The organism is Luteimonas sp. RC10, assembly GCF_014192745.1.
Taxonomy (GTDB): domain Bacteria; phylum Pseudomonadota; class Gammaproteobacteria; order Xanthomonadales; family Xanthomonadaceae; genus Luteimonas.
In genome coordinates this window covers 57,672-114,495 of sequence record NZ_JACHYJ010000001.1, presented here as the reverse complement: position 1 = coordinate 114,495, position 56,824 = coordinate 57,672, and the positions used below count along the sequence as shown (strand labels likewise).

Sequence of the window (56,824 nt, the reverse complement as noted above, 5' to 3'; positions counted from 1 at the left end):
TGGATGGCCGCCCCGACCGAAGATCGGTCATGGGCGGCGAGCGTGATGGGACGTGCACCCCATCCTCGCCCACCCCCTGTCGAGCCCGCGTTCACACCTCCCAAAACCGGGGTCAGAGTGCAATTTCCAAAGAATTGGACTCTGACCCCGGTTTTTAGAGGAGGCGGGTGCGGATCTCGGCGGCGATCCGGGCGGTCTCGCGCAGGGGAACGACCGGGATATCAGGCAGGGCCTCGCCCAGCACGTGGAGGCGGCCGTCGGCGATCAGGCTGTCGACGAAGCGGCGCGGGCCGCCGTCGATGCGCTCGGGTTCGAACACGAACACCGGGGCGCGGGTCGCGGCGGCCTCGGAGAGCATGTTGACCGAGTCGGCCGAGCAGACGATGCGGTCCGCCCAGCCGAGCAGGCCGGGGTAGGGATTCGCGCCGTCAGCCTCGTCCGCCCAGACCAGGGCGGCGCGGTGGGCGTAGCGGGCGCGCAGCGCCGCGCGCACCGGAAGCGGCGTCCGCCGCGAGCCCGCGATCAGCAGGCTGCCGCCGTCGCGGGCGACCAGGGCGTCGAGCCGCGCGGCCAGGGTCTCGAACGCGGCGACGTCGAAGCGGCCATGTTTGGAATCGCCGCCCAGCAATACCGCGATCCGTGGCCCGGGCAGCGTCGCCAGGGCCGGATGCGCCGCACGGGCGGCGGCCAGCCAGTCGTCGTCGACCGGATGCAGGCTGCCACGCGCGACCAGCACGTTGTCGCCACGCAGCGCATCGTGCGCGGGCACGACGACCAGATCCCAATGCCGCGGATCGATGCGTGGGTCGAGGATCTGGACGGTGCGTGCACCATGGGCGCCGACGAGGCGCGTGGCGAGCGCCGCCTGTCGGCCGCAGCCGATCGCAAGCATCGGCGGCGCGCGCAGTTGCGCCTGATAACGCGCGCCGAACGCGACGTCGGCGCCGGGCAGGCGCCGAGGGGCGGCCCAGCGCCACGGCGCCCGGGGCGTGAGATGCAACTGCGCCACCGGGCGATCCGACGCCACCGCCGCCGCCAAGGCCTCGGCCTGGCGGGCGTTGCCGGCGCGGCCGTCGCTGACTGCCCAGATATGTCGGCAATCGGCGCCGTCGTGCGGGTTTCGTTCCACGAGTGTGACCATCCGTTCCGGGCGGTGCACGCGCGCCACCGCCGGGTGACTCTACACTGCGGCCCAGTCCAGTCCTTGCGAGACGTTCGATGACCGATGCTCTGCCCGATGCCGCGCTCGACCAGTTGTTCCGCACCGCCCGTACCTACAATGGGTTCGGCGGGCAGATCGACGACGCCACGCTGCACCGGCTCTACGACCTGCTGAAGTTCGCCCCGACCTCGGCCAACATGTCGCCGGCCCGCTTCGTGTTCGTCAGGTCCGCCGAAGGCAAGGCGCGTCTTGCGCCGGCGCTCAGCGAGGGCAACCGCGAAAAAGCGCTGTCGGCGCCGGTCACGGTCATCATCGGCCACGATGAGGACTTCCACGAGAAGCTGCCGTTCCTGTTTCCGCACACCGATGCCAAGGCCTGGTTCGACGGCCCGCGCGAGAACCGGCGCGAAGCCGCGTTCCGCAATGGCAGTCTGCAGGGCGCGTACCTGATCCTGGCCGCGCGCGCGCTCGGCCTCGATACCGGCCCGATGTCGGGCTTCGACAATGCCAAGGTCGATGCCGAGTTCTTCGCCGGCACACAGGTCAAGTCGAACTTCCTGGTCAACCTGGGCAAGGGCGATCCTTCGACGATCTTCCCGCGCTCGCCGCGCCTGCCGTTCGACGAAGCCGCGCGCATCGTCTAGAAGCACCCGCACGACCCTTCCGCAGTTCCCATCCACGTATCCGAGGACATCGCCATGCGCACCACCCGTCTGCTGCTCCCGCTTGCCGCCGCCATCGCTCTCGCCGCCTGCGGCCAGCAGGACGGCGCGCCCGCCAACACCGCCGATGCGCCCGCCGCGTCCGCACCTGCCCAGCCTTCGGGCGAGGCGATGGCCGAAACCCAGGACACCGCCCAGGCGATCGCCGGCGTGTCGGGCACCTACGTGCTCGATCCCCACCACACCGACGTGGTCGCACAGTGGAGCCACTTCGGCTTCTCGCATCCGGTGGCGCATTTCGGCCAGGTCGAAGGCCGCATCGTGTACGACGCCGACAACGTGTCCGCGTCCTCGGTCGAAGTGACGCTGCCGCTGGCCGGCCTGAACTCGCACGTCTCCGAGTTCGACGACCACCTGCGCAGCGCCGATTTCTTCGACGCGGCCAAGTACCCCAACGCCACGTTCAAGAGTACGTCGGTCGAGAGCGCGGGTACCAACAAGCTCAAGGTCACCGGTGATCTGACGATCAAGGACATCACCAAGCCGGTGGTGCTCGACGTGACGATCAACAAGTTCGGCGAGCAGCCGATGGTCAAGCGCGCCGCCGCCGGCTTCGACGCCGTTGCGCAGATCAAGCGCAGCGATTTCGGCGTTGGCGCCTATGCGCCGAACGTCAGCGACGAGGTCGAGCTGCGGATCACGACCGAAGCCGTCGTCGCCGAGGACGCCGCCGCGCCGGCCGCTGCCACCGCGCAGTGATGTGCGCTGCCGCCGGTGCGCCGGCGGCAGGATCGCGATTCCCAGCGGGGCCCGTGGTCAATCCCGGGCCCCGCGTATTTTCGGCGTGGGTGCGTGTGCTCACGCCATGCCCCCACCCGACGCGCGCTGCGCGTCGACCTCTCCCGCACGCGGGGGAGGTGACACGCGTTCGATGCGCGTCTCCCCTCTGTTCCATCGTCGCACGACCAGGAGTGCCGTCATGAAACTGCATCGCCCCGCCGAGGCCCGCGGCCAGGTCCGGACCGACTGGCTCGACAGCCGTCATACCTTCTCGTTCGGCCATTACCACGATCCGGCGTGGATGGGCTTCGGCCCGTTGCGCGTGATCAACGAGGACCGGGTCGCGCCTGGTGCCGGCTTTCCGACCCACGGCCACGCCAACATGGAGATCCTCAGCTACGTACTCGAAGGCACGCTGGCGCATGCGGACAACCAGGGCGGCCGCGGCGCGCTGTCGGCTGGCGAGCTGCAGTGGATGGGCGCTGGCCACGGTATCGAGCACAGCGAGTTCAACGGTTCGGCGCAGGCGCCGGTGCATTTCCTGCAGATCTGGATCCAGCCCGATCGCGTCAACCTGCCCCCGGGCCACGCGCAGCGCGCGTTCGAGCCGGCGGCGCGGCGCGGCGCCTGGGCGGTGTTGGCCTCGCCCGATGGCCGCGACGGCAGCCTGGCGATCCGCCAGCAGGCCACGCTGCAGGGCGTGCTGCTGGGTGAGGGCGAGCGCGTCGAAGCGACGTTGTCGCCGGAGCGGCGCTACTGGCTGCAGGTCGCGCGCGGTGCGGTGCGCGTCGATGGTGAACGGCTGTCGGCCGGCGATGCATTGGGCTGGGTCGACGAGACCGCGACGCTGGTCATCGAGGGTGAAGGCGAGGACCTTGCCGACGTGCTGCTGTTCGACCTGCCGCGCTGAGCGCAGGGGTCACGGCCGGCGCCCGACGGGCGGCCGGCGCGCAGGCTAGAATGGCGGCCTTCCACGTTCGATCGATGCCGCCGCCATGACCGCAGCCAACGTCCAGCCGACGCAAGCCAATGCCGCCAAGCAGTACGAGGTGCGACGCGCCGACCTGCCGCTGAGCTGCCCGCTGCCGTCGATGGCGCTGTGGAACTCGCATCCGCGCGTCTACCTGCCGATCGAGGCCGAGGGTGGCGCGGCCGATTGCCCGTACTGCGGCGCGCACTTCGTCCTGGTCGATTGACCGTCGGCGGCGTCGCCGTCCGCCGCGCCGCATGCGTCGTCCGCTGACCGTCGTCCAGCTGTTGCCGGCGCTGTCGTCGGGCGGCGTCGAGCGTTCGACGATCGAGATCGCGTCGGCGCTGGTCGCGGCAGGACACACGGCCATCGTGGTGTCGGCCGGCGGGCGGCTGGTGCCCGAGCTCGAGGCCACCGGCGCGCGTCACATCGCACTCGACATCGGCGCCAAGCGGCCCTGGGCGCTGCGCCACGTCCGCACGCTGCGGCGGCTGTTCGCCGAGACCGGGGCCGACATCGTGCACGCCCGCTCGCGGCTGCCGGCCTGGCTCGGCTGGCTGGCGGTGCGCGGCATGCCGGACGCCCGGCGCCCGCGCTTCGTCACCACGATGCACGGGCTGAACTCGCCCTCGCGCTACAGCGCGATCATGGCGCGCGGCGAGCGCGTGATCTGCGTGTCCGACACCGTGCGCGCGCATCTGCTGCGCCACTATCCGCGGACCGACTCGGTGCGATTGCGGGTGATCCCGCGCGGCATCGACCCGGCGCGCTTCCCGCCGGCGCCCCGGCCCGATCCCGCTGCGCGTGCCGCCGTCGCCGCCGCCCATCCGACGCTCGGCGGCGACGGCCCGCTGCTGCTGCTGCCGGGGCGCGGCACCCGCCTGAAGGGGCACGGCGATGCGATCGCGCTGCTGGCGGCCGTACGCGCGCAGGGCCTCGACGCGCGCCTGTGGATGCCCGGTGCGCGCGAGGCGGGCCGGGAGGCTTATCTCGATGCCCTCACACGCGAGGCCGAGGCCGCCGGCTGCGGCGCTGCGCTGGCGATGACGCCGCCGACCTCGGCGATCGTGCAGGCCTATGCGGCCAGCGACCTGGTACTGCAACTGTCGCGCAAACCCGAGGCCTTCGGCCGCACCGTGATCGAAGCGCTGTCGTGCGCGCGGCCGGTGCTGGGCTGGGCCCATGGCGGCGTGGGTGAGCTGTTGGCCGAACTGCAACCCGAGGGCGAGGTGCCGCCGTTCGACGCCGCCGCGCTCGCCGACGCGGCGATCGGCTTGCTGGCCCGACCGCCGGCGCCACCCGCTACGATGCCCTACACCCTGCAGGCCATGCAGGCAGCGACACTGACGGTCTATGACGAACTCGACAACGACGATTGAGCCTGTGGGCGCCGCGCCTGCGCCGCAGGCGGTGGGTTGGCGCTGGGCGCCGCACTGGGTGCTGGCGTTCGTGATCCTGTGGCCGGCCCCCGGCTACGCCGAAGGCGTGATGGTGCTCGGCGCCCTGGTGGCGATCGTGTTGTTGCTGCGCGCGCGTTTCCGTGGCGGCAGTGCGCTGCTCAGCGCCCCGGCCTGGGCGCTGACCAGCGTGCTGTTCTGCGCGTACTGGTTGCCGCAGTTGATCTCGGCGATCGACTCGGTCGATGTCGGCCGCGCGCTGCGCGAAGCGCTGGTCGACCTGCGCTATCTGCCGTTTCTATGGCTGGTTGCCTCGGCGGTCGCCGATCGGCGTGGCCGCCGCATCACCCTGGGCGGCCTGGCGATCATCCTCGCGGTATGGACGATCGACGGTCTGGTCGAAGTGTTCTTCGGCACCAGTCCGCTGTTCTTCGGCATCGACCAGCTCAAGCACCTGATCAGCCACCGGCCGATGTGCACGCCCGAGCAGGTGGCGATGGCCGACCGCCTGGGCGGCGTGCTCGGCCCCTGCAACCTCAAGCTCGGCATCGTGCTGGCGAGCCTGTCGCCGTTCGCGCTGTACGCCGCCGGGCGGCGCTTCGGCGCGGCCGGCTGGGTCGTCGCCAGTGCCGCGATCGGCGTGGTGCTGCTGTTCGCCGGATCGCGCGCGTCGTGGCTGACCTACGCATTGGTGCTGCTGTTCTCGGGCTGGCGCCTGCTGGGTTGGAAGCGGTTGTTGGCGGTGTTCGTGGCGGGCGCTGCGGTCGCCGTGGTCGTGGCGCTGGTCTCGCCGCAGGTGCGCGAGCGCGTCGAGCGCACCGCGATGGGGCTGTCGGCCGACCAGTCGGGCGTCGACACCGCGCTGTCGGGTCGGACCCGCATCTGGGGCGCCGCCTTGTGCATGGTGCGCGAGCACCCGATCAACGGCGTGGGTGCGCGCGGATTCCGCGAGGCGTTTCCCGACTGCGATCCGCGCCCGGGCCAGTTGGCCGAATGGGGCGAAGGCCCGGCCTACCACGCCCATCAGATCGTGCTCGAAGTCGCCAGCGAGACCGGCCTGATCGGCGTGCTGCTGTGGTTGGCCGGCCTGGCGCTGGCCTGGCGCGCGTGGCGCTACGCAACCCCGGCCGCGCGCGAGCGGGCGCGGCCGACGATGCTGGCGTTGGCGGTCACGGTGTTCCCGCTCAACACCCATCTGGCGTTCTATTCGACCTTCTGGGGCGGCTTCACGCTGCTGCTGTCGGCGCTGTACGCGGGCAGCCTGCTGGCGCGCGAGGAACCGGCGCCGCCGGGCCACGACGCGGTGCGCTGAGGGCGGGTCCCTTGCCTGGCGGCGCCCTTCGGCGGCCGTGTGGTTTCAGTACAACTGCGCGCCGTCCGGTTGCCGCTTGAAGCGCCGGTGGATCCACAGGTACTGATCGGGCGCGGCGCGGGCCATGGCCTCGACGCCGGCCATCACGGTCGCGGTGTCGGCGATCGCGTCGGTCGTCGGGTAGGGCGCCGGTGCCGGCGTCAGGGTCAGCGTATAGCCGCCATCGGGGCGGCGCACATGCTGGTAGAACACCACGGCCGCGCCGGACATGCGTGCCAGTTGGTGGGTCGAAGTCAGGCTGTGCGCGGGTCGGCCGAAGAACGGCACGTAGACCGCGTCACCACCACTGGGGTCCTGGTCGGGCGCATACCAGAGCAGGCCGCCGCGCTTGAGATGGCGCACGGTGCCGCGCACGTCGCGCTTGGGAAACATCGCGGCCGCGTAGCGCGCGCGGCCACGACGCACCGCCCACTCCATCGCGGGCGACCGATGCGGACGGTACATGCCGGCCAGCGGGACGTAATCGCACATCAGCCGACCGCAGACCTCGAGCGTGGTGAAATGGCCCGACACCACGATCACCCCGCGCCCCTGTGCGCGTGCGGCCTCGATGTGCTCGACGCCTTCCACGACCAGCCCACGGCGCAGCGGCTCGATCGAGCCCCACCACGCGCGTGCGAACTCGAACAGGCCGATGCCCAGCGCGTGGAAATGCGCGCGCAGCAGCGCCTCGCGCTCGGCGGCGTCGCGCTCGGGAAAGCACAGCGCCAGATTGCGGGCGGCGATCCTGCGGCGGCTCCCGAGCGCGAGCCGCAGCGTCGTGCCGATCACGCGGCCCAGCGCGCGCTGCAGCGGCCAGGGCAGGCGTGCGGCCAGCGCCATCAGCCCGATGCCGCACCACGCCGGCCAGTGGCGGGGCGCAAGCGGTGGGCGGGGGAAGACGGGGGGCGCGGAGGACATGCGGCCATTGTAGAAGCTGCGCGTCGCTGCGCCGTTCCGGCGCGCCATCGCACGGCGCCGACGCGCAGCCGCCCGGATCGCCGCCGCAACTTCGCCATCCGCTATCCTGTCGCGATGCGGGCCGACCTCACCGAACGACTGTTGCGCGGCCTCTATTCGGCGCTGCTGGTCGTGCTCGTGCCAGTGACGGTCTACCACCTGATCTGGCGCGGCTTCCGTCAGCCGGCCTACCTGCAGCGCTGGAACGAGCGCTACGGCGTGTATCGCAGCACGCCATCGCCGACCCCGGTCTGGGTGCACGCGGTGTCGGTCGGTGAGGTCAACGCCGCGGCGCCGCTGATCAACGCCCTGCTCGCGCGCGATCCCGAGCGCCGGCTGTTGGTGACGACGATCACCCCGACCGGCTCGGAGCGGGTGCGCGCACTGTGGGGCGAGCGGGTCGAGCACGTCTATCTGCCCTACGACCTGTCGGGCGCGGTGCGGCGGTTTCTCGCCCGGTTCCAGCCGGGGATCGGCCTGATCGTGGAAACCGAGATCTGGCCCAACCTACTGTTCTGCTGCCGCGATGCCGGCGTGCCCACGGTCATCGTCAACGCCCGGCTGTCGGCGCGCTCGCTGCGCGGCTATCGCGTGCTGCGGCCGCTGGTGGGCCGCGCGCTGCGGACGGTGCGCCGGGTTGCGACGCAATCGGCCGACGACGCGCGCCGCTTCGTCAAGCTTGGCGCGACGCGCGAGCAGGTCGCAGACGTGGGCAATCTCAAGTACGACATCACGATCGACGAGGGCGCAGTCGCGGCGCTGGCAGCGACGTTCCGAGCGACCATCGGCGGGCGGAAAGTGTGGATCGCCGCGAGCACGCATCCCGACGAGGAGGCGGCGGTGATCGCGATCCACCAGCGTTTGCGCACGCGCTGGCCGGACCTGCTGCTGATCTGGGCGCCGCGCCATCCCGAACGCTTCCGCGGTGTCGCGCAGTTGGCCGTCGAAGCCGGCTGGCGTGTGGCCACGCGCGCGTTCACGCGTTGGCCGGATGCGAGCGACGACGTGTTCGTGCTCGACACGCTGGGCGAGCTCGGCGCGTTCTTCGCCTGCGCCGACGTCGCCTTCGTCGGTGGCAGCCTGCAGGACATCGGCGGCCACAACCTGCTCGAGCCGGCCGCGGTCGGCGTGCCCGTGGTCACCGGCCCGCACCTGCAGAACTTCGTCGACATCGCTCGCCAGCTCGGCCGGGTCGGCGCGCTGCGTATCGGCGAGGACGCCGATGCGGTCCACGACCATCTGGCCACACTGTTGGCGGATGCCCAAACGCGCACCACGATGGGCGAGGCCGGTCGTGCACTGTTCGCCGAAGGCCGCGGCGCGCTTGCGCGCACGCTGGCGCTGATCGCCGACGATCTGCCGGCGCCATGAACGACAACGGCGCGGATCGTTCGATCCGCGCCGTTGTCGGTTGACGCTTGGCGTCCCGGCTTACTGGGTCCCGCCGACCTCGCCGGTCGAAGCCTGCACGCCGTTGACGTCGACCGTCAGCTGGCGGTTGACCTCCTGCAGGTTGCCGATGTCCAGCGTGCCCGCGGCCTGCTCGAGCAGCAGCCGGCTCTGCAGGAAGTTGTACTTGGCGAACGCGTAGTCCTGGCGTGCCGAGAACAGGTTCTGCTGGTTGATCAACACGTCGATGACAGTACGCGTGCCCACTTCCAGGCCGACCTGTGAGGCCTCGTAGGCCGCGTTGGCCGAGACCAGCGCCAGCCGGCGCGCCTCGACCTCGGTGATGCCGGCGACGAGGTTCTGGTACGCGCTGCGGGTGTTGCGCTCGATCGCGCGGCGCTGGGCCTCGTACTGGTCGGCCGCGATGTCGCGCTGGGCGATCGACTGGCGCACGCGCGACTGCGTCGCGCCACCGCTGAAGATCGGCACGGTCAGTGATACGCCGATGCTGTTGGTCTCGCCGCGCTGCGCGAGCGCGGCGGGGTTATCCCGGCCCCAAGTGTCGCTGTTGCCGTAGTTGGCGCTGAGATCGAGCGTCGGAAGGTGCCCGGCCTTTGCCGCGGCCACGCCGTGCTCGTTGGCGGTGACCTGGTACTGCAGTGCCTTGAGCTGCGGGTTCTGCTCCAGTGCGGTGGCGACCCAGGCCTCGGCGTCGCGGCCCTCGGGCAGCTGTGGAGTGAAGTCGTCAGGCAGACCGCGCAGGTTGGTGACCGGCTGGCCGGTGATCTCGGCCAACGCCTGGTAGGCATCCTGCAGTGCATTGCGGCGCAGGATCGTGTTCGCGCGGGCGCCGTCGTACTGTGCGCGCGCCTCGTGCACGTCGGTGATCGGCGCCAGGCCGACTTCCAGGCGCTTGTCGGCGAAGTCGAACTGACGCTTGAACGCCTGCTCGGCGGCCTCTGCGGCGGCCAGCGTCTCGGTCGCGATCAGCACGTCGAAGTAGGCCGAGGCGGTACGGGTGATCAGTGAGTCGTTGTCGGCGTCGAGCTGGAAGTCCGCCGCAGTGCTCAGCGCGCGCTGCGAGCGCAGCGAGGCGATCCGGCTCCAGTCGAACAGCACCTGGCTGGCGCTGACGCCGTAGCTGCGCGTGCGTGCCTTGCCCGACAATCCCGCGACGCGGCTGTCGCTCAGCGACGCGCTGCCGTTGATCTGCGGCAGCAGAGTCGCGCGCGCCTGTACCGCGCCCTCGCGGGTCGACAGCCGCTGCGATTCGGCGATCGACAGCGTCGGGTCGTTGGTGCGGGCCAGTTCGTAGGTCTGGACGAGATCGGCGGCGAACAGCGGGCCGGATGTCAGCGCGAGCGCGAGCGACAGGAACAGGGGGCGGCGGAACATCGGGGAGTCCTTCGGTCGATCAGAGGGAGAAGTGCGGCACCGGGGCAGCCCCGGCGAGATAGGCGAGCCCGGTCTCGAACAACGACTCGATGCGCGGTGCGTTGACGTCCTCGCCCTCGCGCCGGACCAGCACCGCTTCCATCGCCGGTGCTTGGCCGCGGACGATGAACATGCGGCCGCCGGGGCGCAGCCACTGCAGGAAGCGGGCGGGCACGGTATCGACGGCGCCGCCGACGCAGATCGCGTCGAAGCGGCGCTCGGTGTTCCAGGCGAAGACGTCGGCGTGGACGACCTCGACATTGGCGATGCCCTGCGCCTGCAGCCGGGCGCGCGCGGCGTCGGCGAGGTCGGCGTGGCGCTCGAGGCTGACGACGTCACGGGCGAGATGCCCCAGGCACGCAGCCAGATACCCGCTGCCGGTGCCGATCTGCAGCACCTCATCGCCCTGTTCGAGCTTGAGGGCCTGCAGCGCGCGGCCTTCGACGACGGGCTTGAGCATGGTCTCGCCGTGGCCGATCGGCAGTTCCAGGTCAGCATAGGCCAGGGCCCGGCGGGCATCGGCGACGAACGCCTCGCGCGGCACGCGCGAGATCGTCTCGAGCACGCGCGCATCGAGCACGTCCCAGGGCCGGACCTGTTGTTCCACCATCGCCGCGCGGGCCTTGGCGTAGTCGATCGTCATTGTTGCGGTTTCCTAGTTCGCCAGCGCGCAATTCTAGCGGTCGCGGGCAGGGTGATCATCGCGGGGCGCTCGGCAAGGGCGCAGTGCCGGAAGTCACCGGCCCTGTCGGCATGCCGGCCCCCATGGGGGCGCGTTCAGCGGCCGCGGTGCGGCCGGCCGTAGGCACGCAGGAACATGTCGACCGAGGCTTCCAGATGGGCCCGGCGCTGGCGCGCGCAATCGTCGGCGTCCTCGCAGTCGAACACCATGCGCTGATGCAGGTCGCCCTTGACCAGCACGAAGAACTGCGCGGCCGCGGTCGGCACCAGGGCCTCCTCGATCTCCAGGTCGCCGGTTTCGATGCGCCGGCGCAACAACGCGGCGAATGCCGACTGCACCCGCTCGGGGCCGCCCTGCCAGAACCGCTGGGCCAGGCGCTTTTCGACCATCTGCGGCGTGCACAGCAGGCGGTGGCCGGCCACCGCTTCAGGCGCGCTGATCATCGCAAAGAAGGCCTCGGCGACTTCCAGCAGGCGCTGGCGCAGCGGCGTGCCGGGCGCGGGCTCGAACACCGAAGCGGGCATCTGCTGCTCGCAATACGCGGCCGCGGCCTCGGTGAACAGAGTGTCCTTGTCGCCGAAATGGCTGTAGACGGTGAGCTTGGAGACGCCCGCCTCGGCGGCGATCTGGTCCATGCTCACGCCTTCGTAGCCCTGCTGCAGAAACATGCGCTCGGCGGCTTCGAGAATGGCGGCGCGCTTGGCCAGGTCCTTCGGTCGGCCAGGGCCGGCCGGGCCCCGGGCATCGGGCTGGGAGGCGGGGACGGAAGGGGCACGCATGCTCATGCGTTAATACTATACCAACCAGTTCTGAAAATATACGATACGGCGTCCTCGCCCGCGTTCAGCCGGAGCTTCCATGCCCCGTGTCAAGTCCACCGCCGTGCCTCGTCTCGCGACCGTCCTCCTGGCCACCTTGCTGCTGGGCGCCTGTGGACGCGAGCCCGCGCCACCGGAAGCCGCGCGCCCGGTGCTGGTCGTCACCCCGTCCGATGCCGCGCAGGGCGACGCGCTCGCCTTCGCCGGCGAGGTCCGGGCGCGGGAGGAGAGTCCGTTGTCGTTCCAGGTCGGCGGGCAACTGGTGCGGCGGCTGGTGGATGCCGGCGCGCGGGTCCGGCGCGGCCAGGTGCTGGCCGAGATCGACCCCGGCGACCTGCGCCTGCAGGCGCAGTCGGCGCAGGCTCAACTGGCGGCCGCGGAGGCCGAGTACGCCCGGGCGCGGACCGACCGTGCGCGCTATGCCCAGCTCGTGGACCAGCAACTGGTCAGCCGCTCGACGATGGACGCCCAGGACGCGGCCTACCGCGCGGCGCAGGCGCAACTGAACTCGGCGCGTGCGCAAGCCGAGGTCGCCGGCAACCAGGCCGGCTACACCCAACTGCTGGCGCCGCGCGACGGGGTCATCGCCAGCCGCCAGGCCGAGGCCGGGCAGGTCGTCGCCGCCGGCCAGACCATCTTCACCTTTGCCGGCGATGAGGGCCGGGAGGTCGCGATTGCGTTGCCCGAGTCGCGCATCGCCGCATTCTCGGTGGGGCAGCGCGCCTGGATCGAGCTGTGGAACCGGCCCGGCGTGCGCCTGCCCGGCACGCTGCGCGAGATCGCCCCGGCCGCCGATGCGCAGGCGCGGACCTATGCGGCCAGGGTCGCGATCGACGACAGTGCCCGCGATGGCCTGGAGCTGGGCCAGAGTGCGCGCGTGCACTTCGAACTCGCCGACGGCGACACGCTGCGGGTGCCGCTGACCGCGATCCAGCCCGGTGTCGACGGCGGCAAGGCGGTCTGGGTGGTCGATCGGCAGACCCGCACGCTGCGCTCGGTCCCGGTGGAGACCGGCGCCTTCGGCGCGCAGACCGTGCCGATTCTCTCGGGACTGGCGCCCGATGCCTTGGTGGTCGCCGCCGGCGGCCATCTGCTGCGCGAGGGCCAAGCGGTGACGCCGGTCGGCCGCGACAACCGCCCCCAGCTCCCCGACGCGCCGACGCCGGCGGCGGCGCGATGAACGGTCCTGTCATGGCGAGCCGGAGCCGCACCGCGCGCGCGCACCTCCCCCGTCTGCGGGGGAGGACGGGTGGGGGCGATGGCCATCCTGTCATTGCGCACGTGCGTGGTGACCGCATTGGGAGCGTTCCATCGCGCTCGGCCGCGCGACTGCCGGGCGTAGGCGAACAGGACGTGCGCGCATGAGCCGCTTCAACCTGTCGGAATGGGCGCTGGGCAATCGCACGCTGGTGCTCTACGCGATGCTCGTCGTCGCGATCGCGGGCATCTGGTCCTACGGTCGGCTGGGGCAGTCGGAGGATCCTCCGTTCACGTTCAAGGCGATGGTCATCCAGACCCAGTGGCCGGGGGCCACCGCCGAGCAGGTGTCGCGGCAGGTGACCGAGCGCATCGAGCGCAAGCTCATGGAGACCGGCGACTACGAGTTCCTGCGCTCGTACTCGCGGCCCGGCGAGTCGCAGGTGATCTTCTTCGCGCGCGATTCGATGCGGTCCAGTGAGATCCCGGCGCTGTGGTATCAGGTGCGCAAGAAGGTCGGCGATCTCAGGCCGCAATTGCCGCAGGACATCATCGGCCCGTTCTTCAACGACGAGTTCGGCGACACCTTCGGCAACATCTATGCGCTGACCGGCGACGGTTTCGACTACGCGATCAAGAAGGATTACGCCGACCGTATCCAGCGCGCGCTGCAGCAGGTCGACGATGTCGGCAAGGTCGAACTGGTCGGGCTCCAGGACGAGAAGATCTGGATCGAGGTCGACAACACCCGGTTGGCGACGCTCGGCATTCCGATGGCGGCGGTGCAACAGGCGCTGTCGGAGCAGAACGCGATGGTGCCGGCGGGCTTCTTCGAGACCGCCGATGCGCGCGTGCAATTGCGTGTGGACGGGGCATTCGAGTCGGTCGATGCGATCCGCGCCTTCCCGATCCGCGCCGGCGACCGCACCGTGCGCCTGGGCGACATCGCGACCGTCGAGCGCGGCTTCGCCGATCCGGCCGCGCCGCGGATGCGCTTCATGGGCGAGGACGCGATCGGCATCGCGGTGGCGATGCACGAGGGTGGCGACATCCTCCGGCTCGGCAAAGCCTTGGAGGCCGAGTTCGCGCGGCTGCAGGAAACCCTGCCGACGGGCATGGTGCTGCGCAAGGTCTCCGACCAGCCACGCGCGGTGCGCGATTCGGTCGGCGAGTTCGTCAAGGTGCTGGCCGAGGCGGTGATCATCGTGCTGCTGGTGAGCTTCCTGTCGCTGGGGCTGCGCACCGGGCTGGTGGTCGCGGTGTCGATCCCGCTGGTGCTGGCGATGACCTTCACCGCGATGGACCTGTTCGACATCGGCCTGCACAAGATCTCGCTCGGCGCGCTGGTGCTGGCATTGGGCCTGATGGTGGACGACGCGATCATCGCGGTGGAGATGATGGCCATCCGCATGGAGCAGGGCGACAGCCGGCTCAAGGCGGCCAGCTACGCGTGGACGCACACCGCGTTCCCGATGCTGACCGGCACGCTGGTGACCGCGGCGGGCTTTCTGCCGATCGCGACCGCGGCTTCGAGCACGGGCGAATACACGCGCTCGCTGTTCGAGGTGGTGACGATCGCACTGGTGGTGTCGTGGATCGCGGCGGTGCTGTTCATCCCGCTGCTCGGCGAGAAGATGCTGCCCGATCTCGCCAACCCGCAGCCGCCGCGCCCCGGCTCATTGCCTGCGCGTTGGCGCGATGCACGCCTGCGGGCGGCTGACCGCTGGCCGGCGTTCGCGTTCGCGCTGGCACCGGCCGATCCCCAGGCGCACGACCACGATCCGTACCAGCGCCCGTTCTACCGGCGCTTCCGTGGCTGGCTGCATTGGTCGCTGACGCATCGCTGGCTGGTCATCGGGGCGACCGTGGCGCTGTTCGTCGCGTCGTTGCTGTTGTTCCGCTTCGTGCCGCAGCAGTTCTTCCCTGACTCGACCCGCTTGGAACTGATGGTCGATGTCGAACTCGCCGAGGGCAGTTCGCTGCGCGCCACCGAGGCCGCGGCCGCGCGGCTCGACGCGCTGCTCGACGGGCGCGAGGGCGTCGACAGCCGCGTGGCCTATGTCGGCACCGGCTCGCCGCGGTTCTATCTGCCGCTGGATCAACAGCTGCCGCAGGCCAACTTCGCACAGTTCGTCGTCACCGCGACCGATGTCGAGGCGCGCGAGCGCCTGCGCACCTGGCTGGTCGACGAGGTCGCGCCCGCTTTCCCCGAATTGCAGCTGCGCGTGACCCGGCTCGAGACCGGGCCGCCGGTCGGCTATCCGGTGCAGCTGCGCGTGTCCGGCGAACACGTCGAGCGCGTGCGTGCGATTGCGGACGCGATCGCGAGTAAGGTGCGCGAACACCCGCACACGATGAACGTCAATCTCGACTGGGACGAGCCGAGCCGGATCGTGCGCCTGGTCGTCGACCAGGAGCGTGCGCGCGTGCTGGGCGTGAGTTCACAGCAGATCGCCCAATTCCTGTCGAGCTCGCTGTCGGGACAGCAGATCAGCACCTACCGCGAAGACAACGAATTGATCGGCATCGTGATGCGCGGGCCCGCCGATGAGCGCGTCGCACTCGAGCGGCTGGCCAGCCTGGCCATGCCCAGCGCCAACGGCCCGGTGCCGCTGTCGCAGGTCGCGCGGCTGGAGTCGACGTTCGAGGACGGCATCATCTGGCACCGCGATCGATTGCCGACCATCACCGTGCGCGCCGACGTGCGCGGGGATGTCACCCCGCCGACCGTTGTCGCCCAGATCCTGCCTGAACTCGAGGAGATCCGCAGCACGCTGCCGCCGGGCTATCGCCTGGAGACCGGCGGCACGGTCGAGGATTCGGGCAAGGGTCAGGACTCGATCGTAGCCGGCCTGCCGCTGTTCCTGTTCGTGGTGGTGACGCTGCTGATGCTGCAACTGCGCAGCTTCTCGCGCAGCGCACTGGTGCTGCTGACCGCGCCCTTGGGGCTGATCGGCGTCACCTTGTTCCTGCTGGTGTTCCGGGTGCCGTTCGGCTTCGTGGCGATGCTTGGCACGATCGCACTGGCGGGCATGATCATGCGCAACTCGATCATCCTGGTCGACCAGATCGAGCAGGACATCGCCGCCGGCCACGCGCGCTGGGATGCGGTGATCGACGCCACCGTGCGCCGCTTCCGACCGATCGTGCTGACCGCACTCGCCGCGATCCTGGCGATGATCCCGCTCTCGCGCAGCGTGTTCTTCGGCCCGATGGCGGTCGCGATCATGGGCGGCCTCACCGTCGCGACGCTGCTGACGCTGACCTTCCTGCCGGCGCTGTACGCGGCGTGGTTCCGGGTGCGCGAGGATGAGCGGCCAAGCTCGAGGTGAGCGCGGCCACAGACATGACGACGTCGGGCGGGTCTGTTTCGTCCCAAAGGCCGCGAGCGCTGTCCTCGAGCAAGCGGCATGAAGTGATGCGACGTTACGCGTGCCGCCCGTCATCTGCATTGAGCGGCCTCGCGAAGTGCGGCATCGGCTTGAACAAATTGCCAGGCCTTAGCGTATCCATGCCTAAGTCTGTCCGAGATAGCAGCCGTCACGCGTGATCAGGTGGCCTCCCGATATCTCCGTCTCAAATTCACGCGAGACGTCTCCAAGGCGTAGTTTGGCGCGTAACTCCGGCCAGCTATCTCATTCAAACCCTGAATTCTGTATGGGTTGTCCACCACTAGTTCGAGGTCAAGTTTTATGATGTTCTCGGGAATCGGATCACGAGGGTGCGCGTCGACGATCTGTGGACCCAAGACGAGACTGCCATGCAAGAAAAACCATGCAACTAAGAGGCATACGAGAGCCGTGGTCTAAGCCGCGATGCGGAGTAGGTTGCTATGAGTTCGAATTGCAAGTTGGTCTAAAGCTCGACGCCACAATTAAGCTTCTCCGTGAAGCGAAATCGGCGTGAGCGACTTGCTAGTCACCATCGGACAACCGCAGAGGGAGAAATCTCGTACTGGATGGCGACGTGAACAGTGCCTTTCGAGGGCTGGAAAGTACTTACGTCCCTTGCGCTGCTGTAAAAATCAGTAGGGCGCTGCTCCTCTTCCTCGGGCGCATTCATGGTTCGCATTTCGAAGTCACTAGGGCTGCCAGCTGTTAGCGTGTACTGCACCATGATGCTGAAAGATGTCTTGCTTTCTGACAGAGAGGATGCGCGATCTGACTTGCACGATCTTGCAGTGAAGTGATTGCGTCATGCTCTAAGTTGCGTCCGCACGGATCGTCCGGGCTCATGAACTGCAGATGCTCAAGTCGAACGTTCGGGGTACTTGGCGCTGCGGATCGGGTAGGTAGATCTCAGTGGCTGGGCCGCACATCATAAGATCGAGGTTCTTCGGGTTGTTCTGATCCACAAGCTGAGCTGGCGCAGTTTGAACTAGGGAGTCACAGGAGCCTAGCAATTGCCATAGAGGCTAACGCCTCAATTAAGCCGTGTTGCGAGGCGGCGTCGGCTTGAATGAATGGTTAGTGCTCACGTCCGCACATCTCCCGATAGCGGTCTAAGTACTCTTTGTTGCCAGTTGCTACCTCAATCATAATCTGAAGCATGATTACTGGCCCAGGCACGACACCGTCCTCATCAATCTCCTGGCCATCGAAGTTCGGGTTGGTAGGAATTTTGACGTTAATGACCCACCAGGCCTCGATCTTTCGCAGTAGAGCTGCAAGCTCTTGAAACATTTCGACGTGTCCGAAGCTGGACTCTCCGAAGATCAAAGATTGCAGGTTGTGCGCCATGTTGTTACGTATAGCTTTGATGCGCTCAAAAGACTCGATATCTGCCGAGTCAAGCACTTCATGCTCTTTGAGCCAGTCCAAGGATGCGTAGAGTGGGCTGCGGTTTCTCGCGAGAACCTCCGACGTATACTTCCTATCAGTGATAGACCCAGTTGGGTCGAAGCCGATGGAGTAGAACGATCGGATCCTGTTACAGATCGAGTCTTTCAAGATCTCAAAAGCGGCTATGTACAATGAGGCGGATATCAATTTCTCCCGAGCAATATCCGGGTTAAGCAGTTCCTCCCATTTCGCTGCGGATTCGTCCACGTGAGATCTAACGCCTGAATTCAGCCGCATCGAGAGGCGGTGTCTGCTTAAGTATATTGTTAGACCTCATTCCGGAACACGTTTTGTGGCCTCAAGATACTGAAGCCACTTTGTTCCCTTGCCGGTGAGATGAACTCTAAGTGAGACGCTCACGGAATTTCCATCTGTCAAAGTGATCGCATGTTCGAGGTCTACGCGGGCCATATCATTGCGTTGCAGCTCAATGTAACCAACTTCAGCGCGATACGACTCAACGGCTTGGTCTTGGCTTGATGCTGATACTTCTTTGGAGAATCTCCTGGAGAAGGCAAGGCGCTGCTCGATTGTCTTGGCTGAAAGTTCTCTTAAGAATGATCGTTCTTCATGAGATAGACGAGAAAGAACCGGGAGCTCGTAAGCAATCTCCTGCTTTGCCTTGTAGTGACGCAGTTCTGTGGCTGATGGAACTCCCTCGGCGTGCACTCGGGTATGGCAATTAGGGCACAATACAATTAGATTTTCGTATGCAGTTTCTCCGCCATTCTCAAGTTCTAGGATGTGATGAACTTCCATCCAAGGAGCTTTACAAATCGTGCAGCGGTGCCCAGCTAGCTCAAAAAGCAACTGCTCTAAGGCTGTTGGTACATATCTAGCTGAGCTTCGATAGGAGCGAACGACGTCGTCCCAATGCTCGGGCGGACCAAATTGCGTTCTATCAAGAAGAGGAACTGTCATGTGTGGTGAGACCTGGCGCCTGACTTGAGCCACGTCGCGCCGCGAGCCGACATCGGCTTGAATGAATTTCTAGACACCATTTCCTGATTCCGACGCAAACAGCTTTGGATGGCGGCGGCGAAGCGTTAGCAGAACCTCGTGTGCGATCTGACGCATGCATGCCAGTTCCGGCCGTCCCTTTGGGGGATTGGTCGCGTCGTCAACCTGGAAAATCCATCCAAGCGAGTTGCTCCGAGATAGCTCCATATAGGCCTCATCCAGTTCTGGATCGACGTGAGCGCCACCATCTGTGTCGGCGACATTGGCGACTAACTCGCGACGGCTCAGGATGCGACCTTTGCCATCTTTAAGGACTGGCTCGTTCCACCAGTCTGCGAACGGTACAAGTTTAGGTGGGAATGGCGGTTCCCCTGCTGCTACAAGAGGCAAGTACTCCGCGCCCGAGGGAGCCAACCGCATAAGTACCAAGTTGCACTCTGGCAGAAGATTACGCGGGTTGAGTGGTCCGGCAGAATCGTAGAAGTAGCCACCACGAAGGCCAAGCTGCTCAAGAAGCGCCTGTGACTGCCTCTGATGGTGGAGTAGTACACGGAGGGAGAGCGCTATGTGCTTGCCAATTGCCTCCATGCCTGAATCGAAAGACTTGCAAGCGTGCTCAAGTAGATCGACTTGCTCCCGGAGCTCGCGCTCCAGATCACCTTTTGGTCTTGCAACGCGCGATTTTTTTGCCATGACCTCTAACGCCTATGGACTGCCTGAACGCAGTACTGGCCGAGTATCCGTCATGACCGATACCGAGGGAAGAGGGAGAATCCTATGCCGTATCAATAGCTTGCCGGGCTCCACTGAATTCTGTCGCCGCGGAAGCTGTCCGCGTTATCCAGAACGGATACCGGCGTATGCATTACACGAGTCCGAGCTAGGCGTAACGGGGTGGAAGCCGCCCCACTTTGGGACCAGGTCCGGGCCAGGCTCCGACTCTGGCGTTACAGCCTGCGCACCAAGCAGGCGTGGGGGGGGGGGCGGATCCGGCGTTCGTCATCGCAACGGGCGACTTCAACCGCGCGACATGGGGATGACCCAGATTGCGGGTTTCCTCACGCGGTTGGCTACGGATGCGAACGTGTCGGCCGGAACGCAGAACCAGGCGCTCTCCGCGCTGCTGTTTCTGTAGCGCAAAGGGCTGGGGATCGATCTACCGCGGTTGGAGGACTGGCCCGCGCCGGACGGCCACCACGCATCTGCTGGAGGCCGGCCATGGCATCCACACGGTGCAGGAATTGCTCGGATGCAAGAAATGTCGCGACGACGCAAATCTGCACGCATGTGCTCGGCGCGGGGCATCAGCGGTCCCGAGTCCTCTCGACCGGTTGTCGGCCCCTCCGGTTGATGTCGGCCGCGCGGCCCGGCGGGGAACTCGCGTGGCCGTCGCCTCCGTGCCGTCGGGTGGTGGCTGGGCGGCCGCGCCCCGGGAACAGTCAGCGCGCGCCAGCAGCCTTGCGCACCTCGGCGGCGACGCGGGCTTTGATGGTGTCGGGACCGCGGCTGTCCGGCCCGCTGTAATCGAGTGCCTGCACCACGAATGCGGTGTGGTCGCCGGCGCTGATGCAGTACGAGACCAGCGCACGGCCGCCGCCTGCCGGGCCCGACACATGGGTAGCGAGCGTGCCCTGGTCGCTTTGCGCGCGTGTGGTGTAGCCGACTGCGGCAGCGCCGCGGGCGAGCGCCGCCAGGCAGGCCTTGATGTTCAACTGGGTTGCCGGATAGCGGTCGACGTCGTAGCCGAGGCTGAAATCGTCTGCAGTGGCCGATGCCATTGGCGCGGATACCGCGAGGGCCAGCAGCGTGGCCAGGGAGACCTGTTTCATGCGCGACTCCTTGTGGGACGGAACCTGTGGACGGACCAAGCGGGCACGTCAGACGCGGACGAACACCTCGACCCGACGATTGCGCTGGCGGCCAGCGGGATTGTCGCGACCGTCGATGCTGTTGGGCGCGACGGGTTGCGATTCGCCGAGGCCGTGCGCGCTCGCCCGATGGATGACGCCCCGCGCCTGCAATGCGTCGAGCACGGCGCGGGCGCGGCGTTCGGACAGCGGCTGGTTGTAGGCCGGTGTGCCTTTGCTGTCGGTGTGGCCGCGGATGTCCAGTTCGGCGCTGGCGACGCCGCGCAATGCTTCGGCGAAGACATCGAGCGTGTGCGCCGCGTCGGGCCGGATGTCGGATTTGTCGAAGTCGAACAGCACGCGGTCGTCCAACGTCACGACATAGCCGCAGGCGGCGCCGGGGGGCACCAGTGCCTGGAGCGGTGGGAAGCGCCCGGCCGGCGGCACGGGCGGCATCGGCGGCATCCTGACCGGGCGCGCGGGCGGTCCGATCGTGCCGGTGCCGTCGCCATGGTTGACGATCAGACCGTGCGGGCCGTTCCACGTGCCGGAGCCGTCGGCCTCGACACGCACCAGGCCTTGTGGGCCATTCCAACTGCCGCTGCCGTCGCCATTGGAGACGATCAGCCCGTGCTCGCCGTTCCAGCTGCCACCGCCCTGGCCGTCGAGGCGGATCAGGCCCGACTTGCCGTTGTAGCTGCCCGAGCCGTCGGCCTCGACGCGCAGGATCGCCTCACTGCCATCGGGCTCGGCCACGCCGTTGATCGTGCCGCTGCCGTCGGCGTTCACGGTGATCAGGCCGCCTTCGAAATTTGCGCTGCTGCTGCCGTCGGCCTCGATGCGGAACAGCCCGCCCTCGGTGTTGCGCACCACCGCGCCGGGAGCGTCCGAGTACGTGGCGACCGCGGTGTCGAGCAGGGCGCCATCGGCACCGCATCGTGCCGGGGACACCGTGATGCCCGCGACCGGATCGAGAACTTCGGCCATCGCGCCCTCTAGCGCACGCTGCGCCGGCGAGACGCCCAGCAGTGGGGGCACCACGATGGCCGGCACGATCGGCATCTCGGGCACCCCGCTCTCGGGCTGCTCGACATCGGGCGCGGGCTCGTCTGCGGCGGCGGCCGCCTGCGCAGGTGGCGTCTCGGTTTCCGAATGCGCTGATGTCGGGGTCTTCGTACACGCCGTGAGCGCGAGCCCCAGCGCGCACAGCATGATGCCGGTTTGGAGTGCTTGCATCCGCGTCCTTTCCACCGCGCCCGGCGGCTGGCCGGATGGTAGGCGGTGGATTGTTAGCCATGCGTTTCGAACGCGCGGTGCGCCATGCGGTACGCTCTGCGCGCCGAACGGGCCAGCTGCGCCCGAAGCATCCTTCGGGGGATTGATCCTGCCTGTTGTCCACGTCCTGGCGATGCGATCGTCGCCGCCCGCCCCGTGCCCATCCAGCGCACCCGTCCGCCCGCGGCACCTGCTGCGGCGATGGATGCGCATGTGGCTGGCCTGGGCGTTGGTAGCCATGGGGCTGCCGGCGTTCGCGCTGCCCGGTCCGCTCGATCCGACCTATGGCAATGCGCTGCGCCACTACGGTGATGCCGAGGGCCTGCCGCAGGTCAGCGTCAACGCCATCGTGCAGAGCCGCGACGGGTTCCTGTGGCTGGGGACCTTCGGCGGGCTGGTACGGTTCGACGGGCGCGATTTCCGCGTCTACGGCTCGGTCGACCATGTCCATGGCGGCGACCATGGCCTGGGCCCCGCGAGCAATCGCATCCTGTCGCTGCACGAGGACCGCCAGGGCCGGCTATGGATCGGTACCCAGGATGCGGGCATCAGTCTGCTTGAGCGCGGCCGCTTCCGGCATCTGCGGCTGTGCGAAGGGCGCTGCCAGATCGACCGTCTGCTGCCCGTCGACGACCGCACGCTCTGGGCGCAGGGCGCGCAGGGCATCTATCGGATCGACATGCGCTCGCTGCAGGCCGAACGCTTCCTCGGTGCGCGTGCGTTGCTGGCGTCGGCGCAGTTGCCGGGCGAGGACACGGTCTATGCCGGCGGCGACGACGGCCTGTGGCGGCTGGGCCCGCAGGGCGTGGCGCCCGTGCGCCTGCCCGAAGGGCGGACCGTGCGCCACCTGGCCGCCTCGCCAGGGCTGCTGTGGCTGGTCACCCACGACCGGATGCTGTATCGCCATCGGCCCGCGACCGGCGAGTGGACGCGTGTGCGCAGCGCGCTGCCTCTCGATACCCGGCTGGGCACGGCGGGCGACGGCCGAGTCTTCCTGTCCGACGACGTCCACGGGCTGCGCATGCTCGACGACGCCGGTCGGGAGCATCCCGTGTCGGGCGCCTCGACGCTGCATGCGGCGACCGTGCATCCCGACGGCTTGGGCAACACCTGGATCGGCACGCCGACGCACGGCCTGTGGCGGCTGCGGCCCCGTGACGTGGCGATGCTGCATGCGCCCGGATTCGGCGGCCGTGCGCCCGGCCGCGTGGTCGAGGACGATGGGCGCGGCGGCCTGTGGCTGGGCTTCGGCTGCGAAGGGCTGTGGTACCGGGCGCCCTCGGGCGAGGTCACACGCCTGCCGCTCGAGGACGCGATGCAGGACGCCTGCACCGCGAGCCTGTTCTACGACGCCGCGCAGGCCACGCTGTGGATCGGCAGCTCGACCGGCGGCCTGGGCCGGCTGCGCGACGGGCGCCTGGAGCTGGCCTGGCAGTGGCCGGGCGCCAAGATGCTGGGCATCTGGCGGTCGCGCGACGGCACCTGGTGGGCGGGGTCATCGCAGGGCGTACGCCGGCTGGACATCGACGCAGACGGCACGGTGCAGGCGGCGCACGCGATTCCGGGCGTCGCCGACGTCAATGTCGCGCGACTGGCCGATGCGCATGCCGGCGGCATCTGGGTGGTGGGCGATCGGGGCGTGTTCCGGGTGCGCGACGATGTCGTCGTCGAGCAGTGGACTGCGTCCGACGGCCTGCCGGCGTTCGCGCGCGCCGTGCACGACGGCGAGGACGGCTTGTGGGTCGGCACCTACGGCGGCGGGCTGGTGCACATCCACCAGGGTCGGATGCGGCGCTACACCACCGCCGATGGCCTGTCCGACGATACGGTGTCGTGCATCCTGACTGACCGTCGCGGCCGCTTCTGGATGGCCGGCAATGCGGGATTGTCGGTGCTGCTCGAGCGTCCGATCGACGCGAGCGGTCCGCGTCTGCGCACGATCGGCGCGGCCGAGGGGCTCGACCCGGTGGAGTTCAACGGGGTCACGTTCTCCGCCTGCCACATCGATGCCCAGGGCAACAAGGCGTTCGCGATGATGCGCGGCTTCGGATGGGTCGAGCCTGGCCGCCTGGACGTCGCCGCGCGCTACCCACCCCGGCCCTATGTCGATCGGGTCACGTTGTCCGGGCGCCCGCTCGACCCGTATGCGCTGCCCACGCTGGGCGTGGATGCCGCCAACCTGGAGATCGTGGTCGGGGTCATCGGCCTGGCCGATCCCGAACGCACCCGCATGCGCTACCGCGTCGGCGAGGGGGCGGAGTGGGTCGAGGCGGACGCGGGGCGCAGCGTGTTGTTGCCCGATGTCCCTTGGGGCGAACTGCGCTTCGAGGCGCAGGCGCGCTACTTCGACGGCGGGTGGTCGGAGCCGGTGACGCTGCGCTTCCTGCGTCCCATCCCATGGTACCGCCGCGACTGGATCTGGCTGGCCGCGAGCCTGGCGGGGCTGCTGTGCTTGCTGTGGGCCACGCGCGAACGACGTGGGGAGGACGGCGATTACGATGCGCTGATCGAGCGCGCTCGGGCGCGGCTGCAGGATGGGCACACGCTCGGGTGACGCCCGCTACGCCGCGACGGCAGGGCCTGACGGCTTGGCCTGGAGCGGGAACTGCAGGACGAACCGTGCGCCCGCCCCCGGGGCGCTGTCGCAGTCGATCGTGCCCCCGGCCTCGGTCACGATCCGATGCACCATCGCCAGGCCGATGCCCGAACCGCGCTCGCGCGGTTTGGTGGTGAAGAAGGGCTCGAAAATGCGCGTCTGCGTCTGTGCGGACATGCCATGGCCGGTGTCCTCCAGCCGCAGGCGCACCGCCGCGCCATCCACCTCGGTTGCAAGCGCCAGCCGGCCGCCGCCGGGCATCGCATCGACTGCGTTCTTGGCGAGATTGAGCACCGCGGCCTCGAACTCTGCGCGATCCAGGTGGACCCATGCCGGGTCCTCGCACAGTGTGGCCCGGGTTTCGACGCGCGGGCCGGCGATCGATTGCAGCATCGGCTGCAGTTCGTCGAGTGCCCGGTTCGCATCGAAGGTCTCGCGCAGTGCTACATCGCTGCGGACCAGCGTCAGCAGTTTCGAGGTCAAGGTCCGGCCGCGCCGCGTTGCGGCCTCGATCCGCTGCAGGCAGTGTCGCGTTGCGTCGTCGAGCCCGGCATGGTCGAGCCCGCGTTGCGCGAATCCCAGCACCACGCCAAGCAGATTGTTGAAGTCGTGGGCGACGTTGCCGGCGAGCTTGCCCAATGCATCGATACGCTGGGATTGCAGCAACTGTGCCTGCGAGGTTTCCTTGTCGCGGATCTCGAGCTCGAGGTGCCGGCAGATCAGCGTCAACTCGCGGTTGCGCCGGGCCGCGACGTCGGACTTGAGGATCAGCCGGTCGAGAATCAGCGCGACGATCGCATTGGCCAGCACCGGCTGCAGCAGGTGCGAGGCGAACTCGCGCCATCCGTGCACATGCGGCGCGAGGTGTTGCACGTCCGTCCGGGCGCCGAGCAACAGGATCGCCAGGTAGGCGGCGGCGGCCGCCCACAATCCGCGACGTCCGAGCAGTAGACCGGCGAACAACAGCGGCAGGATGCTGAGCATCACGCTGCCCGACTGCGCCGCCAGGCCGTAGCGGGCATAACTCAGGCCGAGCAGGACCAGGCCGGCGGCGATGAGGACGGCGGCGACCGCACGTTGGACAGGATGGCGACGGAGCGGCATGCCGGCATTATGCGGGCCATCGCATCGACGGCGCTTGCGGGCCGCCCTTCAGGCAGCCTGACGCAGTGGTGTGAGGCGCGTGGTCCCGTCCGCGTCTGTGCCTTTCGCTAGGGCGTCTGCCTGCGGCACTGCGGGCTTTCGTAGGCGTGCCGGTAGGAATCGCCGAAGCAGCGCTCGAACGCCTCGAGCACGTCGAGGTTTGGCGGCCATGGAATCTCGATCGGGGTACCCTCGGGGCCCTGGACGGTCACGAAGCCGGGGCGGGCCTGCAGGCCCGGAGGCGGCGGCACGGCCGAAAGCGCCTCGCGTGCGGCGTGCAGCCCAGCCCGATCGCCTTCCAGGAAGGCGAGGCTGCCGGCGACATAGGCGTTCCATCCGCTGCGGTCGCCTTCTTCGCCGCGCGTGGATCGACGCATGAGCGCGATCGCCTCCGCAGTCTGGCCACCTTTCGCGCGCAGCTGCGCCTCGTGCCAGTCGAGCAGGTTGTGCCCGTCCGGTCGATGCACGCGACGGTACTCGGCGATCAGCTCAGCGGCAGCAAGATGGCAGCCGCGCCCTTCCCCCAACGGGCGCCATCCGCCATTGATGTCCTGGTCGAAGGCATCGATCGACAACGCCAGCATCGCATCGCGATCCACGCTGCAGTCGACGGGTGCAGGCGGGGGGGCGTCGACGCTGAGCGTCATGGCCACAAGCAAGGGAATCCAGGGCATCGCAGTGAACCTCGCGTCGGCGTGAACCGCACACTATCGCATCGGCGATGCGGCGCCGAAGGCGGCGCCACGGAATTGGATGCGCGCGCGATGCCCGCGAGCCTCAGAAGTCCAGCCGATAGCCGACCGTCACCGTGCGGCCGCGACCGGCGAAGTAGCGCGCCGGCTCGACCAGCGCGCTCTGCGAGTAGTAGCTGATGTACTGCCGGTCGAGCAGGTTGGCGATGCCCAGGCTGACGCTGCCGCGGGCCAGTGCGATGTCCAGCCCGGCGTTGAGCAGCGCGTAGCCGTCGAAGGTCTTGGCCGGGTCGTCGAAGCTACGGTCGAAGGCGACCTGGCCCTGGACGAACGACGACAGCGTCGGCGTCCACTGCGCCGACCAGGTGCCGATCAGCCGGTTGGGTGCGACGTTCAGGCCGTCGAGCCGCGCATCGAGCCGGCCGTCGGCGTCGCTGTCGTAGCGGGCGCGGGTCCAGGCGTAGGACAGGCTGACGCGATGGGCCTCATCGATGCGATAGCGCACGCTCGCATCCACGCCCTCGATCGCGGTCTTCTCGCGCGACAGCTGGAAGGCGCCATCGACTGCGACCACCCGCGCACCGAAGTCCGAACGCGACTGGAACGCACTCACGTCCACGTCCCAGGCCCCGGTCCGCAGCCGCGCGCCGACTTCGGCATTACGGGTGAGGATCGGTTCGAGCGACCGCAGGTCGGCGACCGACGTACCGGGTGTGTCGATCGCGCGCAGCACGCGGCCGACATCCGGCATGCCGAAGCCCTCTGAGTAGCTGGTGTAGACGTTGAAAGTGTCGGACGGCGCATACACCAGCCCCACATTGCGCAGCGACTGCTGGAACGACAGCTCGCCGCCTTCCACGTCGACCCGGTTGAAGCGGTACAACGTGCGGTAACTGTCGATCCGCAGCTTGGCGTCCTCGTGCCGCCAGCCGCCCTGCAGCGTGAGCTTGGGCAGCAGCCGGTAGTCGGCCTGCACGAACGCGGCGAGGCTGCGGAACTTTGACTCGGGCACGTAGGTCCGGCCGGTCGCGTAGAGGTCCTGTTCGCCACTGTCCCACAGCGCATCGATGCCGGTGGTCAGCTTCAGCCGGCCGTCGAGCAGATCGTCGCGCCCCAGGCTGGTCTTGGCGCCCCATTTGGAGGCCAGCGAGCGGGACTGGTCGTAGAGCGTGCCGATCGGCGCGATCTCCGGGTCCTGGAAGCTCGACGAGCGGTCGGCGCCGAACAGGCCTTCGAATTCCTGGTTGAACACCATCGCCTGCAACGTCATGCCGGCCAGGTCGTGGTGGGTGTAGCTCAGCCCGGTCGTCCAGACATCGTTCCAGGCCGGCGTGCCCGGTGGGGTGCCGCGGACCGAGGTCGTCGGCCGCCGGCTGGCGCGGTCGCCCGGCACGGTGAGGTAGTCGCCGTCGGCGCGGATGCGATAGCGGTTGAGACTGAACTGCAGTTCCTGATTCGCATCGATCCAGTAACCGAGCTTGGCGTGGACATCAAAGGCCTTCGACGCCATCAGGTCGCCCTGGGTGACATCGGTGCCGATGGCAGTGCCGTTGCCGTCCAGCCACAGCCCCTGGTCCTCGTAACCGGCGCCCAGCAAGTAGCTCCACTGGCCCTGCATCCCGCTGATCCGGTAGTCGGCACGGACGCCGATCGTCTCGTCATCCACCCGATGGGTGGCCGCGGTGGTCTGCAACGCCAGGTGCTGCTGCACCTGGCCCGGTTCGGGACGGCGGGTAATCAGATTGATCGTGCCGCCGGTCGCGCCCAGACCGTTCATCGCACTGGCGCCCTGGATCACCTCGATGCGCTCGACCATCGCGTAGTCGATCGTGTGCGCCTCGCGCCCGGTCGGCCGCAGCGGGTTGGACTGCGGGATGCCGTCGACGAGGATCAGCGGCGTCCGGCCGCGCAGCGTTTCGCCGCTGCCCGTCAGCTTGCCGCGGCTGGGGGTGTAGGCGGGCAGCAGGTTGGACAACACGTCCGACGAGTTGCTGCTCAACCGCAACTGCTGATCGATCTGCTCGCGATCGATGATCACCACCGTCTGCGGCGCGGTCTCGGCGAGCTGACCGGTGCGCGACGCGGTGACGACGACCTTGTCGAGCGTGCGGGCGGTGGGGTCCTGGGCATGCGCGGCGGCGCAGACGGACAACGAAACAGCGACGAACAACCGGCAACGCCTGCGCACCATGACTTCCTCGATCAAGACGAGGGCGTGGCGGTCTGGCTGGCCCGAAGCGCGAAATTCTTGCGTGCAGGTGAAACCCTGTCAACGCGCGCGGCGGGTCCGCTGCGCACGCGAGGTCATCTTGTGCCTGCCGTGTGCGGTCAGCCGGACCTGCCGGCGGCAGCCAGTCCGTAGCCGCCGAGCGGCGTCGTCTCGAACCGTTCGGCGAAGCCGGTGATGTGCGGCCGGGCCTTCGCGATGGCCGCCTGCACAGCCGGCAGCGCGAGCGAGGCTTGGTGATCGGCCTGGCTGACCCAGACCTCGGTCACCCAGATCGCATCCGCATCGGACGGGTCCTCGGCCACGATGTAGCTCAGGCAACCTGGCATTGCCTGGGTGCCGTCCAGCAGCGTCGACACCACCAGCGCGCGCTGGCCGGGCGCCAGCGTCATCTTTCCGATCAATCCGTACATGCGGTGGGCTCCTGGCTGTTGCAGCGGCGCCTTTTAGGACGAACGGTCTGGTTTGGTCTGTGCGGCGCTGTCGACGTGACCATGCGGTCGAGCCTCGATCTGCCGCTGGATGTCGGGCGGCGGCGGGCGGCAGCCGCAGGCCGCCGCGTGGGCCCGATGCCAGGCGAGGCGCTGCTCGGCCGTCGCATGCTCGGGCATGCGGTGCTGCGCATGCCAGTCTTTATTGGTCTTGCTCATCAAAGGCCTCCAGGGCGGCGGGGAGGGCGCCGATGACCACCGCGCCCGCCGCGGGCAGGCCGACCAGCACCGCGCTCAGGACTTCCTGCCGCGAGGCACCGTGGGATTTGGCCGACTGGACGTGGAACGCCAGGCCCGAGGTGTTGCCGGTGGCGGCCAGGACCGCGAGATAGGCCAGGTCCGCGGTCTTCGCATCCAGTGCGCTGGCGGCGCCCAAGGCATCGGCGGCCTGGCGCCAGGCCTGGGCATGCTCCGGTGCTTGCTGCATGAACAACGCAAATGCGGGCGATATGTGCATCGAGGCTCCTTCGGGGCTCAACGGGTGGAATCGAACGGGGCCGCGGCCGGCGTGGCCTGGCGCGATGCTTCCGGATGCATCCATCGCATCGTGTACTCGTCCTGGCCCGTGGTGGCATCGACGGTGTGTCCCACGATCGAGAACCCATGTGACTGGTAGAACGCGATGCTGGGCGCATTGGATGCGTACACCGACAGTTCCAGGCTCGATCTGCGTTGCTGGGCATGCCGCAACAACGCCGTGCCGATGCCCTGACCCTGTCGCTCCGGTGCGACGAACAGCGCGGCCAGTCGATCCTCGACCAGCGCACTGAAGCCGGCGACGGTCGCCGCGTACTCGAACACATGGACGTCGGCGGCCGGGAGGTACTGAGTGCGCATGGCCTCGAGCTGGCCCTGCCAGAAGTCGGGCGGTACGAAGTCATGGGCGCGGACGGATGCCCGCAGCCAGATGTCGAGGACGGCTTCCATGTCGTCGTGTGCGAAAGTCCTGATCATCGTATGCGTCGCGCGAAGGCAATCCGTTGGTCAGTATGCCCCTAGCGTCAACGCGTCTGGAATACCTGCACATGAGGACAGCCACACGCGGGTGGACACGCGATGTGCCTGCCAAGTCTTATGGTGTTCGGTTTGTCGCGAGCGCGCCGGCGCGAAGTTCAGGCATCGACAGGCCGCAGACGTGTTCTGATCCACGCGGCGAGCGCGGTCTCGTCCATATCGCCGGAGGCGACTTGCAACCAAATCTGCACACAGTCGGCGTCGCTCGCGTCCAGCTGGTGGCCGTGCAACTCGATGAAGGTTTCTGCGGCGACGAGCGACGTGCGCTTGTTGCCATCGATGAAGGGATGCAGCCGGGCGATCCCATGCGCATAGGCCGCAGCGAGTGCGGCCAAGTCGGGAGGGGGCGTACCGTACGCGAGGCATTGCTGCGGTTTGGCGAGCGCGGTGTCGAGGAGGTCCGGATCGCGAAGGCCCACACCTCCGCCATGTTCAGCGAGCTGATCCTCGTGCATGGCGATGATCAACGCTCGGCTCAGCCACAGCCAATCGTTCACTTCGCAAGTTCTCGCAACGCTGCCCGCCGCCGCTTCATCACCTTGCGCGCGACCTCCATCTGCCGCTCGAACTCCGGATCGTAGGGCGAGAGGCGATAGCCGTCGGGAGACTCGCTGAGGTAGAGCGCATCGCCCGCTTCGAGATTGAGCCGGGAGAGGATGTCCTTCGGCAACACGACACCGACCGAATTGCCAATGCGGGTGAGCTTGAGCATGGTCATGGCGATGTCCGAAGAGTTATTACGAACGTAATTACACTCCGGTCGGTGGCCCTGGTCAACCGGTTATCAGAGACAGGCGCACCGGCGTTCAGTCGCCCAACAGCGCCAGATTGCGCACGGCGCCCTTGTCCGCACTGGTCGCCAGCAGCGCATAGGCCTTGAGGGCGGCGGTGACCTTGCGGGGGCGTGGCTGGGCCGGCTTCCAGCCGAGCGCGTGTTGCGCGGTGCGGCGTGCAGCGAGTTCCTCGGCAGCGACGCACAGATCGATGGCACGGTTGGGAATATCGATGCGGATGCGGTCGCCGTTGCGGACCAGGGCGATCGTGCCGCCGGCGGCCGCCTCGGGCGAGACGTGGCCGATCGACAGGCCGGAGGTGCCGCCGGAGAAACGACCGTCGGTCAGCAGCGCGCAGCGCTTGCCCAGGCCCTTGGACTTCAGGTAGCTGGTCGGATACAGCATCTCCTGCATGCCGGGACCGCCCTTGGGGCCTTCGTAGCGGATCACCACGACCTCGCCGGGCTGCACCTCATCGCCGAGGATGCCGGCGACTGCGGCGTCCTGGCTTTCGTAGACGCGCGCCGGGCCCTCGAACACATGGATCGCGGCATCGACGCCGGCGGTCTTGACCACGCAGCCGTCGGCGGCGAGGTTGCCGGCGAGCACGGCCAGGCCGCCTTCCTGCGAGTACGCGTGCGCCAGGTCGCGAATGCAGCCTTGGGCGCGGTCGAGGTCGAGCGTAGGCCAGCGCGTGGCCTGGCTGAAGGCGGTCTGCGTGGGGATGCCGGCCGGCCCAGCGCGGAAGAACGTCTGCACCGCGTCGTCCTGCACGGTGGCGACGTCCCAGGCCGCGAGCGCGTCGCCGAGCGTTCTGGCGTGCACGGTGGCGACATCCGTATGCAGCAAGCCGCCGCGCGCGAGTTCGGCCAGGATCGCCGGCACGCCACCGGCGCGGTGCACGTCCTCCACGTGATAGTCGGGCGCGTTGGGGGCGACCTTGCACAGCTGCGGCACGCGGCGCGAGAGCCGGTCGATGTCGGCCATCGTGAAGTCGACGCCGGCTTCTTGCGCGGCGGCCAGCAGGTGCAGGATGGTGTTGGTCGAGCCGCCCATCGCGATGTCGAGCGTCATCGCGTTCTCGAACGCCTCGAAGGTGGCGATGCCACGCGGCAGCGCGGTCGGATCCTCGCCGCCGTACCAGCGGTGGCACAGCTCGACCGCGGTGCGCGCAGCCTGCAGGAACAGCTGCTTGCGATCGGCGTGGGTGGCCAGCAGGGTGCCGTTGCCCGGCAGCGACAGGCCCAGCGCCTCGGTCAGGCAGTTCATCGAGTTGGCGGTGAACATGCCCGAGCACGAGCCGCAGGTGGGGCACGCGCTGCGCTCGACCGCGGCGACCTGCTCGTCGCTGGCGGCGGGGTCGGCGGCCAGCACCATTGCGTCGACCAGGTCGAGCTTGTGGTCGGCGAGCCTGGTCTTGCCCGCTTCCATCGGCCCGCCCGAGACGAACACCACCGGAATATCGAGCCGCAAGGCGGCCATCAGCATGCCCGGGGTGATCTTGTCGCAGTTGGAGATGCACACCAGCGCATCGGCGCAGTGCGCATTGACCATGTACTCGACCGCGTCGGCGATCAGTTCACGACTGGGCAGCGAGTAGAGCATGCCGTCGTGCCCCATCGCGATGCCGTCGTCGACCGCGATGGTGTTGAACTCCTTGGCCACGCCACCCACGCGCTCGATCTCGCGCGCGACCAACTGGCCCATGTCCTTGAGATGCACGTGGCCGGGCACGAACTGGGTGAACGAGTTGGCGATTGCGACGATCGGCTTGTGGAAGTCGCCGTCGGTCATGCCGGTCGCGCGCCACAGCGCGCGGGCGCCGGCCATGTTGCGACCAGAAGTGGAGGTGCGGGAGCGGTAATCGGGCATGAGGATGGTTGCGGTTGGCGAGGCGGGTGGTGAGAGGGAGCAGTCAGATGACGCCTTGGGCGAGCATCGCATCGGCGATCTTGATGAAGCCGGCGATGTTGGCGCCGGCGACGTAGTCGACGCGGCCGTCGGCGCGCTTGCCGTGGCGGACGCAGTGGCCGTGGATGTCCTTCATGATCGCGTGCAGGCGCTCGTCGACCTCGGCGTGGTGCCAGGCCAGGCGCAGCGCGTTCTGGCTCATCTCCAGGCCCGAAGTCGCCACCCCGCCGGCGTTGCTGGCCTTGCCGGGCGCGTACAGCGTGCCGGCGGCCTGGAACGCGTCGATCGCCTCGAGCGTACACGGCATGTTCGCGCCTTCAGCCACGCAGATCACGCCGTTGTCGATCAGCCTGCGCGCATCGGCTTCGTCGAGCTCGTTCTGGGTGGCGCAGGGCAGGGCGATCTCGGCCGGGATGTGCCAGGGGCGCTGGCCTTCGATGTAGTCGAAACGCGGGTCGTCCGCCAGTTCGGCCAGCCGGCCGCGGCGCTGGTTCTTCAGCGCGATCAGCGCCTCGACCGCCTCGTTGTCGAAGCCGGCCTTGGCGTACAGCGTGCCGCCCGAGTCGGAGACGGTCAGTACGCGACCGCCGAGCTCGATGGCCTTGAGTGCGGCGTACTGGGCGACATTGCCGGCGCCCGAGATCAGCACCCGCGCCCCGTCGGTGTCGCGGCGCGCGTGGTGCAGCATCTGCTCGACGAAGTACACGGTGCCGTAGCCGGTGGCCTCCGGGCGCATCAGGCTGCCGCCATAGCTCAGGCCCTTGCCGGTGAACACGCAGCCGGCGTGGTTGGCGAGCTTCTTGAGATAGCCGGCCATGAAGCCGATCTCGCGCGCGCCCACGCCAATGTCGCCGGCCGGCACGTCGGTGTCCGGGCCCAGGTGGCGATGGAGCTCGGCAATCAGCGCCTGGCAGAAGCGCATCACCTCGCCGTCGCTGTGCCCCTTGGGGTCGAAGTCCGAGCCGCCCTTGCCACCGCCCATCGGCAATGTGGTCAGCGCGTTCTTGAAGGTCTGCTCGAAGGCCAGAAACTTCAGGATCGACAGATTCACCGACGGGTGGAAGCGCATGCCGCCCTTGAACGGGCCGATCGCCGCGCTGTGCTGCACGCGCCAGGCGCGGTTGACCTGCACGCGGCCGCGATCGTCGACCCAGGGCACGCGGAACTGCACCACGCGTTCGGGTTCGATCAAGCGCTCGAGCAGCGCCTGGTCGCGGTAGTGCGGGTGGCGCGCCAGGAACGGCCACAGGCTGGCCATGACTTCGCGCACGGCCTGCAGGAACTCGGGCTGGTGCGGATCGCGCGCGGCGACCGTGCGCAGGAACGCGTCGAGTTCGGCGTCGCCGCCGCTCATGCCGCCTGTTCGCTGGCCAGGGCCAATTGCTGCACGATCGCGTCGGTGGCCTCGCGGGTCGAGCGGGCCGCGTCGTGCGGCGCGAGGTCGGCGGTGAACACGCCGGCGTCGAGCACTGCGTCGACCGCCTGCTCGATGCAGGCCGCTTCCTGCGACAGACCCAGCGAGTAGCGCAACAGCAGCGCGGCGCTGAGGATCGTGCCGACCGGGTTGGCGATGCCGCGGCCGGCGATGTCGGGCGCCGAGCCGTGGATCGGCTCGTACATGCCGACGCAACCCTCGCCCAGCGACGCCGACGGCAGCAGGCCGAGCGAGCCGGCGAGCATCGAGGCCTCGTCGGTCAGGATGTCGCCGAACATGTTCTCGGTCACGATCACGTCGTAGGCGCGCGGCTTGGCCAGCAGATGCATCGCCATCGAATCGACCAGTTGGTGCTCGAGGGTGATGTCGGGGAACTCGTCGCGCACGACGCGGGTGGCGACCTCGCGCCACAGCCGCGAGGTCTCGAGCACGTTGGCCTTGTCGACCGAGGTCACGTGGCCGCGGCGCCCGCGGGCGAGCAGGCAGGCGCGACGCACGACGCGCTCGACCTCCTCGACCGAGTACCGGCACAGGTCGGTCGCCTGTGTCTCGCTGCGGGTCTTGTCGCCGAAGTAGATGCCGCCGGTGAGTTCGCGTACGACCAGCAGGTCCACGCCGGCCAGCAAGTGCGACTTGATCGGCGAGGCACCCGCGGCCGCCGCATGTGGGCGCACGGGGCGCAGGTTCGCGTACAGGCCCAGTGCCTTGCGGATCGCCAGCAGGCCCTGTTCCGGACGCACCGGGGCTTCGGGCGCCGACCACTTGGGGCCGCCGACCGCGCCCAGCAGCACCGCATCGGCATCGCGCGCGGCCGCCAGTGTGGCATCGGGCAACGGCTGGCCGGTGGCGTCGATCGCGGCGCCACCGATCAGGTGCTCGTGCAGCGTGAAGTGGTGGCCGAAGCGGTGCGCGACCGCCTGCAGGACTTCGACCGTGGCGGCGGTCACTTCCGGGCCGATGCCGTCGCCCGGCAATACGACGATGTCAGCGTGCATGGTGGCGCTCCTCGTAGGATCGGATCTCGGCGCTGCGCGCGAGCAGGTAGCCCATCTCGTCGACGCCCTCGAGCAGGCAGGTGCGCGCGAACGCGTCGAGCGGGAAACGATGGACGGCACCGTCCGGCGTGCGCAGCTCGCAGGCCTCGATGTCGACGGTCAGCACGTCGTCGGGCCGCGACATCAGGTCCTGGACAACCGCCTCGGGCAGCACCACTGCCAGCAGGCCGTTCTTGAGCGCGTTGTTGCGGAAGATGTCGGCGATCTCGCTGCTCACGACCACGCGCAAGCCCAGGTCGCGCAGCGCCCACGGCGCGTGCTCGCGCGAGGAGCCGCAGCCGAAGTTGCGCCCGGCCAGCAGGATCTCGCGGCCGGCGTAGTGCTGTTGGTTGAACGCGAAGTCGGGATTGGGCGTGCCGTCCTCGCGCCAGCGCCAGTCGTTGAAGGCGTGCCGGCCCAGGCCCTGGCGCTCGGTGGTGGACAGAAAGCGTGCAGGAATGATCTGGTCGGTGTCGATGTTGGTCTGGGCCAGCACGACGCTGGCCGAGACGATCCGGGAACTGGCAGGCATCGGCGTGTCTTCAGGCAAAGGGGCGGAAGGGGATCGTGACGCGTGCATCAGGCCACCGCCCGGCGATCGTCGAACAGCTCGCGCGGATCGGCGACGACCCCGCGCACGGCCGCCCAGGCGGCGGTGGTCGGCGAGGCCAGCAGCGTGCGCGCGCCGGGCCCCTGGCGGCCTTCGAAATTGCGGTTGCTGGTACTCACCGCCAGTTGTCCGGGTGCGACCAGGTCGCCGTTCATCGCGATGCACATCGAGCAGCCCGGCTCGCGCCATTCGGCGCCGGCCGCGCGCACGACCGCGTCGATTCCCTCGGCCTCGGCCTCGCGCTTGACGATCTCCGAGCCGGGCACCACGAGCATGCGCACGCCGTCCGCGACGCGGCGGCCTTGCAGCACCTGCGCGACCTCGCGCATGTCGCGCAGCCGGCCGTTGGTGCACGAACCGACGAACACCACGTCGACCGGCATGCCGGCCAGCGGCCGGCCGGCGGCGACGCGCATGTAGTCCTGGCCCTTGCGCTCGGCGGCATCGCTGGCCTCGGGCACCGGGACGTCGACACCGATCGCGGTGCCCGGGTGCGTGCCCCAGGTCAGCGTCGGGCGGATGTCGGCGGCGTCGATGCGCACTTCGACATCGAACACCGCGCCCGGGTCGCTGCGCAGCGTGCGCCAGGACGCGACCGCGGCGTCGAAGTCCGCGCCCTTGGGGCCGCGCGGCGTGCGCGAGATCCAGTCGAAGGTGGTGTCGTCGGGCGCGACCATGCCGGCGCGCGCGCCGGCCTCGATCGACATGTTGCACAAGGTCATGCGCTGTTCCATGTCCATCGCCTCGATCGTCGAGCCGCGGTACTCGATGACATGGCCAGTGCCGCCGTTGACGCCGATCACCCCGATCGCATGCAAGGTCACGTCCTTGGCGCCGACGCCCGGTGCGAGCGTGCCTTCGACGGTGATCGCCATCGTCTTGGGCCGCCGTTGCAACAGGCACTGCGTGGCCAGCACGTTGCCGACTTCGCTGGTGCCGATGCCGAAGGCGAGCGCGCCGAACGCGCCGTGGGTCGAGGTGTGGCTGTCGCCGCAGACGATGGTCATGCCCGGCTGGGTGAAGCCCTGCTCGGGCGCGATCACGTGGACGATGCCGCGCTGGTCGGAGGCCATGTCGAAAAGTTCGATGCCGAACTGCGCGCAGTTGGCGGCGAGGGTTTCGACCTGCTTCTCGGCGGCCGCGTTGGCGTAAGGCAGGCGGCCGTCGGGCCCCGCCGGCAGCGTCGGCGTGGAGTGGTCCATGGTCGCCTTTGTGCGGTCGGGCCGGCGCGGCGACAGCCCGCGCGCGCGCAGCTCGGTGAAGGCCTGCGGCGAGGTGACCTCGTGGATCAGATGCAGGTCGATGTAGAGCACCGCAGGCGCGGCGTCGGTCTCGGGGATCACGACGTGCGCATCCCACAGCTTGTCGAACAGGGTCTTGGGCGAACTGGCGGTCATTGCGGGCTCTGGAGAATGGCGGTCAGGCATGGGCGGCATGGGGCTTGGCGGCAACGCCCGCGGTAGCGGTTGCGCTGCGACCGCGCAGGATGCGGTTGGCGACGTCCAGCCAGGCCAGCGCGCTGGCCTCGATGATGTCGCGGCTGGTGCCGCTGCCATCGAAGATGGCGTCGCCGTAACGCACGCTGACGCTCGCCTCGCCGCGGGCGTCGCGGCCGGTGCCGACACTGTGCACCTGGTAGCTCTCCAGCGACAGGTCCACGCCGGTCGCCGTCGCCAGCGCCGCAAACAGCGCGTCCACCGGCCCATCGCCCAGCGCGCTTTCGCTGACCTTGTTGCCGTTGGGATCGGATAGCTCGATCATCGCGCTCGCACGCTGGCCGCGATCGCTGATCGTCATCGACGCCAGGCGCCAGCCCTGGCCGTGCACATCGCCATGCATCAGCGCTTCCAGGTCGTCGTCCTCGACCACGCGTTGGCGCTCGCACAATGCCTTGAACTCGGCGAATACCTGGTCGAGCTGCGCATCCTCGACCGTGTAGCCCAGGGCGCGCAGCCGGTGGCCGACCGCGGCGCGGCCGCTGTGGCGGCCCAGCACCAGTTTGGAATCGGGCCAGCCGACATCCGACGGATTCATGATCTCGTAGGTGCCGCGGTGGCGCAGCATGCCGTGCTGGTGGATGCCAGACTCGTGTGCGAATGCGTTCTCGCCGACGATCGCCTTGTTGCGCTGGACGCTCATGCCGGTCAGGCGGCGCAGCAGCTGCGAGGTCGGTACCAGCCGCCGGGTGTCGATGCCGGTGTCGATGTCGTAGAAGGCGTTGCGAACCTTCAGCGCCATCACCAGCTCTTCCAGCGCGGCATTGCCGGCGCGCTCGCCGATGCCGTTGATCGTGCACTCGACCTGGCGCGCGCCGCCCTCGATCGCGGCCAGCGAATTGGCGACCGCCAGGCCCAGGTCGTTGTGGCAGTGCGCGCTGAAGATCACGTCGCGGGCGCCGGGTACGGTGGCGATCAGGCGCTGGAACAAGGCTCGGCTTTCCTCGGGCGTCGCATAACCCAGCGTGTCGGGGACGTTGATCGTGCCGGCGCCGCTGGCGATCGCCGCGGCGATGACCTCGGCCAGGAAATCCTCCTCGGTGCGGGTGCCGTCCTCGGTCGAGAACTCGACATCGTCGACCAGCCGGCGCGCATGCGCGACGCTGGTCGCGGCCATGTCGAGCACCTGTTGCCGGCTCATGCGCAGCTTGTGCTCGCGGTGCAGCGGGCTGGTGGAGATGAAGACGTGGATGCGCGGATGCGCGGTGCCCTCGAGTGCGCGCGCCGAGGCCTCGATGTCGGCGGGCAGGCAGCGCGAGAGCACCGCCAGCGTCGGCGTGCGGACCTCGCGCGCGATCAGCCGCGCGGCCTCGCGGTCGGATTCGGAACTGGCGGGAAAGCCGGTCTCGATGATGTCCACGCCCAGCTCGGCGAGCGCGCGGGCCATCACGACCTTCTGTTGCGGCGACATGCTGCAGCCCGGCGATTGCTCGCCGTCGCGCAGCGTGGTGTCGAAAATTCGAATGGTGTCGGAAGCGGTCATGCGGGAAGTTCCTCGGCAATACGGTCGGGCGTGCGGTCGGTCGGGGCTTTGATCGCGCGTCGAAGTCGCGGTTCGCCGCCTCCGGCCGGCGCTGCGGTGCCCAGGTCGTTGCGCCGCCTGGGTGTGGCGGCCGGTGCCGGCGGCGCCGTAGTCCGCGCGGTCGCGTCGACGATGCGCTGGCGACGCCTGGGCTTGCGCGGCGGCCGCGGGCGGACCTCCGACAGCAAGCGTGCCAGCACCCCGGCATCGAGGTTGCCGCCCGAGACCACCGCGACCTTGCGGCGTCCGGCAACGCGGCGGCCGGCGGCCAGCGCCAGCGCGCCGGCGCCCTCGGCGATCACATGTTCCTCCAGCGCCAGACGGACCAGGGTTTCGCGCAGTTCCGCCTCGCGGACGATGACCACATCGTCGAGCAGGTCGGCCAGCAACGCCCGGGTCAGCTGGCCGGGGTCGGCCACGCGCACGCCGTCGGCCAGCGTGGCGACCGGCGAGAATGGTCCGTCTTCACCGCGCAGCACGCGCGCCATCGCATCCACGCCCTCGACCTGGGCGCCGACGATGCGTACCCCTTGGCTCTTAAGCGCGAGCGCCACGCCGGCCGCGAGCCCACCGCCGCCGATCGGCACGATGACCACGTCCGGGACCAGGGCCGCGGCGATCTCCAGGCCCACCGTGCCCTGGCCGGCGATCACGTCGATGTCGTCGAAGGCCGACAGCAGCCGGAAGCCGTTCTGCACCGCCAGTTCACCGGCGAACGCCTTGGCCTCGTCGTAGGTGTCGCCGTGCAGGCGCACCGTGGCGCCCCAGTGCGCGACGCCGGCGATCTTGGTCTGCGGCGCGTTGCGCGGCATCACCGTGATCGCCGGAACGCCGAGCCTGTACGCGGCCCAGGCCATGCCCTGGGCGTGATTGCCGGCCGAGGCGGCGATGACCGTGCGCTCGTCGCCGCGCTCGCGTGCGGCCAGCAGCGCGTTGAGCGCGCCGCGCACCTTGTACGAGCCGGTGCGCTGCAGGTTCTCCAGCTTCAACCAGCAGCCGAAGCGCTCGGCGTAGTGGATCGGCGTGGCGTCGAGATGGCGGCGCAGCCGCGCCTGTGCCGCCAGCACATCGCTGGCGGTGGCGCGGGGGGCACGACGTACATCGGGGTCTGGCATGCTCAAACCGCCGTCAGCCAGCCGCAGCCGGTCTCGGCCTGGCCGCGCACCACGCGGGCATACAGATCGGCCAGCTCGCGGGTGACCGGATTGTCGCCGTAGACCCGGTCCTCGATCGCCTGCACCGGCGCGACCTCGGCAGCGGTGCCGCAGGCGAACACCTCGTCGGCATCCAGCAGTTCGGCCACGGTGACCGCGCGCGACGGTGCGCCGGTCAGCGCGATCAGGGTGTCGCGGGTGATCCCGGGCAATGCGTCGCGATGCGCGACTGCGGTCAGCCGGCCATCCTTGACCAGAAACACGTTGGCGCCGGTGCATTCGACGACGAAGCCGTCGGCGTCGGTGAACAGCGCCTCGTCGAAGCCGCGCGACTTGCTCTGCCGTTTGGCCAGGATCGAGTTGACGTAGGCGCCGCACAGTTTGAGCGGTGGCAGCGAATCGGCAGGATTGCGCCGCCAGCTGCTGATGCCCAGCCGTGCGCGGGTGCCGGCCAAGTGCACACGCGTCGCGGTGGTGGCGACCATCAGATGTTCGGTGTGGCCCTCGACATCGAGCCCGAAGCCGCCTTCGCCGAACCAGGCCAGCGGTCGGATGTAGGCATCGCGATGGCGGTTGGCGCGCAGCGTCGCCAGCACGGCCTCGGTCGCGAGCGCCGGGTCGAATGCCATGCCCAGCAGCGTCGCCCCTTCGCGCATGCGCGCCAGGTGCTCGGGCAGCCGGAACACGGCGGCGCCGTCGTCGGTGGCGTAGGCGCGGATGCCCTCGAACACGCCACTGCCGTAGTGCATCGCGTGCGTGGTCAGGCCGGCCTGCAGCGCATCGACGTCGTGCAGCGCGCCGTCGTACCAGACCCGGTCGCTGGGCGCGCGGGTAGCGTCGGCGATCGGTGCGTCCGCGACCGCGGCATCGGCGGCGACGTTCAACGACACGGCTGCACCTCCACCGACAGACAGTCGTAGAGCTTGGCCAACTGGCCTTGCAGCGCGCTCGCGGCGCGGTCGCCTTCGACCGTCATGCGCAGCGACCAGCGGTCGTCGTCCTCGCCGGCGGCGCCCTCGAAGGTCAGCGGTCGGAACCCGCGGCGCTCGGTGGTGCCCAGCACGCGCACCAGCGCACCTTCGGCGCGGCGCAGGGTCATCTCAAACTGGTAACGCATGACGGCATTCCTCGGGAGCGGGGGCGGTGGGGTCGGTCAGGGCGGGAGCGCCGGGTGTTGCGGCATCGGCCTCGATGTCGGCATCGGCGTGGTCGAGCATCTGCGCGTTGTTGTGGTTGGGCGGCACCAGCGGCCAGACGTTGGCGGCGGTGTCGATGGCGACATGCAGCAGCGTCGGGCCCGGCGCATCGAGCAGCGCCTGCAACGCCGCTTCGACATCGTCGCTGCGATCGACCGACAGCGCCTGGATGCCGAACGCGCGGGCGACCTGGGCGAAGTCGGGGTTGTCGGACAGGTCGATCTCCGAATAGCGACGGTCGAAGAACAGCTCCTGCCATTGCCGCACCATGCCCAGCGCCTGGTTGTCGAGCAGCACGATCTTGACCGGCACCTGGTAGCGCTTGAGCGTGGCCAGCTCCTGCACGTTCATCAGGAACGAGCCGTCACCGCTGACGCAGACCACGCGCCGCTTCGGGTCCTCGAGCTGGGCGCCGATCGCGGCCGGCAGGCCGAAGCCCATCGCGCCCAGCGCGCCGCTGGTCAGGTGCTTGCGCGGATGGTCGAAGCGCCAGTGCTGGGCCACCCACATCTGGTGCTGGCCGACGTCGCAGGCCACCACGGCATCGGGCGCCAGTTCGCTCAGGCGCTTGAGCAGGGCGGGGGCGTAGACCTTGTCGCCGGGGGCGTCGTAGCGGGCGGCGAAGCGTTCGCGTCGTTCCGCGCACAGCGCACGCCAATGCGCGCGCGCCGCTGCGAAGCGTCCGTGCGTGTGCGCGGCGCAAGGCGCGGCCAGCCGCGACAGGCTGGCGGCGACGTCGCCGCACACCGCGACATCGGCTTCGCGCAGCTTGCCGATCTCGCAGCCGTCGCCGTCCAGGTGCACGATCCGCGCGTGTGGGGCGAACTCGGCCAGCTTGCCGGTGGCGCGGTCGTCGAAGCGGGCGCCCACGACCAGCAGCAGGTCGGCCTCCTGCACCGCGAGGTTCGCCGCGCGCGTGCCGTGCATGCCGAGCATGCCCAGATTCGCCGGATGCGAGGGCGGCAGTGCCCCCAGGCCGCGCAGCGTCAGCACGGTCGGGATCGCGGTCAGGTCGGCGAACTCGCGGAACGCCTCCAGCGCGTCACCCAGCACGATGCCGCCGCCGCCGTAGACGACCGGACGCTGCGCCTGCGCCAGCAATGCCGCCGCCTCGTGCAGCGCGTGGTCGGCGCAGGCCGGCATCGTGTCGGCGCGCGAGGGCACGTATGCCCCCAGGTGGGCGGCGTCGCCGATCTGCACGTCCTTGGGCATGTCGATCAGCACCGGGCCGGGACGCCCGGAGCGGGCGAGCCGGAACGCTTCGGCGACCGCCCGCGGCAGTTCGTCGACACTGCGCACCAGGAAGCTGTGCTTGACGATCGGCAGCGTCATGCCGAACACGTCCAGTTCCTGGAACGCGTCGGTCCCCATCAGCGGCGTGGCGACCTGGCCGGTGATGATCACCATCGGCACCGAGTCGAGCATCGCATCGGCAATGCCAGTGACCAGGTTCGAGGCGCCCGGGCCGGAGGTCGCTACACAGACGCCGACGCGCCCGCTGGCCCGCGCGAAGCCGTTCGCGGCGAACGCCGCGCCCTGTTCGTGGCGGACCAGCACGTGCTTCAGCGACGCGCCGTGCAGCGCATCGTAGAATGGCATGATCGCGCCGCCCGGATAGCCGAAGATCGTCTCGACCCCCTCGGCCTCCAGCGCCTGCACCAGCCAGCGGGCGCCGTTCATCACGCGACTTCCGTGCGCGAGTCCCTCGCAGAAGCCCGCACATCCATGTGCGGACTTTCCACAGAGGCGCCGGGCGCGGCGTCGGCCTGTTCGCCCAGCCAGGTCATCTTTGCGCGCAGCTGGCGGCCGACCTGTTCGATCGGGTGATCGAAGTCGGCCTGCTTGAAGCGCTTGTAGTTCGGCAGTCCGGCCTCGTACTCGGCGACCCAGCTCTTGGCGAACGTGCCGTCCTGGATGTCGGCCAGCACCTCCTTCATGCGCGCCTTGACGCCGGCGTCGATCACGCGCGGCCCGCTGACGTAATCGCCGTACTGCGCGGTCTCGGAGATGAACTCGAGCATGCGGGTGATGCCGCCCTCGTAGAACAGGTCGACGATCAGCTTGAGCTCGTGCAACACCTCGTAGTACGCGATCTCGGGCTGGTAACCGGCCTCGACCAGCGTCTCGAAGCCGGCCTGCACCAGCGACGACGCACCGCCGCACAGCACCGCCTGCTCGCCGAACAGGTCGGTCTCGGTCTCTTCCTTGAACGTGGTCTCGATCACGTTGGCGCGCGCGCCGCCCAGGCCTGCGGCATACGCCAGCGCGGTGTCGCGGGCACGGCCGCTGCGATCCTGGTGCACGGCGTAGATGCACGGCACGCCGCGGCCGATCTCGTACTCGCGGCGCACCAGGGCGCCGGGGCCCTTGGGCGCGACCAGGATCACGTCCAGGTCCTCGCGCGGGGCGATCATGCCGTAATGCACGTTCAGTCCGTGCGCGAACAGCAGCGTCGCGCCCTGCTTCATATGCGGCGCCAACACCTCGGCATAGAGCTGCTTCTGCACCATGTCCGGCGTCAGCACGGCGACCAGGTCGGCCTCGCGCACCGCGTCGGCGGGCGCCTTGACGATGAAACCGTCGGCCTTGGCCTTGTGCTCGGTCGGCCCGCCGGGGCGCAGGCCGACGACGACCTCGAAGCCCGAGTCGCGCAGGTTCAGCGCGTGCGCGCGGCCTTGGCTGCCGTAGCCGACGATGGCGATGGAGGGGTGTGCATTGCTCATGGGCGATCGTGTCCGCTGGAAGAAAATGAAGAGGCGGGCGTCGGGATCGACGCCCGGATACGACGACGGCCGGAGGTCGAGGGCATCGCCCTGTTCCAACCGGCCGTCGCATGCGTCGTCGCCATCGCAGCGTCAGTGCGTGCAGGTGTCCGGCACGCCCGCGCCGCGCCGCGAGCGCCGGGGGCGGCGCTGCGGGCGGGGTGGAAGGCGGGCATCGGTTCGGACATCGGTTCGCTCTGGTGCTGGCAATGGGCAACAAAAAACCCCGCGCTTGTCGGCGCGGGGTTCGGTTCTTTCGACCTTGGGTTTCGCTTTCTCTACACGAACCCCGTTCCCGCGCCTGTCTGGACGGTAATAAGAAGTACGGCGATAAGGAGCGCGGTGGCCGCGGCGAACATGACGGCCCGGCCGTCACCGGTGGCGGTGCGGGCGGGGAGCTGCATGCGGGTGCTGCGCTGCGTCATGGGTCGAGAAGAGCACGCCCGTGGGCGGGCTGTCAACAGTTACGTCGACAACCAGTTTCGCGGGCAGCCAGGTCAGCGTTTGCGCGACGCGCGATGGGCCCGTCGCAGCAGGCCGAGCGTTGCCTGTTCCCATTGCCGCGGGCCACGTGCCTTGGCGGCAGCGCGTTGCAGGCTGCCGTCGCGCCACGCGGTGTAGAGCACCGGATCGATATAGGCCTTGCGGCAGACAGACACCGTATTGCCGAGTGTCGCGGCCACATCGGCGATCACCTGCTTTTCCTGCAGCGCCAGCGCCCGCTCGCTGGGTGGACCGCCATTGCGTCCGGTGGGCAGTGGCAGCGCGGCGAACCGGCGGAATGCCAGCGCGGTGCCGCCCCAGGTCCGGAAATCCTTGGCGGTGAACGACTCGCCCATGGCGTCGCGCAGGTAATCGTTGACCATGCCCGAGTCCACGCCGCGGCATTCGCCCTCGTCGTCCATGTACTGGAACAGCGCCTGCCCCGGCAATTGCTGGCAGCGGCGCACCAGCCGGCACAGCCGGGCGTCGTCGATCGCGATGTCGTGCGCCTGACCGCTCTTGCCGCGGAAACGCAGCCGCGCGCCGCCGGCCTTGGCCCGCTCGAAGTGCCGGTTGCGCAGCGTGGTCAGGCCGAACGAGCCATTGCTGCGGGCATAGGTGTCGTTGCCGACCCGGATCAGGGTCTGCGACAACAGCGACACGACGATCGCCAGCACCTTCTCGCGTGGCATGCCGGGGCGCGCCAGGTCGCGTTGCAGCGCGCGGCGCAGGCGCGGCAGCGCGTCGCCGAATGCGACGATCCGATCGAACTTGCCCAGGCCGCGCGTGGTCGACCAGTCGGGGTGGTAGCGATACTGCTTGCGACCGCGCGCATCGCGCCCGGTGGCTTGCAGATGGCCGTTGGCGTAGCGGCAGATCCACACGTCGGTGTAGGCGGGCGGGATGGCCAACTGCCGGATCCGGGCCAGGACATCGCGATCCCGCACCGCGGCGCCGTCGGGATCGCGGTAGCTGAACCCTTTGCCGGCGCGGCGGCGGCACAGGCCGGGGTCGCGATCGCAGACCCAGCGCAGGCCGGCGGCCCGGGCCGCCTCGAGACTCGCTTGCGTCACAGGTGCGACAGGGGGGCGGTGACGATTCATGAGCGGCTGATAACAACGTGGCGCGTTGCGCGCCGTGAACGTCGTCGCCTTCACCCCCCCGGCACGGAGGCCTGCGCAGACTCGCCGCACACCATAAGATTCGGAGGACGCCCAATGAAGACTCTGCACAAGACCCTGATGGCCGGCGCGCTTGCAGGCGCCGTTGCATTCACCGGTTCGGCGCTCGCGCAGGACCACGATCGCAAGGATCACACCACGGCCGCACAGACCGACTCCCACCAGCCGATGTCCGACACCTGGATCACGACCAAGGTCAAGGCCGATCTGCTGGCATCGAGCGATGTCTCGGGCCTGGATATCAGCGTCGAGACCAGCAACGGCATCGTCAGCCTGTCGGGCGACGTCGAGACGCAGGCGCAGATCGATCGCGCGACTGCGATCGCACGCGGTATCGAGGGTGTGAAGAGTGTGGACGCCAAGCAACTGAAGGTCGCCACCGGCACTTCGCGTCGCTGATCGACGCACCGCTTGATCCAAGGCCCCCGCCCATCGGCGGGGGCTTTTTCGTTACGGCGTCTGCGCGATGTGCGCAGCTGGATCGCGCGCAGCGATCCGGCCCGCCGTGCGGACGCCTGGGCGCGCAGGACGCGGTGATGTGTGCTACCAGCCCTCGAGCGTCGCCGCGAGTGCAGCCTCGTCCGCCGGCAGCGGCGTGCCGTGCGCAGGGCGGGCCAGACAATCGGCGAGCGCGGGCGGCAGCGCCACGGTGTGGCCGACCAGCGGTTCGACGATGGTCTCGAATTTCGCCGGATGCGCGGTCGCCACCACGGCCCAGTCGCGCGTATCGCCTGCCTCGCGCAGCTGCTCGAGCACGGCCAGCGCCGTCGCGGTATGCGGGCAGGGCACGATGCCGTGTCGCGCCGGCGCCGCGGCGATGATCCGGCGAATCGTCGCATCGTCCACGCTGTCGGCGACGAAGCCGGCGCGCAGCGCCGCGTCGTCGTCATGCCAGTGGCGCAGCCGCTCGAAGTTGCTGGGTGCACCGACGTCCATCGCATTGGCGAGCGTGGCCCGTGTGGGCTGCACGGCATAGTCGGCGCCAGCAAAGAAGCGCGGCAGTGTGTCATTGGCGTTGCAGGCCAAGCGAAGCTCGCCCAGCGGCGCGCCCATCGCGCGTGCCAGCACCGCGGCGCAGGCATTGCCGAGGTTGCCGGTGGGCACGACGAGGTTCAGCCGTGTGCCGTGACGGGCGTGGTGCGCGGCCGCGGCGTGCACGTAGTACGCCGACTGTGGCAGCAGACGCCCGAGGCTGATGCTGTTCGCCGAGCCCAGCGGCACGCGCGTCCGCAGCGCGACATCCGACAGCGCCTGCTTGGCCAGGCGTTGGCAGTCGTCGAAGCTGCCGTCGACGCGGAACGCGCGCACGTTGTCGCCCCAGCACTCCAGGCCGTGCGCCTGACGCGGGGACACGCGGCCCTCGGGATAGAGGATGGCGACACGGAAGCCGGGTCGTCGATGGAAGGCCGCGGCCACCGCGGCGCCGGTATCGCCCGAAGTGGCGACGACGATCGTGGTGTCGGGCGCGGCGGGCGCGCGCAACGCGCCCAGCGCGCCGGCCAGGAACCTTGCGGCGTAATCCTTGAACGCGGCCGTCGGGCCATGAAACAGCTCGAGCACTTGGTCACCGGCGCCGTGCAGCGGTCGCAATGGCGCCTCGAAGGCAAACGCGTCGGCGCACAGTGCGGGCAGCTGTGTCTCGAGTCGGGAAGCCGCGAACCAGGGCGCCAGCGTCGCGGCCGCGGTCTCGGCGAGCGTGGTGCGCGGCACGTCCAGGTCGAGGACCGGAATCGAAGCGGGCACATACAGGCCACCGTCGGGCGCAAGGCCCGCCACGAGGGCCTCGTCGATCGGCGTCGGCGCAACGCCGCCGCGGGTGCTCAGAAAATCCATGGTGCTCTCGTTACTGGGTGAAGGGCAGATGCGTGGCGCGCGCGCCGGACGTCCGTGTGGCGGGAGGCGGCCCGAGCAGCGCGGCACGGGGACCGGCCACCGGACCGACATAGGCGCGTGCGTCGAAGCCGGCGTCGACGAACGCCTGGCGCATGGCCGGCGCGGCGGCCTCGGCGTCGGTGTGTGATGCGAACCAGGCGAACACGCTCGGTCCACCGCCGGAGATGCTGGCGCCGAGCGCTGCGTGCGCGAGTGCGGCCGATTTGACCTGCGCGAAGCCGGGAATCAAGCCGGCGCGGCGCGGCTCGACCAGCACGTCGTGCAGCCCGGCGCGGACCAGATCGAGATCGCCGCGCTGCAGGCCGGTCAGAAACAGCGCCAGGTGCGCACCGTGCGCGACGATGTCGTGCAGGGGATAGGGCTCGGCGAGCACTGCACGCGAACGCCGCGTTTCCAGCACCTGGTCGGGATGCACGACGACCGCGTGCAGCGTGGCCGGCACGTCGAGCGCGATCGCCCGGTCGGCGGTCGCCAGCGTCACTCCGCCCAGCAGCATCGGCGCGACGTTGTCACCGTGCCGGCTGCCGCTGGAGATCGCTTCGCCGTCGAGCGCGAACGGATACAGCGCTTCGCGCGGCAAGGGGGTGTCGAGCAGCGCGTTCGCGGCCACCAATGCCGCCACGCACGACGCGGCCGAGCCGCCCAGCCCAGATCCCAACGGAATGCCTTTTTCCAGCCGCAGCGCGAAGCCGTACGGCAGCGACAGCGCCTCGCGCAGCGACTGCAGCGCCAGGCCGGCGGTGTTGCGCGCCGGATCGAGCGGGATCGCCTCGATGCCCGCGACGTCGCCATCGATCGTCTCGATGACGACGGTCGGTGCGGTGATGCGGCGTACCCGGGCGATATCGCGCGGCCCATCGATCGCGTGGCCGAGCAGATCGAAGCCGACGCCGATGTTGCCGACGCTCGCCGGCGCGAACGCGGCGACCCAGGGATGTTCGAGCATGGTGGAGCCTCCTGCTGCCGCGCGGCCGGCGGCGTTGGGTCGGGAGAACGATCGCGGATCGACCGGTGGGCGGCCGGGCGGCGTCCGGGCCTGCGCTGTCATCCTCAGGTCGCCGAGTCGAGGGCGTGCGCACTGCGGCCATCATGCCGCAGGAATGGCAGGCCGGCCTGCTTGCCGAGCGCATGGGCGATCGTCAGGACATCGGCGAACACGCCGGCCGCGGTGACCTCGGGGCCCGCCCCCGGGCCCTGGACGACCAGCGGGTTGTCGGCATAGCGGGCGGTGCGGAACTGCACGAGGTTGTCGGTCAGCCGGGTGTGGCAGCACGGGTGCTCGGCCGGCAGCGCGACCACACCGACACTGGCCTGGCCGTCGCCTTGCAGGCGCGCCAGGTGACGCAGCGCATGGCCATCGGCGCGCGCGGCATCGAGCCGGGCCTGCATCGGCGCATCGAGCTCGTGCAGGCGATCGAGGAACGTGTCCAGCGGCACCTCGCGCAGTGCCTCGGGCACCAGGCTCTCGACCGCGACATCCTCGAGCGACAGCGTCCGGCCGGCCTCGCGCGCCAGGATCACCAGCTTGCGCGCGACATCCAGCCCCGACAGGTCGTCGCGCGGATCGGGCTCGGTGTAGCCCAGGGCGCGCGCCTCGCGCACCAGGTCGGAGAACGGCTGGCGGCCGTCGTAGCGGTTGAACAGCCAGGCCAGTGTGCCCGACAGCATGCCGTCGATGCCATGCAGCGTGTCGCCGGTGTCGAGCAGGCCGCGCAGCGTCTGGATCACCGGCAGGCCGGCACCGACGGTGGCCTCGTACAGGAAGCGGCCACCGCCTGCGCGCTGAGCCTCGCGGATCGCGGCATAACGCGCCCACGCGCCGCTGCCGGCGTGCTTGTTCGGGGTGACCACGTGGATGCCCGCGGCCAGCCACTCGGGATACTTCGCCGCGACGGCGTCGCTGGCGCTGCAGTCGACGATCAACGCATGCGGCAGATGGCTGGCGCGCACGTGCGCGGCGAACGCATCGAGGTCGCAGGCCTGCGCGTTGGCGTCGAGCATCGCGGCGGCGTGGGCAGGGTCGAGCGGCGCGTCGTCGAGGTGCATCCGTCGGCTGCTGGCGATCGCGCGCAGCCGCAGATCCACGCCCGCGCGTTCGCGCAGTGCCGGCACCACATCGGCCAGCTGCGCCAGCAATGCCCGGCCGACGTTGCCCGGCCCGATCACACCGACCGAGACCGTCTGCGGCGACAGCCAGAAGGCCGCATGTGCGGCGCGCAACGCGCGGGTGGCGTCGGCCTGGGCGATCGCCACCGAGATGTTGCGCTCGCCCGCGCCCTGCGCAATGGCGCGGATGTTGACGTGGGCCTGGGCGAGGCCGGCGAACAGTCGCGCAGCGACGCCCTGGGTGCCGACCATGCCGTCGCCGACCGCCGCGAGCACACACAGCTCGTCGGTCACGGTCACGCCCTGGGCCTGGCCTTGCGCAATCGCGTCGGCGAATGCGGCGACGATCGCCGCGCGGCCGCGCTCGACTTGGCTGGCCTGCACGACGCAGCAGATCGAATGCTCCGACGAACCTTGCGAGATCATCGTCACCGACACGCCGGCTGCGTGCAGGGCGGCGAACATGCGCTCGGCGGTGCCGGGCACGCCTACCAGACCGTTGCCGACCAGTTCGAGCACCGCCACGTCGCGGACCAGGCTCAGGCCCTTGACCGGCGAGGCGGCGGCCGCTGCGGCCGGCGCGATCGTCGTGCCCGCCGCCGACGGGTTGCGGCTGTTGCGGATGCGCACCGGAATACCCCGGGCCTGCACCGGCGCCAGGGTCTGGGGGTGCAGAACGCTCGCGCCGAAGTACGCGAGTTCGCAGGCCTCGGCATAGGACATCGCCTGCAGGCAGACGGCGTCGGGCACCAGGCGCGGATCGGCCGAGAGCACGCCGTCGACATCGGTCCAGATGGTCAGGGCCTGGGCGTCGAACAGGTTGGCGAAGATCGCCGCCGAGTAGTCGCTGCCGTTGCGCCCGAGCGTGGTGTCGTGACCCTCGCCGTCGCGAGCGACGAAGCCGGTGATCACGATGTCGCGTGCGGCGTGGGCCAGACGCCAGCTGGCCAGACGGGCGCGACTCGCCTCCCAGTCGACCACCGCGCCCATTTCGCCGTGCCCGACCACCAGCACCTCGCGGGCGTCCAAGCGTTGCCAGTCCGGGCCGAGCGCGGCTTGCGCCAGTCGCGACGACAGCTGTTCGCCGCAGCCGTGGATGCGCGCCAGCCGCGCGTCGCGATCCGCGACCTCCGCATGCAGGCCCTGCAGGTCATGGGCGAGGGCGGCGAACTCGTCTTCGAGCGCGGTGTGCAGCGGGCCGTCGGCCTCGTGTTCGAACGCATCGGCGGTCGTCAGGTGGCGCTGGCGCAGGGTGTCCCAGGCCGGTTTCCAGTCCTGGAGCGCGAGTGCGGCATCGGCCAGCGCGACCAGGGCATTGGTGGTGCCGGACATCGCCGACACGACGACCGGCCGCACCCGCGCATCGGCCGGTACCAGAGCGGCCAGCGCGGCAATGCACGCTGCGTCGGCCAGGCTGGTACCGCCAAACTTGTGGACATGACAGGTGAGCGCCGGCGGCGCGTCGGCAACGGGGGCGACGGACTGGGGGAGGGGCGCGACGGCGGACGACATGGAGAGCTCCTGGAAAAGGGGCTCCGCATCACGGTCGGGCGGGACGTGGCGTCCGCATCCCGGGAGGGGATGCGGAGCGGGCGGTCAGGTCAACTGGCGGCGCGCGTCCACATCCCGGTCCCGGTGGTACCGGTGCCGGTAATGCCGACGATCGTCGTGATGGTCGCTGCTGCCGCGCACGGGCCTGCGGCCGCGCGGATGGCGGTCGTCGGCAGGTGGGCGGTGTTGGTGCGATGCATCATGCCCGCAGCACACCACGCGATCGCGCGCGTTGTCAACCGGTTTTTTGTGCAGGTCAGCCCTGCGGGATGGCGCGGCGCCAGGCCGGCCTGCGCCCGCCCGTGCCGGGAGCCGGGGCGCTTCGGCCAGGACTTGGGCGTCCGCGCGCCGCATGGTCTAATCGGCCCTGAAGCGGGGGTACCGACACCAGTCGGTTGAGACAGTCCCTTCGAACCTGATCCGGTTGATACCGGCGTAGGGAAGCTTCGCAGCCGGCCCCCGGACCGACAGCGCGCGCAGGCGCGCCGGCGGCACGCGGTCCGGGCGCGCCGCCGCTTCGTCCCGCCTTGCGAATCCCTCGCTAAGCGACGCCCGCACCTCGAGGTGCGGCATCCAACAGGACGAACGCCATGAACGCCCAGCCCGCCAGCCTGTTGCAGCAGGCCCAGCAACTCTCCGACTCGGTGACCCGGCCCATTCCCGGCTCGCGCAAGATCCACGTCCAGGGCTCGCGCCCGGACCTGCGTGTGGCGATGCGCGAGATCGCACTGACGCGCACGCCCACGCTGTTCGGCGGCGAGGACAACCCGCCGGTCACCGTCTACGACCCATCGGGCCCCTACACCGATCCCGACGTGAAGATCGACCTGGCGGCGGGCCTGGCACCGCTGCGCGCGGCCTGGATCGCCGAGCGTGGCGACACCGAGGTCCTGCCCGGGCTGTCATCGAGCTTCGGGCGGGCGCGCGAGCATGATCCACGGCTCGATGGCGTGCGTTTCCCGTCGCGTGCGCAGCCGCGCGTGGCCAGGTCCGGCGCCAACGTGACCCAGATGCACTACGCGCGCCGCGGCATCATCACGCCGGAGATGGAGTACGCCGCGATCCGCGAGAACCAGCGCCTGGAGCTGGTGCGCGATGCGATGCTGCGCAGCCAGCATCCCGGGCAGGCCTTCGGCGCGAGCATCCAGCCCTCGATCACGCCGGAGTTCGTGCGCGACGAGATCGCGCGTGGCCGCGCGATCCTGCCCTGCAACATCAACCATCCCGAGAGCGAGCCGATGATCATCGGCCGCAACTTCCTGACCAAGATCAACGCCAACATCGGCAACAGTGCGGTGTCGTCGGGCATCGCCGAGGAAGTGGAGAAGCTGGTCTGGGCGATCCGCTGGGGCGGCGACACGGTCATGGACCTGTCGACCGGCAAGCACATCCACGAGACCCGCGAATGGATCGTGCGCAACTCGCCGGTGCCGATCGGCACGGTGCCGATCTACCAGGCGCTGGAGAAGGTGGACGGCCGCGCCGAGGAACTGACCTGGGAGATCTTCCGCGACACCCTGATCGAACAGGCCGAGCAGGGCGTGGACTACTTCACCATCCACGCCGGCGTGCTGCTGCGCTACGTGCCGCTGACCGCCAAGCGCGTCACCGGCATCGTGTCCAGAGGCGGCTCGATCATGGCCAAGTGGTGTCTGGCGCACCACCGCGAGAGTTTCCTCTACGAACACTTCGAGGACATCTGCGACATCATGAAGGCCTACGACGTGGCGTTCTCGCTCGGCGACGGCCTGCGCCCGGGTTGTATCGCCGATGCCAACGACGCGGCGCAGTTCGGCGAGCTGGAGACACTGGGCGAGCTGACCAAGATCGCCTGGAAGCATGACGTCCAGACCATGATCGAGGGCCCCGGCCACGTGCCGATGCAGCTGATCAAGGAGAACATGGACAAGCAGCTGCGCGAATGCGGCGAGGCACCGTTCTACACCCTGGGGCCGCTGACCACCGACATCGCGCCGGGCTACGACCACATCACCAGCGCCATCGGCGCGGCGATGATCGGCTGGTATGGCACGGCGATGCTGTGCTACGTGACGCCCAAGGAACATCTGGGCCTGCCCAATCGCGAGGATGTGCGCGACGGGATCATGGCCTACAAGATCGCCGCCCACGCCGCCGATCTGGCCAAGGGGCATCCGGGTGCACAGGTGCGCGACAACGCGCTGAGCAAGGCCCGGTTCGAATTCCGCTGGCAGGACCAGTTCCACCTGGGCCTGGATCCGGAGAAGGCGGAGGCCTTCCACGACGAGACCCTGCCCAAGGATGCCCACAAAGCGGCGCACTTCTGCTCGATGTGTGGGCCGCATTTCTGTTCGATGAAGATCACCCAGGACGTCCGCGACTACGCCGCCGAGCACGGGGTGACGGACGACCAGGCGCTGGCGACCGGTCTGGCCGAGAAATCGGCGCAGTTCCTCGCCCAGGGAGCCGAGGTCTACCGTCCGCAGTGATGGCGGCCGACGGCCGCAAGGCACGGCCCCCGGCCGTCGCATCCGCTCGACGGCGCGCGGTGTATGTTCAGGATCGGTATCGTGGCAGCGCGTCACGATCCACCCGTCAACAGGGAGACCCCAAGATGAAGACCTCGACGTCCCGCGTGGCCGCCTGGCTGGTGGCCCTGTGCGGCCTTGCCTTGCTCGCCGGTTGCGCGACCGGACCGCGCATCACCACCGAGGCCGACCCGCGGGCGGATTTCTCGGCCTACCGCACCTGGTCGTTCTACACGCCGCTGGCGATCGAGAAGGAGGGCTACGAGACCCAGACCAGCGAAGTGACCAAGGCGGCCGTGCGCGCGGAGATGGAACGCCGCGGCTATCGCTACACCGAGACCGACCCGGATCTGTGGGTGAATATCAACGCCTACATGGAGCGTCGGACGGACGTCAGCAGCTATCCGACGGTCGACTACGCCTACTACTACAGCTACCGTCACCGTGGTTACTTCGCGGTGCCGTACTGGAACGAGCGCACCAGCGTCTACCGCTACACCGAGGGCACGATGAACGTGGATTTGGTGGACGCCCGGCAGAAACGCCTGGTGTGGGAAGGCATCGCGGTCGGACGCGTCGCCAACCTCAAGCCCGAACAGCGCGAGCAGCGGATCTATTCGACGATCGCCGAGATCTTCGCCAATTATCCGCACCAGGCCGGCGTGCGCAGCCAAGCGCTGTAATCGACCGACGCGGGACACGAACGAAGCGGGCCGATGGCCCGCTTTTTCGTTTGTGTTCCAGTCGCGGCCGTCCGGGGTCAGGGGGCTGTTGCCAGCGGGCCTCGATGAGGACGCGGATCGCCTGCGCCAGGTCGTCATCCTCCGGCGTCCCGCCCACGAAACCGCCGTGGGGCATGCCCTCCCCGAGATGGCACTCGACCGGGACCCTGGGCTTGGACCAACCCACGATGCAGGCGCGCCGCGTTGGAGAGGAACAGGTCGCGGGTTCCCGTTTGCAGGAAAGTGGGTGGCAGGTCGTCGAACTGGCCGAACAAGGGGGGACAGATAGGGGTGACCGAGGTCCGCGCCTCCTGCATAGAGGGGGGCGATCGGCATCAACGGGACGAGAAGCATCACATCGACATCGCGGTTGGTGTGGACGCTGTCGCCGGACTCGCTCAGGTCGATTTCCGGTGACAGCAGCACCAGGCCGCCGGGCATCGGCAGGCCCTCATCGCGTTCGCGCAACAGCATCGCCAGGGCGAGGTTGCCACCCGCCATCTCGGCGCGGACCATAGTGGGTTTGCGCTGGATCGCCTTGATGCGGCCCCTAGAAAGGAACCGGGGAGCGTAGGTGACGGCACGGATTGCATCCGAGGACGCCACTGGTGGCACTGTCGTGTTGCGCCCATCCGCTTTGCCGGATCTGGCGCCGGATCGTGCTGTGTTCAGCTGTCGTTGACTAGGCTTGGCGCCCCGCAGTTTGGATCGCAGCATGACCGTGTCACGCCACGTGGAGGAGGTCGCTTCACCGCAACGTCTTCGCGTTGGCGCGGGTGTGGTGGATTTCGCCACCCGCGAGATCGAGATGCCGGGCGCGCGGCGCAGCGTCCGTGTGACACCGAAAGCGGTGGCGGTGCTGCGTGTGCTTGCTCGCAGTCCTGGCGCGGTGTTCTCGCGCAACGATCTGCTGGCTGAAGCCTGGCCGGACACAATGCCGACCGACGACGTGCTGACACAGGCGATCACCCAGTTGCGCAAGGCCTTCGGTCACGGTGATGTCGGCGCGGCCGAGGGGCGGCGCTACATCGAGACCATCGCCAAGAGCGGTTATCGGCTCACGGTGCCGGTGTCGACGCTGGAGCACGCGGCTTCGACATCGCCGATATCGAGCGATGCATCGCCGGCGGTACATCCGGCACCTGCGTCTTCTTCGGCCCCGTTTCCATCGATGGCAGAGGTTGCGGCAGTGCCCGGTTCGGCGTCGACGTCCGGGCATGCGGCCTGGTGGGCGGGCGCGGTGCTCGCGCTGGTCGCGATCGTCCTGGTCAGCCTGATGCTGCTGGCGCCGCAGATCGCAGGTTCGGGGCCTGTGCCCGACGACGCTGCCGCGGCGGCCCAGGGAAAGCCCTATCGGCTCGTGACCTCGGCCGCCGGGTTCGAACTGTCCCCCAGCCTGTCGCCCGACGCCAGCCAGGTCGCATACTCGGCCCGCACGTTGCACGACGGGACCCCATTGCCCGGCCCGTCGATCCTCATCCAGGCGACGACCGGCAGTGCGCCGCAGGCGCTCTCGGTGCCGGCGGCCGGCGAGCGCGACGATCTGCCGGTCTGGTCACCCGACGGCGAACGTATCGCGTTCGCGCGGTGGGATGACACAGGTGGCTGCCGCATCATGCTGGCCGCCGTTCCGGTTGCGGGCCAGGCGCGCGAAATCACGCGTTGCGATGGCAGCGAGTTGCTGAGCTTCGATTGGCTGCCCGACGGTAGCGGGCTGCTGTTCGGCACCATGACCGGCAGCCCGGACGGTGCGGGCGTGCGCGTGCTCGATCTGGCGACGGGGCGCTGGCGCGCGATTCGCTATCCGGCCGCGCCCGGCGATATCGATTACCTGCCGAAGGTCTCGCCCGACGGGCGTTGGATCGCCTTCGTGCGCAACCCACAACTTGGCGATCTGTGGCGGATCCCCGTCGATGGCGGGGAGGCCGAGCAGTTGACCCAACTGGGCGCGGAGTTACGCGGTCTGAGTTGGGCGCGCGATGGCCGGTCGCTGGTGTACGGCCGCAGGATCGACAGCGAGACGCGCCTGCATCGGTTGGACCTGGACACCGGCACGACCTCGGATCTGGGCATCGAGGACGCGCAGATGCCGGCGATCGCGCGCAATGCGGACATGATCGCGTTCGTACATCGGCAGCCGCAGTTCGGTCTCAACCGGATCGATGCCGTCTCCGGCCATCGCGAACGCCTGTTCGCATCGTCGGGACGTGACACGCAGCCGGTCTTGGCGCCGGATGGCCGGCAGGTGCTCTTCACTTCCGACCGCTCGGGCAGTTCCGAGTTGTGGTGGGCCGATCTGGAGCGCCCCGATTCGCTGCGACCGATCTCTGGCGTGCGTCCCGACACGCGGCAGCCGCCGGTGTGGTCCGCCGACAGCCGCCGTGTGCTGGTCTCGGCGCTGGATGCGCATGGGCGCCCTCGAATCGTCGAGATCGAGCCGGCATCGGGCGCCGTAACAGCGCTTCCGGTGCCGGCGGCCCATCCCCTGCAGGCGGCCTACGGTGAGGGCGGGGCGTTGCTCGTGATCGAGGAGGAGCGTGAAGGGCGGACGGCCCTGGTGGCCTACGACCGTGACTGGCGAGTGCGCGGGCGGTTGGATG

The 56,824-nt window shown here is 69.2% G+C and carries 50 protein-coding genes and 1 riboswitch (1 of these 51 running past the window's edge); of the genes, 15 read left to right on the top strand and 35 right to left on the bottom strand.

The features are described from left to right. Positions 1–154 precede the first annotated feature (154 nt). Positions 155–1,141 carry a mitochondrial fission ELM1 family protein gene (locus tag FHW73_RS00425; protein WP_183424745.1) on the bottom strand — a complete coding sequence of 329 codons (987 nt, stop codon included), beginning with the start codon at positions 1,139–1,141 and terminating at the stop codon, positions 155–157. A gap of 77 nt (positions 1,142–1,218) precedes the next feature. Here FHW73_RS00425 and FHW73_RS00420 point away from each other — a divergent pair, with 77 nt between their 5' ends. The 6 genes from FHW73_RS00420 (at position 1,219) to FHW73_RS00395 (ending at position 6,283) form a co-directional block, all read left to right on the top strand. Beyond that, positions 1,219–1,806: a malonic semialdehyde reductase gene (locus FHW73_RS00420; RefSeq protein WP_183424744.1), complete on the top strand. Its 588-nt coding sequence runs from the start codon at positions 1,219–1,221 to the stop codon at positions 1,804–1,806. A 54-nt stretch (positions 1,807–1,860) separates the two neighbouring features. Beyond that, a complete protein-coding gene (locus FHW73_RS00415; RefSeq protein ID WP_183424743.1) occupies positions 1,861–2,583 on the top strand; it encodes a YceI family protein in 723 nt (240 codons plus the stop codon). 220 nt (positions 2,584–2,803) lie between these two features. Then, on the top strand, positions 2,804–3,514 hold the full coding sequence (locus FHW73_RS00410; RefSeq protein WP_183424742.1) for a pirin family protein: 711 nt from the start codon (positions 2,804–2,806) through the stop codon (positions 3,512–3,514). 85 nt (positions 3,515–3,599) lie between these two features. After that, entirely contained in the window at positions 3,600–3,800 is a 201-nt protein-coding gene (locus FHW73_RS00405) for a zinc-finger domain-containing protein (RefSeq protein WP_047135595.1), read from the top strand. 31 nt (positions 3,801–3,831) lie between these two features. After that, positions 3,832–4,953 (top strand): glycosyltransferase, encoded by a 1,122-nt coding sequence (locus tag FHW73_RS00400; protein ID WP_183424741.1) that lies wholly within the window; start codon positions 3,832–3,834, stop codon positions 4,951–4,953. 4 nt (positions 4,954–4,957) lie between these two features. Beyond that, the gene (locus FHW73_RS00395) at positions 4,958–6,283 is read left to right on the top strand and encodes an O-antigen ligase family protein (protein ID WP_345776123.1); all 1,326 of its coding nucleotides are present in this window, start codon (positions 4,958–4,960) and stop codon (positions 6,281–6,283) included. A 45-nt stretch (positions 6,284–6,328) separates the two neighbouring features. On the opposite strand, the gene lpxL is transcribed toward FHW73_RS00395, so the two are convergent. Continuing rightward, on the bottom strand, positions 6,329–7,243 hold the full coding sequence (gene lpxL / locus FHW73_RS00390; RefSeq protein WP_183424739.1) for an LpxL/LpxP family Kdo(2)-lipid IV(A) lauroyl/palmitoleoyl acyltransferase: 915 nt from the start codon (positions 7,241–7,243) through the stop codon (positions 6,329–6,331). 114 nt (positions 7,244–7,357) lie between these two features. Between lpxL and waaA the strand changes: the two genes are divergently transcribed. Further along, positions 7,358–8,653, top strand: a complete 1,296-nt coding sequence (waaA, locus tag FHW73_RS00385) for a lipid IV(A) 3-deoxy-D-manno-octulosonic acid transferase (RefSeq protein ID WP_183424738.1) — start codon at positions 7,358–7,360, stop codon at positions 8,651–8,653. A 60-nt stretch (positions 8,654–8,713) separates the two neighbouring features. Here waaA and FHW73_RS00380 read toward each other — a convergent pair whose 3' ends face one another. From FHW73_RS00380 to FHW73_RS00370, 3 genes are all read right to left on the bottom strand, one after another. Further along, complete coding sequence (locus FHW73_RS00380) at positions 8,714–10,066, bottom strand: TolC family outer membrane protein (RefSeq protein WP_183424737.1); 1,353 nt, start codon at positions 10,064–10,066, stop codon at positions 8,714–8,716. A gap of 19 nt (positions 10,067–10,085) precedes the next feature. Beyond that, on the bottom strand, positions 10,086–10,748 hold the full coding sequence (locus FHW73_RS00375; RefSeq protein WP_183424736.1) for a protein-L-isoaspartate O-methyltransferase: 663 nt from the start codon (positions 10,746–10,748) through the stop codon (positions 10,086–10,088). Positions 10,749–10,882: 134 nt separating this feature from the next. Continuing rightward, positions 10,883–11,566: a TetR/AcrR family transcriptional regulator gene (locus FHW73_RS00370; protein ID WP_183425335.1), complete on the bottom strand. Its 684-nt coding sequence runs from the start codon at positions 11,564–11,566 to the stop codon at positions 10,883–10,885. Positions 11,567–11,693: 127 nt separating this feature from the next. On the opposite strand from FHW73_RS00370, the gene FHW73_RS00365 reads away from it, so the two are divergent. Both FHW73_RS00365 and FHW73_RS00360 read left to right on the top strand, forming a co-directional pair. Further along, entirely contained in the window at positions 11,694–12,785 is a 1,092-nt protein-coding gene (locus FHW73_RS00365; RefSeq protein WP_255492595.1) for an efflux RND transporter periplasmic adaptor subunit, read from the top strand. A gap of 181 nt (positions 12,786–12,966) precedes the next feature. Further along, complete coding sequence (locus FHW73_RS00360) at positions 12,967–16,134, top strand: efflux RND transporter permease subunit (protein WP_183424734.1); 3,168 nt, start codon at positions 12,967–12,969, stop codon at positions 16,132–16,134. 1,134 nt (positions 16,135–17,268) lie between these two features. Here FHW73_RS00360 and FHW73_RS00355 read toward each other — a convergent pair. The 3 genes from FHW73_RS00355 to FHW73_RS00345 all read right to left on the bottom strand — a co-directional run bounded on the left by FHW73_RS00355 (position 17,269) and on the right by FHW73_RS00345 (position 19,296). Further along, positions 17,269–17,850, bottom strand: coding sequence for a hypothetical protein (locus FHW73_RS00355; RefSeq protein WP_221187376.1), 582 nt, complete (start codon positions 17,848–17,850; stop codon positions 17,269–17,271). A 66-nt stretch (positions 17,851–17,916) separates the two neighbouring features. Next, the gene (locus FHW73_RS00350) at positions 17,917–18,564 is read right to left on the bottom strand and encodes an HNH endonuclease signature motif containing protein (protein ID WP_183424732.1); all 648 of its coding nucleotides are present in this window, start codon (positions 18,562–18,564) and stop codon (positions 17,917–17,919) included. 69 nt (positions 18,565–18,633) lie between these two features. Continuing rightward, complete coding sequence (locus FHW73_RS00345; protein WP_183424731.1) at positions 18,634–19,296, bottom strand: hypothetical protein; 663 nt, start codon at positions 19,294–19,296, stop codon at positions 18,634–18,636. On the opposite strand from FHW73_RS00345, the gene FHW73_RS17535 reads away from it, so the two are divergent. Beyond that, positions 19,190–19,738 (top strand): phage integrase N-terminal SAM-like domain-containing protein, encoded by a 549-nt coding sequence (locus FHW73_RS17535; RefSeq protein ID WP_345776122.1) that lies wholly within the window; start codon positions 19,190–19,192, stop codon positions 19,736–19,738. The genes FHW73_RS00345 and FHW73_RS17535 overlap by 107 nt on opposite strands. Before the next feature lie 304 nt (positions 19,739–20,042). On the opposite strand, the gene FHW73_RS00340 is transcribed toward FHW73_RS17535, so the two are convergent. Then, positions 20,043–20,432, bottom strand: a complete 390-nt coding sequence (locus FHW73_RS00340) for a DUF6180 family protein (RefSeq protein WP_183424730.1) — start codon at positions 20,430–20,432, stop codon at positions 20,043–20,045. A 48-nt stretch (positions 20,433–20,480) separates the two neighbouring features. After that, positions 20,481–21,686, bottom strand: coding sequence for an OmpA family protein (locus FHW73_RS00335; RefSeq protein WP_183424729.1), 1,206 nt, complete (start codon positions 21,684–21,686; stop codon positions 20,481–20,483). Between the two features lie 244 nt (positions 21,687–21,930). On the opposite strand from FHW73_RS00335, the gene FHW73_RS00330 reads away from it, so the two are divergent. Further along, positions 21,931–24,279, top strand: a complete 2,349-nt coding sequence (locus FHW73_RS00330) for a two-component regulator propeller domain-containing protein (RefSeq protein ID WP_183424728.1) — start codon at positions 21,931–21,933, stop codon at positions 24,277–24,279. A 6-nt stretch (positions 24,280–24,285) separates the two neighbouring features. Here FHW73_RS00330 and FHW73_RS00325 read toward each other — a convergent pair whose 3' ends face one another. From FHW73_RS00325 to FHW73_RS00225, 21 genes are all read right to left on the bottom strand, one after another. Further along, on the bottom strand, positions 24,286–25,425 hold the full coding sequence (locus FHW73_RS00325; protein WP_183424727.1) for an ATP-binding protein: 1,140 nt from the start codon (positions 25,423–25,425) through the stop codon (positions 24,286–24,288). 107 nt (positions 25,426–25,532) lie between these two features. Further along, a complete protein-coding gene (locus tag FHW73_RS00320) occupies positions 25,533–26,138 on the bottom strand; it encodes a hypothetical protein (RefSeq protein WP_183424726.1) in 606 nt (201 codons plus the stop codon). A gap of 103 nt (positions 26,139–26,241) precedes the next feature. After that, positions 26,242–28,308 carry a TonB-dependent receptor gene (locus FHW73_RS00315; protein ID WP_255492530.1) on the bottom strand — a complete coding sequence of 689 codons (2,067 nt, stop codon included), beginning with the start codon at positions 28,306–28,308 and terminating at the stop codon, positions 26,242–26,244. A 176-nt stretch (positions 28,309–28,484) separates the two neighbouring features. Next, the gene (locus FHW73_RS00310; protein WP_183424724.1) at positions 28,485–28,796 is read right to left on the bottom strand and encodes a putative quinol monooxygenase; all 312 of its coding nucleotides are present in this window, start codon (positions 28,794–28,796) and stop codon (positions 28,485–28,487) included. Between the two features lie 33 nt (positions 28,797–28,829). Next, a complete protein-coding gene (locus tag FHW73_RS00305; RefSeq protein WP_183425381.1) occupies positions 28,830–29,033 on the bottom strand; it encodes a hypothetical protein in 204 nt (67 codons plus the stop codon). Continuing rightward, a complete protein-coding gene (locus FHW73_RS00300; protein ID WP_183424723.1) occupies positions 29,017–29,331 on the bottom strand; it encodes a carboxymuconolactone decarboxylase family protein in 315 nt (104 codons plus the stop codon). The genes FHW73_RS00305 and FHW73_RS00300 overlap by 17 nt, the downstream gene beginning before the upstream one ends. Before the next feature lie 17 nt (positions 29,332–29,348). Then, positions 29,349–29,828, bottom strand: a complete 480-nt coding sequence (locus tag FHW73_RS00295; protein ID WP_183424722.1) for an N-acetyltransferase — start codon at positions 29,826–29,828, stop codon at positions 29,349–29,351. A gap of 158 nt (positions 29,829–29,986) precedes the next feature. After that, on the bottom strand, positions 29,987–30,385 hold the full coding sequence (locus tag FHW73_RS00290) for a type II toxin-antitoxin system death-on-curing family toxin (protein ID WP_183424721.1): 399 nt from the start codon (positions 30,383–30,385) through the stop codon (positions 29,987–29,989). Continuing rightward, positions 30,382–30,600 (bottom strand): AbrB/MazE/SpoVT family DNA-binding domain-containing protein, encoded by a 219-nt coding sequence (locus FHW73_RS00285; protein ID WP_197076421.1) that lies wholly within the window; start codon positions 30,598–30,600, stop codon positions 30,382–30,384. The genes FHW73_RS00290 and FHW73_RS00285 overlap by 4 nt, the downstream gene beginning before the upstream one ends. Before the next feature lie 94 nt (positions 30,601–30,694). After that, a complete protein-coding gene (gene ilvD / locus FHW73_RS00280; protein WP_183424720.1) occupies positions 30,695–32,533 on the bottom strand; it encodes a dihydroxy-acid dehydratase in 1,839 nt (612 codons plus the stop codon). A 43-nt stretch (positions 32,534–32,576) separates the two neighbouring features. Beyond that, positions 32,577–33,926 carry an NADP-specific glutamate dehydrogenase gene (gene gdhA, locus FHW73_RS00275; RefSeq protein ID WP_183424719.1) on the bottom strand — a complete coding sequence of 450 codons (1,350 nt, stop codon included), beginning with the start codon at positions 33,924–33,926 and terminating at the stop codon, positions 32,577–32,579. Further along, positions 33,923–35,002, bottom strand: a complete 1,080-nt coding sequence (gene leuB, locus FHW73_RS00270; protein WP_183424718.1) for a 3-isopropylmalate dehydrogenase — start codon at positions 35,000–35,002, stop codon at positions 33,923–33,925. Before leuB ends, gdhA begins: the two co-directional genes overlap by 4 nt. Continuing rightward, on the bottom strand, positions 34,992–35,573 hold the full coding sequence (leuD, locus tag FHW73_RS00265; protein WP_183424717.1) for a 3-isopropylmalate dehydratase small subunit: 582 nt from the start codon (positions 35,571–35,573) through the stop codon (positions 34,992–34,994). Before leuD ends, leuB begins: the two co-directional genes overlap by 11 nt. A gap of 47 nt (positions 35,574–35,620) precedes the next feature. After that, on the bottom strand, positions 35,621–37,048 hold the full coding sequence (gene leuC, locus FHW73_RS00260) for a 3-isopropylmalate dehydratase large subunit (protein WP_183424716.1): 1,428 nt from the start codon (positions 37,046–37,048) through the stop codon (positions 35,621–35,623). Between the two features lie 22 nt (positions 37,049–37,070). Continuing rightward, entirely contained in the window at positions 37,071–38,630 is a 1,560-nt protein-coding gene (locus FHW73_RS00255; protein WP_183424715.1) for a 2-isopropylmalate synthase, read from the bottom strand. Further along, on the bottom strand, positions 38,627–39,790 hold the full coding sequence (locus tag FHW73_RS00250) for a threonine dehydratase (RefSeq protein ID WP_345776120.1): 1,164 nt from the start codon (positions 39,788–39,790) through the stop codon (positions 38,627–38,629). Before FHW73_RS00250 ends, FHW73_RS00255 begins: the two co-directional genes overlap by 4 nt. After that, a complete protein-coding gene (locus tag FHW73_RS00245) occupies positions 39,787–40,713 on the bottom strand; it encodes an aminotransferase class IV (RefSeq protein ID WP_183424713.1) in 927 nt (308 codons plus the stop codon). Before FHW73_RS00245 ends, FHW73_RS00250 begins: the two co-directional genes overlap by 4 nt. After that, positions 40,704–40,940 carry an ACT domain-containing protein gene (locus tag FHW73_RS00240; RefSeq protein WP_183424712.1) on the bottom strand — a complete coding sequence of 79 codons (237 nt, stop codon included), beginning with the start codon at positions 40,938–40,940 and terminating at the stop codon, positions 40,704–40,706. The genes FHW73_RS00245 and FHW73_RS00240 overlap by 10 nt, the downstream gene beginning before the upstream one ends. After that, the gene (ilvG, locus tag FHW73_RS00235; RefSeq protein WP_183424711.1) at positions 40,924–42,699 is read right to left on the bottom strand and encodes an acetolactate synthase 2 catalytic subunit; all 1,776 of its coding nucleotides are present in this window, start codon (positions 42,697–42,699) and stop codon (positions 40,924–40,926) included. Before ilvG ends, FHW73_RS00240 begins: the two co-directional genes overlap by 17 nt. Beyond that, the gene (ilvC, locus tag FHW73_RS00230) at positions 42,699–43,742 is read right to left on the bottom strand and encodes a ketol-acid reductoisomerase (protein WP_183424710.1); all 1,044 of its coding nucleotides are present in this window, start codon (positions 43,740–43,742) and stop codon (positions 42,699–42,701) included. Before ilvC ends, ilvG begins: the two co-directional genes overlap by 1 nt. Positions 43,743–44,278: 536 nt before the next feature. Next, positions 44,279–45,367: a DNA topoisomerase IB gene (locus FHW73_RS00225; protein ID WP_183424709.1), complete on the bottom strand. Its 1,089-nt coding sequence runs from the start codon at positions 45,365–45,367 to the stop codon at positions 44,279–44,281. 114 nt (positions 45,368–45,481) lie between these two features. Here FHW73_RS00225 and FHW73_RS00220 point away from each other — a divergent pair, with 114 nt between their 5' ends. Beyond that, entirely contained in the window at positions 45,482–45,844 is a 363-nt protein-coding gene (locus FHW73_RS00220; protein WP_183424708.1) for a BON domain-containing protein, read from the top strand. A 144-nt stretch (positions 45,845–45,988) separates the two neighbouring features. Here FHW73_RS00220 and thrC read toward each other — a convergent pair whose 3' ends face one another. The 4 genes from thrC to FHW73_RS00200 all read right to left on the bottom strand — a co-directional run bounded on the left by thrC (position 45,989) and on the right by FHW73_RS00200 (position 51,198). After that, complete coding sequence (gene thrC, locus FHW73_RS00215; protein ID WP_183424707.1) at positions 45,989–47,278, bottom strand: threonine synthase; 1,290 nt, start codon at positions 47,276–47,278, stop codon at positions 45,989–45,991. A gap of 10 nt (positions 47,279–47,288) precedes the next feature. Then, positions 47,289–48,284, bottom strand: a complete 996-nt coding sequence (locus FHW73_RS00210) for a homoserine kinase (protein WP_183424706.1) — start codon at positions 48,282–48,284, stop codon at positions 47,289–47,291. A 104-nt stretch (positions 48,285–48,388) separates the two neighbouring features. Further along, entirely contained in the window at positions 48,389–50,956 is a 2,568-nt protein-coding gene (gene thrA / locus FHW73_RS00205; protein WP_183424705.1) for a bifunctional aspartate kinase/homoserine dehydrogenase I, read from the bottom strand. Positions 50,957–51,045: 89 nt separating this feature from the next. Then, a complete protein-coding gene (locus tag FHW73_RS00200) occupies positions 51,046–51,198 on the bottom strand; it encodes a hypothetical protein (protein ID WP_183424704.1) in 153 nt (50 codons plus the stop codon). Between the two features lie 161 nt (positions 51,199–51,359). Continuing rightward, positions 51,360–51,455: riboswitch (TPP riboswitch) on the top strand. A gap of 130 nt (positions 51,456–51,585) precedes the next feature. Between FHW73_RS00200 and thiC the strand changes: the two genes are divergently transcribed. The 3 genes from thiC to FHW73_RS00180 form a co-directional block, all read left to right on the top strand. Next, positions 51,586–53,463, top strand: coding sequence for a phosphomethylpyrimidine synthase ThiC (gene thiC, locus FHW73_RS00195; protein ID WP_183424703.1), 1,878 nt, complete (start codon positions 51,586–51,588; stop codon positions 53,461–53,463). 125 nt (positions 53,464–53,588) lie between these two features. Then, entirely contained in the window at positions 53,589–54,185 is a 597-nt protein-coding gene (locus tag FHW73_RS00190) for a DUF4136 domain-containing protein (protein ID WP_183424702.1), read from the top strand. 754 nt (positions 54,186–54,939) lie between these two features. Then, positions 54,940–56,824 carry the 5' portion of a winged helix-turn-helix domain-containing protein gene (locus FHW73_RS00180; protein WP_183424701.1) on the top strand. The gene runs 443 nt beyond the window's last position, so the window shows 1,885 of its 2,328 coding nt (coding positions 1–1,885); the start codon lies at positions 54,940–54,942; its stop codon lies beyond the right edge, outside the window.

What these genes read in the sequence shown, in the direction of transcription:
- FHW73_RS00425 (WP_183424745.1), bottom strand. Translation starts at nt 1,141, where the DNA reads ATGGTCACACTCGTGGAACGAAACCCGCACGACGGCGCCGATTGCCGA.
- FHW73_RS00420 (WP_183424744.1), top strand. Translation starts at nt 1,219, where the DNA reads ATGACCGATGCTCTGCCCGATGCCGCGCTCGACCAGTTGTTCCGCACC.
- FHW73_RS00415 (WP_183424743.1), top strand. Translation starts at nt 1,861, where the DNA reads ATGCGCACCACCCGTCTGCTGCTCCCGCTTGCCGCCGCCATCGCTCTC.
- FHW73_RS00410 (WP_183424742.1), top strand. Translation starts at nt 2,804, where the DNA reads ATGAAACTGCATCGCCCCGCCGAGGCCCGCGGCCAGGTCCGGACCGAC.
- FHW73_RS00405 (WP_047135595.1), top strand. Translation starts at nt 3,600, where the DNA reads ATGACCGCAGCCAACGTCCAGCCGACGCAAGCCAATGCCGCCAAGCAG.
- FHW73_RS00400 (WP_183424741.1), top strand. Translation starts at nt 3,832, where the DNA reads ATGCGTCGTCCGCTGACCGTCGTCCAGCTGTTGCCGGCGCTGTCGTCG.
- lpxL (WP_183424739.1), bottom strand. Translation starts at nt 7,243, where the DNA reads ATGTCCTCCGCGCCCCCCGTCTTCCCCCGCCCACCGCTTGCGCCCCGC.
- waaA (WP_183424738.1), top strand. Translation starts at nt 7,358, where the DNA reads ATGCGGGCCGACCTCACCGAACGACTGTTGCGCGGCCTCTATTCGGCG.
- FHW73_RS00380 (WP_183424737.1), bottom strand. Translation starts at nt 10,066, where the DNA reads ATGTTCCGCCGCCCCCTGTTCCTGTCGCTCGCGCTCGCGCTGACATCC.
- FHW73_RS00375 (WP_183424736.1), bottom strand. Translation starts at nt 10,748, where the DNA reads ATGACGATCGACTACGCCAAGGCCCGCGCGGCGATGGTGGAACAACAG.
- FHW73_RS00370 (WP_183425335.1), bottom strand. Translation starts at nt 11,566, where the DNA reads ATGCGTGCCCCTTCCGTCCCCGCCTCCCAGCCCGATGCCCGGGGCCCG.
- FHW73_RS00360 (WP_183424734.1), top strand. Translation starts at nt 12,967, where the DNA reads ATGAGCCGCTTCAACCTGTCGGAATGGGCGCTGGGCAATCGCACGCTG.
- FHW73_RS00350 (WP_183424732.1), bottom strand. Translation starts at nt 18,564, where the DNA reads ATGACAGTTCCTCTTCTTGATAGAACGCAATTTGGTCCGCCCGAGCAT.
- FHW73_RS17535 (WP_345776122.1), top strand. Translation starts at nt 19,190, where the DNA reads ATGCCTGAATCGAAAGACTTGCAAGCGTGCTCAAGTAGATCGACTTGC.
- FHW73_RS00345 (WP_183424731.1), bottom strand. Translation starts at nt 19,296, where the DNA reads ATGGCAAAAAAATCGCGCGTTGCAAGACCAAAAGGTGATCTGGAGCGC.
- FHW73_RS00340 (WP_183424730.1), bottom strand. Translation starts at nt 20,432, where the DNA reads ATGAAACAGGTCTCCCTGGCCACGCTGCTGGCCCTCGCGGTATCCGCG.
- FHW73_RS00335 (WP_183424729.1), bottom strand. Translation starts at nt 21,686, where the DNA reads ATGCAAGCACTCCAAACCGGCATCATGCTGTGCGCGCTGGGGCTCGCG.
- FHW73_RS00330 (WP_183424728.1), top strand. Translation starts at nt 21,931, where the DNA reads ATGCGCATGTGGCTGGCCTGGGCGTTGGTAGCCATGGGGCTGCCGGCG.
- FHW73_RS00325 (WP_183424727.1), bottom strand. Translation starts at nt 25,425, where the DNA reads ATGCCGCTCCGTCGCCATCCTGTCCAACGTGCGGTCGCCGCCGTCCTC.
- FHW73_RS00320 (WP_183424726.1), bottom strand. Translation starts at nt 26,138, where the DNA reads ATGCCCTGGATTCCCTTGCTTGTGGCCATGACGCTCAGCGTCGACGCC.
- FHW73_RS00310 (WP_183424724.1), bottom strand. Translation starts at nt 28,796, where the DNA reads ATGTACGGATTGATCGGAAAGATGACGCTGGCGCCCGGCCAGCGCGCG.
- FHW73_RS00305 (WP_183425381.1), bottom strand. Translation starts at nt 29,033, where the DNA reads ATGAGCAAGACCAATAAAGACTGGCATGCGCAGCACCGCATGCCCGAG.
- FHW73_RS00300 (WP_183424723.1), bottom strand. Translation starts at nt 29,331, where the DNA reads ATGCACATATCGCCCGCATTTGCGTTGTTCATGCAGCAAGCACCGGAG.
- FHW73_RS00295 (WP_183424722.1), bottom strand. Translation starts at nt 29,828, where the DNA reads ATGATCAGGACTTTCGCACACGACGACATGGAAGCCGTCCTCGACATC.
- FHW73_RS00285 (WP_197076421.1), bottom strand. Translation starts at nt 30,600, where the DNA reads ATGCTCAAGCTCACCCGCATTGGCAATTCGGTCGGTGTCGTGTTGCCG.
- ilvD (WP_183424720.1), bottom strand. Translation starts at nt 32,533, where the DNA reads ATGCCCGATTACCGCTCCCGCACCTCCACTTCTGGTCGCAACATGGCC.
- gdhA (WP_183424719.1), bottom strand. Translation starts at nt 33,926, where the DNA reads ATGAGCGGCGGCGACGCCGAACTCGACGCGTTCCTGCGCACGGTCGCC.
- leuB (WP_183424718.1), bottom strand. Translation starts at nt 35,002, where the DNA reads ATGCACGCTGACATCGTCGTATTGCCGGGCGACGGCATCGGCCCGGAA.
- leuD (WP_183424717.1), bottom strand. Translation starts at nt 35,573, where the DNA reads ATGCCTGCCAGTTCCCGGATCGTCTCGGCCAGCGTCGTGCTGGCCCAG.
- leuC (WP_183424716.1), bottom strand. Translation starts at nt 37,048, where the DNA reads ATGACCGCCAGTTCGCCCAAGACCCTGTTCGACAAGCTGTGGGATGCG.
- FHW73_RS00255 (WP_183424715.1), bottom strand. Translation starts at nt 38,630, where the DNA reads ATGACCGCTTCCGACACCATTCGAATTTTCGACACCACGCTGCGCGAC.
- FHW73_RS00240 (WP_183424712.1), bottom strand. Translation starts at nt 40,940, where the DNA reads ATGCGTTACCAGTTTGAGATGACCCTGCGCCGCGCCGAAGGTGCGCTG.
- ilvG (WP_183424711.1), bottom strand. Translation starts at nt 42,699, where the DNA reads ATGAACGGCGCCCGCTGGCTGGTGCAGGCGCTGGAGGCCGAGGGGGTC.
- ilvC (WP_183424710.1), bottom strand. Translation starts at nt 43,742, where the DNA reads ATGAGCAATGCACACCCCTCCATCGCCATCGTCGGCTACGGCAGCCAA.
- FHW73_RS00225 (WP_183424709.1), bottom strand. Translation starts at nt 45,367, where the DNA reads ATGAATCGTCACCGCCCCCCTGTCGCACCTGTGACGCAAGCGAGTCTC.
- FHW73_RS00220 (WP_183424708.1), top strand. Translation starts at nt 45,482, where the DNA reads ATGAAGACTCTGCACAAGACCCTGATGGCCGGCGCGCTTGCAGGCGCC.
- thrC (WP_183424707.1), bottom strand. Translation starts at nt 47,278, where the DNA reads ATGGATTTTCTGAGCACCCGCGGCGGCGTTGCGCCGACGCCGATCGAC.
- FHW73_RS00210 (WP_183424706.1), bottom strand. Translation starts at nt 48,284, where the DNA reads ATGCTCGAACATCCCTGGGTCGCCGCGTTCGCGCCGGCGAGCGTCGGC.
- thrA (WP_183424705.1), bottom strand. Translation starts at nt 50,956, where the DNA reads ATGTCGTCCGCCGTCGCGCCCCTCCCCCAGTCCGTCGCCCCCGTTGCC.
- FHW73_RS00200 (WP_183424704.1), bottom strand. Translation starts at nt 51,198, where the DNA reads ATGATGCATCGCACCAACACCGCCCACCTGCCGACGACCGCCATCCGC.
- thiC (WP_183424703.1), top strand. Translation starts at nt 51,586, where the DNA reads ATGAACGCCCAGCCCGCCAGCCTGTTGCAGCAGGCCCAGCAACTCTCC.
- FHW73_RS00190 (WP_183424702.1), top strand. Translation starts at nt 53,589, where the DNA reads ATGAAGACCTCGACGTCCCGCGTGGCCGCCTGGCTGGTGGCCCTGTGC.